52 protein-coding genes and 1 tRNA gene (2 of these 53 only partly in view) are annotated in these 57,671 nt (G+C 56.1%); 39 read left to right on the top strand and 14 right to left on the bottom strand.

The features are described from left to right. Positions 1–751, bottom strand: the 5' portion of a protein-coding gene (locus BN1936_RS02445) for an AmpG family muropeptide MFS transporter (RefSeq protein WP_022444587.1). The gene continues 611 nt to the left of window position 1, outside the view; 751 of the gene's 1,362 nt are visible here — the first part of the coding sequence; the start codon lies at positions 749–751; the stop codon falls past the left edge of the window. Continuing rightward, a complete protein-coding gene (locus tag BN1936_RS02440) occupies positions 748–1,452 on the bottom strand; it encodes a pseudouridine synthase (RefSeq protein WP_022444588.1) in 705 nt (234 codons plus the stop codon). Before BN1936_RS02440 ends, BN1936_RS02445 begins: the two co-directional genes overlap by 4 nt. Positions 1,453–1,653: 201 nt before the next feature. On the opposite strand from BN1936_RS02440, the gene pyrE reads away from it, so the two are divergent. Then, positions 1,654–2,331 carry an orotate phosphoribosyltransferase gene (gene pyrE, locus BN1936_RS02435; protein WP_049686670.1) on the top strand — a complete coding sequence of 226 codons (678 nt, stop codon included), beginning with the start codon at positions 1,654–1,656 and terminating at the stop codon, positions 2,329–2,331. Positions 2,332–2,402: 71 nt separating this feature from the next. On the opposite strand, the gene gatB is transcribed toward pyrE, so the two are convergent. Genes gatB through gatC form a run of 3 tightly spaced genes read right to left on the bottom strand, consistent with a single transcriptional unit; the run spans position 2,403 to position 5,630 of the window. After that, positions 2,403–3,851: an Asp-tRNA(Asn)/Glu-tRNA(Gln) amidotransferase subunit GatB gene (gatB, locus tag BN1936_RS02430; protein ID WP_022444590.1), complete on the bottom strand. Its 1,449-nt coding sequence runs from the start codon at positions 3,849–3,851 to the stop codon at positions 2,403–2,405. A 23-nt stretch (positions 3,852–3,874) separates the two neighbouring features. After that, positions 3,875–5,332, bottom strand: a complete 1,458-nt coding sequence (gatA, locus tag BN1936_RS02425) for an Asp-tRNA(Asn)/Glu-tRNA(Gln) amidotransferase subunit GatA (RefSeq protein WP_049686562.1) — start codon at positions 5,330–5,332, stop codon at positions 3,875–3,877. Between the two features lie 7 nt (positions 5,333–5,339). After that, positions 5,340–5,630: an Asp-tRNA(Asn)/Glu-tRNA(Gln) amidotransferase subunit GatC gene (gene gatC, locus BN1936_RS02420; protein WP_022443071.1), complete on the bottom strand. Its 291-nt coding sequence runs from the start codon at positions 5,628–5,630 to the stop codon at positions 5,340–5,342. A gap of 252 nt (positions 5,631–5,882) precedes the next feature. Between gatC and BN1936_RS02415 the strand changes: the two genes are divergently transcribed. The 8 genes from BN1936_RS02415 (at position 5,883) to BN1936_RS02380 (ending at position 14,142) form a co-directional block, all read left to right on the top strand. Further along, positions 5,883–6,932: a rod shape-determining protein gene (locus BN1936_RS02415; RefSeq protein WP_022443070.1), complete on the top strand. Its 1,050-nt coding sequence runs from the start codon at positions 5,883–5,885 to the stop codon at positions 6,930–6,932. Positions 6,933–7,007: 75 nt separating this feature from the next. Beyond that, entirely contained in the window at positions 7,008–7,910 is a 903-nt protein-coding gene (gene mreC / locus BN1936_RS02410; RefSeq protein WP_022443069.1) for a rod shape-determining protein MreC, read from the top strand. Next, entirely contained in the window at positions 7,907–8,464 is a 558-nt protein-coding gene (gene mreD, locus BN1936_RS02405; RefSeq protein WP_049686561.1) for a rod shape-determining protein MreD, read from the top strand. The genes mreC and mreD overlap by 4 nt, the downstream gene beginning before the upstream one ends. An 18-nt stretch (positions 8,465–8,482) precedes the next feature. Further along, on the top strand, positions 8,483–10,426 hold the full coding sequence (gene mrdA, locus BN1936_RS02400; protein ID WP_232422053.1) for a penicillin-binding protein 2: 1,944 nt from the start codon (positions 8,483–8,485) through the stop codon (positions 10,424–10,426). Positions 10,427–10,485: 59 nt separating this feature from the next. Then, on the top strand, positions 10,486–11,547 hold the full coding sequence (gene rodA, locus BN1936_RS02395; protein ID WP_049686668.1) for a rod shape-determining protein RodA: 1,062 nt from the start codon (positions 10,486–10,488) through the stop codon (positions 11,545–11,547). A gap of 2 nt (positions 11,548–11,549) precedes the next feature. Next, complete coding sequence (locus BN1936_RS02390) at positions 11,550–12,464, top strand: septal ring lytic transglycosylase RlpA family protein (protein WP_053101782.1); 915 nt, start codon at positions 11,550–11,552, stop codon at positions 12,462–12,464. A 29-nt stretch (positions 12,465–12,493) separates the two neighbouring features. Then, the gene (locus BN1936_RS02385; protein WP_049686560.1) at positions 12,494–13,930 is read left to right on the top strand and encodes a M20/M25/M40 family metallo-hydrolase; all 1,437 of its coding nucleotides are present in this window, start codon (positions 12,494–12,496) and stop codon (positions 13,928–13,930) included. Further along, positions 13,927–14,142 carry a hypothetical protein gene (locus BN1936_RS02380; RefSeq protein ID WP_022443111.1) on the top strand — a complete coding sequence of 72 codons (216 nt, stop codon included), beginning with the start codon at positions 13,927–13,929 and terminating at the stop codon, positions 14,140–14,142. The genes BN1936_RS02385 and BN1936_RS02380 overlap by 4 nt, the downstream gene beginning before the upstream one ends. Before the next feature lie 79 nt (positions 14,143–14,221). Here BN1936_RS02380 and ilvA read toward each other — a convergent pair whose 3' ends face one another. Beyond that, positions 14,222–15,754 carry a threonine ammonia-lyase, biosynthetic gene (gene ilvA / locus BN1936_RS02375; protein ID WP_022443112.1) on the bottom strand — a complete coding sequence of 511 codons (1,533 nt, stop codon included), beginning with the start codon at positions 15,752–15,754 and terminating at the stop codon, positions 14,222–14,224. A 282-nt stretch (positions 15,755–16,036) separates the two neighbouring features. On the opposite strand from ilvA, the gene BN1936_RS02370 reads away from it, so the two are divergent. Further along, complete coding sequence (locus tag BN1936_RS02370) at positions 16,037–19,939, top strand: DUF3683 domain-containing protein (protein ID WP_049686559.1); 3,903 nt, start codon at positions 16,037–16,039, stop codon at positions 19,937–19,939. A gap of 90 nt (positions 19,940–20,029) precedes the next feature. Here the strand turns inward: BN1936_RS02370 and BN1936_RS02365 are convergent, their stop codons facing one another. Further along, complete coding sequence (locus BN1936_RS02365; RefSeq protein WP_049686558.1) at positions 20,030–20,224, bottom strand: hypothetical protein; 195 nt, start codon at positions 20,222–20,224, stop codon at positions 20,030–20,032. Then, complete coding sequence (locus BN1936_RS02360) at positions 20,221–21,087, bottom strand: biotin--[acetyl-CoA-carboxylase] ligase (protein WP_022443116.1); 867 nt, start codon at positions 21,085–21,087, stop codon at positions 20,221–20,223. Before BN1936_RS02360 ends, BN1936_RS02365 begins: the two co-directional genes overlap by 4 nt. 47 nt (positions 21,088–21,134) lie before the next feature. Between BN1936_RS02360 and BN1936_RS02355 the strand changes: the two genes are divergently transcribed. Genes BN1936_RS02355 through lipA form a run of 4 tightly spaced genes read left to right on the top strand, consistent with a single transcriptional unit; the run spans position 21,135 to position 23,903 of the window. Next, a complete protein-coding gene (locus tag BN1936_RS02355) occupies positions 21,135–21,407 on the top strand; it encodes a YbeD family protein (protein WP_022443117.1) in 273 nt (90 codons plus the stop codon). A 13-nt stretch (positions 21,408–21,420) separates the two neighbouring features. After that, positions 21,421–22,062 (top strand): lipoyl(octanoyl) transferase LipB, encoded by a 642-nt coding sequence (gene lipB / locus BN1936_RS02350; protein WP_049686557.1) that lies wholly within the window; start codon positions 21,421–21,423, stop codon positions 22,060–22,062. Then, entirely contained in the window at positions 22,055–22,978 is a 924-nt protein-coding gene (menA, locus tag BN1936_RS02345; protein ID WP_049686556.1) for a 1,4-dihydroxy-2-naphthoate octaprenyltransferase, read from the top strand. Before lipB ends, menA begins: the two co-directional genes overlap by 8 nt. 31 nt (positions 22,979–23,009) lie before the next feature. Next, positions 23,010–23,903 (top strand): lipoyl synthase, encoded by an 894-nt coding sequence (lipA, locus tag BN1936_RS02340; RefSeq protein WP_022443120.1) that lies wholly within the window; start codon positions 23,010–23,012, stop codon positions 23,901–23,903. Between the two features lie 6 nt (positions 23,904–23,909). Here the strand turns inward: lipA and BN1936_RS02335 are convergent, their stop codons facing one another. The 6 genes from BN1936_RS02335 to dnaA all read right to left on the bottom strand — a co-directional run bounded on the left by BN1936_RS02335 (position 23,910) and on the right by dnaA (position 32,043). After that, complete coding sequence (locus BN1936_RS02335; RefSeq protein WP_022443121.1) at positions 23,910–24,560, bottom strand: BON domain-containing protein; 651 nt, start codon at positions 24,558–24,560, stop codon at positions 23,910–23,912. 51 nt (positions 24,561–24,611) lie between these two features. Further along, positions 24,612–25,331 carry a Crp/Fnr family transcriptional regulator gene (locus BN1936_RS02330; protein ID WP_148521170.1) on the bottom strand — a complete coding sequence of 240 codons (720 nt, stop codon included), beginning with the start codon at positions 25,329–25,331 and terminating at the stop codon, positions 24,612–24,614. A 510-nt stretch (positions 25,332–25,841) separates the two neighbouring features. Continuing rightward, positions 25,842–26,768 (bottom strand): 5'-nucleotidase, encoded by a 927-nt coding sequence (locus BN1936_RS02325; protein WP_022443123.1) that lies wholly within the window; start codon positions 26,766–26,768, stop codon positions 25,842–25,844. Positions 26,769–26,891: 123 nt separating this feature from the next. Then, positions 26,892–29,429, bottom strand: a complete 2,538-nt coding sequence (locus tag BN1936_RS02320) for a DNA gyrase subunit B (protein ID WP_022443124.1) — start codon at positions 29,427–29,429, stop codon at positions 26,892–26,894. 61 nt (positions 29,430–29,490) lie between these two features. Next, the gene (gene dnaN / locus BN1936_RS02315) at positions 29,491–30,654 is read right to left on the bottom strand and encodes a DNA polymerase III subunit beta (protein ID WP_022443125.1); all 1,164 of its coding nucleotides are present in this window, start codon (positions 30,652–30,654) and stop codon (positions 29,491–29,493) included. Between the two features lie 42 nt (positions 30,655–30,696). Then, entirely contained in the window at positions 30,697–32,043 is a 1,347-nt protein-coding gene (dnaA, locus tag BN1936_RS02310) for a chromosomal replication initiator protein DnaA (RefSeq protein ID WP_022443126.1), read from the bottom strand. 484 nt (positions 32,044–32,527) lie between these two features. Between dnaA and rpmH the strand changes: the two genes are divergently transcribed. From rpmH to glmU, 25 genes are all read left to right on the top strand, one after another. Further along, complete coding sequence (gene rpmH / locus BN1936_RS11250) at positions 32,528–32,668, top strand: 50S ribosomal protein L34 (protein WP_022443127.1); 141 nt, start codon at positions 32,528–32,530, stop codon at positions 32,666–32,668. Between the two features lie 26 nt (positions 32,669–32,694). Continuing rightward, positions 32,695–33,141, top strand: coding sequence for a ribonuclease P protein component (locus BN1936_RS02305; protein ID WP_082164426.1), 447 nt, complete (start codon positions 32,695–32,697; stop codon positions 33,139–33,141). Beyond that, positions 33,141–33,383, top strand: a complete 243-nt coding sequence (yidD, locus tag BN1936_RS11245; protein WP_022443128.1) for a membrane protein insertion efficiency factor YidD — start codon at positions 33,141–33,143, stop codon at positions 33,381–33,383. Before BN1936_RS02305 ends, yidD begins: the two co-directional genes overlap by 1 nt. A gap of 45 nt (positions 33,384–33,428) precedes the next feature. Beyond that, on the top strand, positions 33,429–35,162 hold the full coding sequence (gene yidC / locus BN1936_RS02300) for a membrane protein insertase YidC (RefSeq protein WP_049686552.1): 1,734 nt from the start codon (positions 33,429–33,431) through the stop codon (positions 35,160–35,162). An 86-nt stretch (positions 35,163–35,248) separates the two neighbouring features. Beyond that, positions 35,249–36,616, top strand: a complete 1,368-nt coding sequence (gene mnmE / locus BN1936_RS02295) for a tRNA uridine-5-carboxymethylaminomethyl(34) synthesis GTPase MnmE (protein WP_022442747.1) — start codon at positions 35,249–35,251, stop codon at positions 36,614–36,616. A 208-nt stretch (positions 36,617–36,824) separates the two neighbouring features. After that, positions 36,825–38,744, top strand: a complete 1,920-nt coding sequence (gene mnmG, locus BN1936_RS02290) for a tRNA uridine-5-carboxymethylaminomethyl(34) synthesis enzyme MnmG (protein WP_049686551.1) — start codon at positions 36,825–36,827, stop codon at positions 38,742–38,744. Then, entirely contained in the window at positions 38,734–39,384 is a 651-nt protein-coding gene (gene rsmG, locus BN1936_RS02285) for a 16S rRNA (guanine(527)-N(7))-methyltransferase RsmG (RefSeq protein WP_022442745.1), read from the top strand. Before mnmG ends, rsmG begins: the two co-directional genes overlap by 11 nt. A 55-nt stretch (positions 39,385–39,439) precedes the next feature. Further along, positions 39,440–40,087: a MarC family protein gene (locus tag BN1936_RS02280; protein WP_022442744.1), complete on the top strand. Its 648-nt coding sequence runs from the start codon at positions 39,440–39,442 to the stop codon at positions 40,085–40,087. A 15-nt stretch (positions 40,088–40,102) separates the two neighbouring features. After that, positions 40,103–40,870 carry a ParA family protein gene (locus BN1936_RS02275; protein ID WP_022442743.1) on the top strand — a complete coding sequence of 256 codons (768 nt, stop codon included), beginning with the start codon at positions 40,103–40,105 and terminating at the stop codon, positions 40,868–40,870. A gap of 20 nt (positions 40,871–40,890) precedes the next feature. After that, complete coding sequence (locus BN1936_RS02270; RefSeq protein WP_049686550.1) at positions 40,891–41,796, top strand: ParB/RepB/Spo0J family partition protein; 906 nt, start codon at positions 40,891–40,893, stop codon at positions 41,794–41,796. 496 nt (positions 41,797–42,292) lie between these two features. After that, a complete protein-coding gene (gene atpB / locus BN1936_RS02260; protein WP_022442741.1) occupies positions 42,293–43,126 on the top strand; it encodes a F0F1 ATP synthase subunit A in 834 nt (277 codons plus the stop codon). Positions 43,127–43,199: 73 nt separating this feature from the next. Beyond that, positions 43,200–43,442, top strand: a complete 243-nt coding sequence (gene atpE, locus BN1936_RS02255) for a F0F1 ATP synthase subunit C (protein WP_022442740.1) — start codon at positions 43,200–43,202, stop codon at positions 43,440–43,442. 87 nt (positions 43,443–43,529) lie between these two features. Further along, a complete protein-coding gene (locus BN1936_RS02250) occupies positions 43,530–44,000 on the top strand; it encodes a F0F1 ATP synthase subunit B (protein WP_022442739.1) in 471 nt (156 codons plus the stop codon). A gap of 2 nt (positions 44,001–44,002) precedes the next feature. Beyond that, a complete protein-coding gene (locus tag BN1936_RS02245) occupies positions 44,003–44,557 on the top strand; it encodes a F0F1 ATP synthase subunit delta (protein WP_022442738.1) in 555 nt (184 codons plus the stop codon). Positions 44,558–44,573: 16 nt separating this feature from the next. After that, complete coding sequence (gene atpA, locus BN1936_RS02240; RefSeq protein WP_022442737.1) at positions 44,574–46,115, top strand: F0F1 ATP synthase subunit alpha; 1,542 nt, start codon at positions 44,574–44,576, stop codon at positions 46,113–46,115. Positions 46,116–46,143: 28 nt separating this feature from the next. Then, the gene (gene atpG / locus BN1936_RS02235; RefSeq protein WP_022442736.1) at positions 46,144–47,031 is read left to right on the top strand and encodes a F0F1 ATP synthase subunit gamma; all 888 of its coding nucleotides are present in this window, start codon (positions 46,144–46,146) and stop codon (positions 47,029–47,031) included. 32 nt (positions 47,032–47,063) lie between these two features. Beyond that, positions 47,064–48,467 carry a F0F1 ATP synthase subunit beta gene (gene atpD, locus BN1936_RS02230; RefSeq protein ID WP_022442735.1) on the top strand — a complete coding sequence of 468 codons (1,404 nt, stop codon included), beginning with the start codon at positions 47,064–47,066 and terminating at the stop codon, positions 48,465–48,467. A 55-nt stretch (positions 48,468–48,522) separates the two neighbouring features. Next, positions 48,523–48,942 (top strand): F0F1 ATP synthase subunit epsilon, encoded by a 420-nt coding sequence (locus BN1936_RS02225; protein ID WP_022442734.1) that lies wholly within the window; start codon positions 48,523–48,525, stop codon positions 48,940–48,942. A 129-nt stretch (positions 48,943–49,071) separates the two neighbouring features. After that, positions 49,072–50,142: a uroporphyrinogen decarboxylase gene (gene hemE / locus BN1936_RS02220; protein ID WP_022442733.1), complete on the top strand. Its 1,071-nt coding sequence runs from the start codon at positions 49,072–49,074 to the stop codon at positions 50,140–50,142. Positions 50,143–50,147: 5 nt separating this feature from the next. Further along, on the top strand, positions 50,148–52,178 hold the full coding sequence (priA, locus tag BN1936_RS02215; protein ID WP_049686548.1) for a replication restart helicase PriA: 2,031 nt from the start codon (positions 50,148–50,150) through the stop codon (positions 52,176–52,178). 50 nt (positions 52,179–52,228) lie between these two features. Beyond that, positions 52,229–52,303: transfer RNA gene (locus tag BN1936_RS02210), tRNA-Arg, on the top strand. Positions 52,304–52,506: 203 nt separating this feature from the next. Further along, complete coding sequence (gene ubiE / locus BN1936_RS02205; RefSeq protein ID WP_086936870.1) at positions 52,507–53,262, top strand: bifunctional demethylmenaquinone methyltransferase/2-methoxy-6-polyprenyl-1,4-benzoquinol methylase UbiE; 756 nt, start codon at positions 52,507–52,509, stop codon at positions 53,260–53,262. Between the two features lie 200 nt (positions 53,263–53,462). Further along, positions 53,463–54,353, top strand: coding sequence for a Tim44 domain-containing protein (locus tag BN1936_RS02195; protein WP_157274770.1), 891 nt, complete (start codon positions 53,463–53,465; stop codon positions 54,351–54,353). Positions 54,354–54,652: 299 nt separating this feature from the next. Beyond that, the gene (locus BN1936_RS02190; protein WP_022444207.1) at positions 54,653–56,125 is read left to right on the top strand and encodes a sodium:solute symporter family protein; all 1,473 of its coding nucleotides are present in this window, start codon (positions 54,653–54,655) and stop codon (positions 56,123–56,125) included. Positions 56,126–56,353: 228 nt separating this feature from the next. Further along, on the top strand, positions 56,354–57,671 hold the 5' portion of the coding sequence (glmU, locus tag BN1936_RS02185; RefSeq protein ID WP_049686545.1) for a bifunctional UDP-N-acetylglucosamine diphosphorylase/glucosamine-1-phosphate N-acetyltransferase GlmU. Its footprint extends 38 nt past the window's final position; 1,318 of the gene's 1,356 nt are visible here — the first part of the coding sequence; its start codon is at positions 56,354–56,356; its stop codon lies beyond the right edge, outside the window.

Here is a 57,671-nt window from a genome sequence, read left to right as displayed (position 1 = left end):
AATCAAAAAGCGGCGCGAGGAAAAGTTCCTTCAGGAGTTCAGCCGGAGTCCGCCTCCGGCCCTTCGCGGCCGGGATTTCTTTCGGGGTCTGCGCAGGGCTTTCCGGTGACAGAAGCACTGTCACCATGCCGACAAGGACAGAGGCCGCCATCGCGAAATACGCCATCTCCCAGGCTCTCGCGCTGTAGCCCACGGCATCGACCCCAGCCACCGCCGCGGCCACTCCTAGCGCTCCCGCTCCCGCCCAGATCATGGCGATTCGGTAGCCGAACTGATAGGACGCCGCGAGCACACCCTGGCTTCTCGCGTCAGCGCTTTCAATTCGATAGGCATCGAGCGCGATATCCTGCGTGGCGGAAGCAAAGGCCGTGAAGAGCGCACCGGCGATGATCCCCGTGAGATTCTTCGCCGGGTCAATCACCGCCATCAGGCAGAGGCCGACAAGGAGGCAGCTCTGCGCGACGATGAGCCACGCCCGGCGCCGCCCGAGGTGCTTCGTGAGGAACGGAATGGGACAGCGGTCGACAAACGGCGCCCAGGCCCACTTCATCGCGTAGACGAGACCGATCCAGGACATGAAGCCGATGGTGGCGAGTCCGACTCCCGCCTCACGCAGTCTGAAGGAGAGCGTTCCGAGCACGAGAAGCAGCGGCAGCCCCGAACTGAATCCGAGAAAAAACATCCGGATGCTGGGACCCGTCAGATAGACCCGCAGATCTTCCGCGAGCTTCGCGAAACGCCCGCCCGTCATGCCTTCTTCCCCGTGATTTCAGCGCGGCTGCTGATCCATTTCCACTCGCCCGGCTTCAGATCCTCGGGAAGCGTGAGCGCCCCAAACTGGATACGGGTGAGTGTCTCAACGCGGTTCCCGGCTGCGGCCACCATCCGCTTCACCTGGTGATACTTGCCCTGCTCCAGCGTGAGCTCAATCTCTCGCTCACCCGTAATCCGGCAGTCAGAAGCGGCGACCGGCGTCCGCTCATCCTTCAGAAGCACGCCGCCGAGCAGCTGCTTCACAAGTGACTCTTCCGCCGGGTGCTTCAGCACCGCGCGGTAGATCTTCGCCACATGATGCTTCGGATGGATAAGGTAATGCTGGAAAGCGCCGTCGTCTGTCAGAATGAGGAGTCCGGTGGTGTCTTCATCCAGTCTTCCGACCGGCTGAATATTCCGGTTGCGGAGCGGCGCGGGGAGCAGCGTGAGAACGCTCGGATGGAAGGACGGCTTCATCGAGCATTCGTAGCCTTCCGGCTTATTCATCGCGATGATCGCCTTTTCAAAGAAGGGCCAGGTCTCGCCCTTCACAACGAAGCTCTTCCCCTCGGGCTCCACCTCCTCATACGGATCCTCAACCACGGCGCCGTTCCAGGAAACGTCGCCTGAAAGAATCAGATCGCGGCAGTCGCGCCGTGTGCCGAAACCCTGGGAAAAAAGCATCTGTTCAAAATTCATGGATATGTGTCCGTACGCTCGAGCGGTTGAAAAAACTGTTGGTTATATCGTAAAGCTTTTCAGGCCCGGTTCCCCCTGAATCTCCCCGAAAGGCCCGGCCCCGGCGCACTTAATTTGACGGTGCGGCGGTTTGTTAAGATAGGCGGGAAATTTTTTCTATCCGCGGAGAAGACCCTCCGCGATTCGCTCGGCAACTCCAAGATGACGACTCTCGAACACGACTTTATTGAATTTGCACTGAAGGCCCGCGTGCTTCGCTTTGGCGAATTTAAGACCAAGGCCGGCCGCCTTTCGCCCTACTTCTTCAACGCCGGACTCTTCAACACCGGCTCCCTCCTCGACCGCCTGGGTGCCTTCTACGCGAAAAAGATTCTGGAGAAGCGTGAATCCGGTGAGCTTCAGTTCGATATGCTTTTCGGACCGGCCTACAAGGGCATTCCTCTTGTTGCCTCTATCGCGATCAATCTTTCCCGCCTCGGTCTCGACCTGCCCTGGGCCTTCAACCGCAAGGAGAAGAAAGATCACGGCGAAGGCGGCACCATTATTGGTTCCCCGCTCACAGGCCGCGTGCTGATCGTGGATGACGTCATCTCGGCCGGCACATCTATCCGCGAGTCGATCGCGATCATCCGCGACAACGGCGCGATCCCCGCCGGTGTCGCTATCGCGCTTGACCGCATGGAGAAGGGCGGCAACGCTGAGGAGGTCACTGAGACCTCCGCTGTTCAGGATGTGGAAAAGACTTTCTCGATTCCTGTCGTGTCGATCGCGAACCTCACGAACCTGCTTGAATTCCTGAAGAGCGGTTCTGACGCGGCACAGGAATTCACCTCCCACACGGAAGCGGTCACTGCGTACCGCAACCGCTACGGCGCCTGATTCACTTTTCATCAGGCCATAAAAAAACGGGGCAATGCCCCGTTTTTTTTTCGGCTTCAGAAAACTGACACTCAGCCGAGCTTCTTATGCAGGAGCTCGTTCACAAGAGCCGGAGAAGCCTTGCCGCGGGCGGCCTTCATAACCTGACCCACGAGAGCGTTGAACGCCTTTTCCTTGCCGGAGCGGTACTGCTCCACCATGGCGGCATTCTTCGCGAGAACTTCGTCCACCATCGCTTCAATCGCGCCCGTATCGGAAATCTGCTTGAGACCGAGCTTACTGATCAGAGCGTCGACATCCGGCTGTTCGCCCTCCCAGATCGCGGTAAAGACTTTCTTCGCGCCCTTCAGATTGATCGTGCCGTCAGAGACACGGCCCATGATCGCGGCGAGCGTGTCGGGAGACACCGGAGCGTTCTCGATCGTAAGACCTTCCGTTTGATTGAGAGCGGCGCTCACTTCACCCATCACCCAGTTCGCGGCAGCCTTCTTATCCTTCACCTGGTGCGCGAGGGAGTCGTAGTACTGCGCGACGCCGCGGCTCGACGTGAGAATACCGGCATCGTATTCGGAAAGGCCGTCTTCCTTCTGGAGACGCTCGAACATCTGCTGAGGCAGCTCGGGGAGATTCGCCTTGAGACCGGCGATTTCCTCAGCTGACAGCACGCACGGCAGAAGATCCGGATCCGGGAAGTACCGGTAATCCATGGAGTCTTCCTTCGAACGCATCGGACGGGTTTCGTTCTTATCCGGGTCGTAGAGGCGGGTCTGCTGAACCACGGTGCCGCCGTCTTCGATCAGTTCAATCTGACGCTCGACTTCGTAGTCGATAGCCGCCTGCAGGAACCGGAAGCTGTTCAGATTCTTGATTTCGCAGCGGGTGCCGAGCTTCTCCTCGCCCTTCGGACGGACGGAGACGTTCGCGTCGCAGCGGAAGTTACCGTTCTGCATGTTGCCTTCCGTGATGCCGAGCCACACGACGAGCGCATGCAGCGCGCGGGCGTATGCCACTGCTTCATCAGAAGACCGCATGACCGGTTCCGTCACGATTTCGATCAGCGGCGTACCGGCGCGGTTCAGATCAACGCCGGTCTGCCCCGGACGGATGCCGTGATTGCTCTTGCCGGCGTCCTCTTCAAGATGAGCGCGCGTCAGATCCACCACCTTCACGTAGGGATCCTTCTTCTTCGGCGTGACGAGACACGAGATCTTGCCGCCGAGCACGATCGGCAGTTCGAACTGGCTGATCTGATAGCCCTTCGGCAGATCCGGGTAGAAATAATTCTTGCGGTCGAAAACCGAGCGCTCAGCCACCTTCGCGCCGATCGCGAGACCGAACTGAGCCGCGCGGATCACCGCCTCGCGGTTCAGAACCGGAAGGGCGCCAGGCAGCGCCATGTCGATCGCGCAGGCGTGCGAGTTCGGTTCACCGCCGAAGCCATTGTCAGCCGCGGAGAAAATCTTCGTATGGGTCGAGAGCTGAACGTGAGTCTCAAGACCAATGACCACTTCCCATTGCATGTTTGCTTACTCTCCATCCACTGTTAGTAACCCGCCGGAACCCGGAGGTGCCAGTCGGTTTCGCGCTGCCAGGCGTCCGCGAGCTGCAGCAGGCGGGCTTCCTGGAAGGGAGCCGCGGTGAGCTGCACACCGATCGGACGGCCGTTCGATGCGAAGCCGCAGGGAACGCTCATGCAGGGGAGACCCGCGAGAGAAGCCGGAACCGTGTAAAGGTCGCCGAGGTAGGCGGACACCGGATCGCTCTTCTCACCGAAGTTATAGGCGACGCCCGGGGCCACCGGGGAGATGATCGCGTCAACAGAAGCGAAAGCCGAGCGGAATTCGTCAGCGATCAGGCGGCGGACCTTCTGAGCCTTCAGGTAATAGGCGTCGTAGTAGCCATGCGACAGCACATAGGTGCCGATCATGATGCGGCGCTTCGGCTCAGCGCCGAGACCTTCATTGCGGCTGCGGCGGATGAGCTCATCCATCGTCTTGCAGTCCTTCGCGCGGTAGCCGTAGCGGATGCCGTCGTAGCGCGAGAGGTTGGAGCTCGCTTCAGCGCAGGCCACCACGTAGTAAACCGGCACGCCGAGACGCGCGGTCGGAAGATCCATATCCACAATCACGGCGCCGTGGTCGCGGTAGAACGCGATCACCTTGTCGATGCTCACGCGGACTTCCTCATTCAGACGGTCGGAGAACCAGGAGCGCGGCACACCGATGCGGAGACCGGCGAGATCCTTGCCGAGACCGCGGGTGAAGTCTTCCGCCGGAAGGTCGACACTCGTCGAATCCTTCGGGTCGTAACCCACCATCTTGGAGAGGACAGAAGCGATATCAGAGGCAGCCGGGGCCATGAGACCCGCGGTATCCAGGCTCGACGCGAAAGCGATCATGCCGAGACGCGAGGGACGGCCGTAAGTCGGCTTCAGACCCGTGACGCCCGTGAAGGCCGCCGGTTCGCGGATTGAACCGCCGGTATCGGTAGCCGTCGCGATCGGGGCGAGACGGGCCGCCACAGCGCTCGCGGAACCGCCGGACGAGCCGCCCGGCACCGCCTGAGGATCCCAGGGGTTGAAGCACTTGCCGTAGGCGGAGTTCTCGTTCGCCGAACCCATCGCGAACTCGTCGCAGTTCAGCTTGCCGAGGCACACCATGCCTTCAGACTTCAGCTTGGAAACCACGGTGGCGTCGAACGGGCTGCGATAGCCTTCGAGCATGCGGCTGGCCGCGGTGGAATTCCATTCCTGGGTCACAAAAATATCTTTATGAGCGATCGGGACACCGGTCAGCGGACCCGCTTCACCCTTCGCAATGCGGGCGTCGGCGGCCTCCGCCTGACGGAGCGTCTCCTCAGGACGGACGTCGAGGAAGGCGTTCAGATCCTTATGGGCTTCAATGCGGTCAAGATACTGCTGCGCAACTTCAACGGCAGAAATCTCTTTATTCTGAAGCTTTGCCGCCAGCTCGGCGACAGAGCAGTGCGTAACATCCATCATCTTGATCTCACGACTCCACGTACTGAGGAACAAGGAACATGCTGTCGCATGTTTCGGGGGCATTCACAAACGCTTTTTCACGAATATCCGTTTCCGTGACCACATCTTCGCGGAGCCGCTCAGCGCCGTCATGGGGATGCAGCATGGGCTCAACGCCATCCGTGTTCACGGCGCGGATTTCCTCAATCATTTTGAAAATGTCATTGAGTTCGCCCTGCATCTGCAGTATCTGGGATTCAGACAGATCGATATGCGCCAGATTGGCCACATGCAGGACATCATCCTTCGAAAGGGACATGATGAAATATTCTCGTTTTATACAGAAACACTCGGCCCGCTGTAACCGGGGGACGGTTACTGAAATGAACAATTTTTAGGAAAAAAATGTGTCGCGAACGGGCACCAGGCCATTGCTTAGTCTATCATTGATTAGTTGACGGTAGTCCCCTTCATCCGCTAAATAGAATCCCTCTCAAATCCCGTCACTGATCAAACAGTGCAGCGGATACAATAGGCTACCTTTTTTTGGCTCTCTAATGAGATTTCCAGTATGTTCGGCATGAGCCTTTTCCGCAATTATTTCTCCAATGACCTCGCCATCGACCTTGGCACCGCCAACACGCTCATTTATATGAGGGGCAAGGGCATTGTTCTCAATGAGCCTTCCGTTGTCGCAATCCGGCAGGAGGGCGGGCCCAACGGCAAAACCACGATTCACGCCGTTGGCCACTCGGCCAAGCAGATGCTCGGCCGCGTTCCGGGCAACATTCAGGCCATCCGTCCGATGAAGGACGGTGTGATCGCCAACTTCACCGTCACCGAGCAGATGCTGAAGCAGTTCATCCGCATGGTGAAGCCCAATAAGCTGTTCGCTCCCAATCCGCGCATCATTATCTGTGTTCCCTGCGGCTCCACGCAGGTTGAGCGCCGCGCGATCAAGGAGAGCGCTGAGGCCGCGGGCGCTTCCGAAGTCTTCCTGATTGAGGAACCGATGGCTGCCGCTATCGGTGCCGGTCTTCCGGTGTCGGAAGCGGCCGGTTCTCTCGTGATTGACATCGGCGGCGGCACGACTGAGGTCGGCGTGATCTCGCTCGGCGGCATGGTGTACTCGGGCAGCGTCCGCGTGGGCGGTGACAAGTTTGACCAGGCGATCGTTTCCTACGTCCGCCGCAATTTCGGCATGCTGATCGGCGAGCCGACGGCTGAGCTGATCAAGATGGAAATCGGCTCCGCCTTCCCGAGCTCCGAAGCGAAGGAGATCGAGGTGAAGGGCCGCAATCTTTCCGAAGGCGTTCCGCGCACCTTCACGATCCACAGCAACGAGGTCCTTGAAGCGCTGACCGAGCCGCTGAACCAGATCGTGGGCGCCGTGAAGACCGCTCTCGAAAAGACGCCCCCGGAACTCGGCGCCGATATCGCTGAACGCGGCATGATGCTCACGGGCGGCGGCGCGCTGCTGCGCGACCTCGATCAGCTGCTCCAGGAGCAGACGGGTCTTCCGGTTCACATCGCCGAAGAACCTCTCAACTGCGTCGTCAAGGGCTGCGGCATCGCTCTTGAAAACATCGACCGGCTCCACACCGCCTTTACGTACGGCTAGTAGTCATCCCTGTGAAGCCGGAATCTCCGGCTTCACACATCTGGGGATCCATTCCCCTTATCAGTTACATTTCCCATGGATAACGGCACGCCGGCCCTCTTCAGACAGGGCCTTCCCGCGGGAATGCGGCTGGCCATCTTTGCCAGCCTTTCCGTCGTTCTCATGCTGGTCGACGGAAAGATGCAGACCCTGGAAGCATTCAGAGAGAGCATCGCATCCTATGTGATCCGTCCCGCGGAAGCGGTGACGGAAGGGACTGTTGACGCCATCGCGTCCGGCGGTAAATTCTTCACGACGGTCAGTTCCCTCACGGAGGAGAACGAGCAGCTGAAGAAAAAGAACGCCCAGCTCAGTTTTGACCTTCTCGAATTCAATCGCCTGAAGGCCGAAAACGCTCAGCTTCAGTCAATGGCCGGTGTCCGCAGCTCGGTTCACATCAGTTCGCTTGTCGGCGTGATCCAGGGGGAAACCGCTGACGCCTTCACGCATCACCTGGATATCAATCTGGGAAGCAAGGATAAGCTCGAGCCCGGCATGCCGGTGTTTGATGAAAACGGTGTTCTCGGACAGATCTCCCGCGTCAGAGCCGACCAGTCCGAAATCACCCTCCTCTCTGACCCTGCGCTTCAGTTCCCGGTGCTGCTGCCCCGCTCCGGCATCCGCTGCGCGACGACCGCCACAGGCAACGACCATATCGTTGAGCTGCAGTATGTGCCGGCCGCGGCTGATATTGAGAAGGGCGACGCCGTGCAGACCTCCGGTCTCGACCGGGTCTTCCCGCCGCATATGCCGGTCGGCACTGTGGTCAGTGTCGAAAAGGTGCCGGGCGACGCGTTCGCGCATGTCACGGTCAGGCTGAGCGCTGTGCCGTCAGTCGGACGCTACGTGATGGTCGGTCTCGTGAAGGATCCCTACGCGGGTGACACGCCGAAACCCGACGCTCCGCAAAGCAGCGCGCCGAAGGAGGACGAACCGTGAGTCTTTGGAATACGCTCTTCCCGTCCCCCTCTCCGTCCACCATTGCCACGCAGCCCCGGGAATACATCCTGCAGCCCGCGAATCCGCTCTGGGTCGGTGCCACCATTCTGGTGAGCATCCTGCTCGACTTCGTGCTGCACCGCGCGGCCTGGGTGCCTGACTTTGTGGCGGTTACGCTTTTCTTCTGGACTCTGCGCCAGCCAAACTGGGTGGGCATGCTGATCGCGTTCCTCTGCGGCATCCTGATCGACGTCCAGCAGGGATCGCTGCTCGGGCAGCACGCGCTCGCCTATGTGATTCTTTCCTATATGGCAGTCCGGTCGCGCAAGCGTCTGTCCTGGTTCAGCCCGCTCGCGCAGGCGGTCCACATTCTGCCGCTCTTCCTCGCCACGCAGGCGATCGTCTTCCTCATCCGAAGCATGGCTGTAAGAGCCTGGCCGGGCTGGAGCTGGTTCCTCGGGAGCCTACTCGCGGCGCTCCTCTGGCCGCTATGGACCTGGATTCTTCTGATTCCCCAGCGGAAATCGAAGAATGACGATACGAGTCCGCTCTAAGCGGCGCGGCGGCACACTATGAGAATGAAGAAGCTTTTCAGGGAACGGAGGCATCGCCGCTCTTCCGGCACGTCTGAATTCGGCATGGCTGAATTCAGACGGCGGGGGATCTTTGCCGTCTTCTTTTTCGGTCTCTGCTTCCTGATACTCGTCGGACGCTTCATCTGGCTGCAGGTGATCTGCCACGATCAGTACACCACACAGGCGGAAAGCAACCGCACCGTGAGCATCCCGGTGCAGGCTTCCCGCGGCCTCATCATAGACCGGAACGGCATCATTCTGGCCCGGAATTACTGGTCGTACTCACTTGAAATCACACCGACTGAAACCGAAGAGAAACTGAATACGCTGATCGAGCGCCTCTCCAAGGTGATTCCGATTTCTCAGACCGATATCCGGCGCTTCAAGCGGCTGCTTTCCGAGTCGAAGCGTTTCGATCCGGTGCCGATCCGTCTTGACCTCACCGAGGACGAGATGGCGCGGTTCCTCGTGCAGAAGTGGCGCTTCCCGGGCGTTGAGCTCGCATCCCGTGAGTTCCGTCAGTACCCGTTCGGTCAGGTCGGAGCCCATCTCCTCGGCTATATGGGCCGTATTTCGGAGAGTGACGCGAAGCGGATCGAGAAGGACGGCCAGGAGGATCTGTACCGCGGCGCCTATAACATCGGCAAGGTCGGTATCGAGCGAACCTATGAGGACGCGCTCCGCGGTCAGCCCGGCTTCTCCGTGCTCGAAGTGACGGCCGGCGGCCGTCCGGTCCGCTATCTGGAATCGACCCCGTCGGTGCCGGGCAAGAACCTCACGCTGTCGATCGACCTCAATCTGCAGAGGGTGGTGGAAAAGGCGTTCGGCGCTGAAGCCGGCGCCATGATCGCGATCGATCCCTCGACCGGCGAAATTCTCGCCTTCGTGAGCAAGCCGACCTACGACCCGAATCTCTTCCTGAACGGCATTGACTACGACACCTGGAATCAGCTGAACACCTCGCCCCGGAAGCCTCTCCTCAACCGCGCGATGCGCGGCATCTACCCGATCGGCTCGACCTACAAGCCCTTCATGGCGCTTGCCGGTCTCCAGTACGGTGTCATCACGCCCTCCACGACAATCAATGACCAGGGCGTGTATGAGCTCGGCGGGCACAAGTTCCGCGATGCTGCCCGGGTTCATAAGGGCATTCTCGATCTGAAGCGCTCCATTACTGTGTCAAGCGACATCTATTACTACAAGCTCGCACATGACCTCGGAGCCGAACGAATCCATGACTTTATGGAGCCGTGGGGCTTCGGGCAGCTCACCGGCATCGATCTGCTTGGCGAGCAGCAGGGTATCCTGCCGAACGCCGCCTGGAAGGAGAAGCAGTTCAAGAAGCCATGGCTTGTCGGCGACACCATTTCGCTCGGCATCGGCCAGGGCTACAACGCCTTCACGCTCCTGCAGCTCGCGCACGCTGTGGCGACACTCGCGGATCGCGGCGTCGCTCTACAGCCACACCTCGTGAGATCGATCTATGCCCCGAAGACCCATAAGTCGACGGAAATGGAGTCGACCTATCGGAAAGAAATGCCGGTGTCGAAGAAGAACATTGAATTCATCATCGACGCCATGACGACCGTGACCCAGGTTGGCACCGCTGCCGGCGCCTTCCGCGGCGCCCCCTACATCGCGGCGGGCAAAACCGGCACCGCGCAGGTAGTGGGTATCGCGCAGGGCGCCCGCTATAACGCCGCCGCCCTCGCCAAGGCTCACCGCGACCATGGCCTCTTCATTTCCTTTGCGCCGGCCGCCAAGCCTCGCATCGCGCTTGCCATTCTGGTGGAGAACGGCGGCTTCGGTGCCACAGCGGCCGCGCCTATCGCGCGCGCCGCGCTCGACTACTGGCTCCTCGGCAAGAACAGCCTTGGTCTTCCCCCGCCCCAGTACCTGCGCGATCAGACACCGAAAACCGCCGCGGAGGCAAAACCATGACCGGAGATTTCCAGACCGTCCGCAGACTGTGGATATCTTTCCTTGAGCGGCTTTCAAGGATGAATTTCGGACTCGCGATCGTCGTCGCCATTCTGACGCTCACGGGCTTCATGACGCTTTTCTCCGCGGGCTACAGCTACCCGTGGCGAGTCGCGGACCAGGCCCGTAACATCCTGATCGCGTTCTTCGTGCTGATTCTTTTCGCGAACGTTCACCCGCGGTACCTGATGAAGCTCGCGGTGCCGCTGTACACATTCGGCGTGTTCCTGCTACTCGCGACCCTCGTGATCGGCACCACGATCAAAGGTGCTACCCGCTGGCTGAATATCGGCATCACGCAGATTCAGCCTTCGGAACTGATGAAGGTCGCGCTTCCGATGATGCTCGCCTGGTACTTCCACAGCCGCCAGGACCAGACCTCTCCCAAGGACTTCGCGATCGCTTTCGTGATCATCGGAATCCCGGTGGCGCTGATTATGAAGCAGCCTGACCTCGGCACCGCCATTCTGGTCGCCGCGGCCGGACTCTCGGTGGTCTTCTTCGCGGGGCTCCCCTGGAAGTGGATTCTCATCATGGTCGGGTCCGGACTCGCATCGCTGCCTCTCATCTGGAACTTCCTCCTCCATGACTATCAGCGGCAGCGCGTGCTGACACTGATTGATCCGACCTCCGACCCGCTCGGCAAGGGGTTCCATACCCTCCAGGCGCTGATCGCCATCGGTTCAGGCGGAGTTTTCGGCAAGGGCTGGATGGAAGGCACTCAGGCTCACCTCGACTTTATTCCTGAGCGTACGAGTGACTTCCTCTTCGCCGTTTTCTCGGAAGAGTTCGGCCTCGTCGGCAATCTCTTCCTTCTCGTGATGTATTTCACCCTCATCGTGCTCTCGATGAAGATCGCCATCAACGCGTCGAATACTTTCTCGAAGCTTCTCGCCGGCGCCATCACCGTCATCTTCTTCACGTACACTTTTGTGAACATGGGCATGGTGAGCGGCATTCTGCCGGTGGTCGGTGTGCCGCTGCCCTTCATGAGCTACGGCGGCACGGCGCTTATCACTCTCGCCACCTGCACCGGCATGCTGATGGCCATATCGGCGAACAAAAAATATAAGGACGACTAGTCATGTCTTTCGGAAGAATTTTTATTGCGACCGCGCTTGTGGCTTTGCTTGCAGCCTGCTCTACCACCCACGCCCCGCAGTCTTCTTCCGGAAGCAGCCAGACGTCCCGCGGACCTGAGATTCTTCCTCCGTCCGCTCCCGGCACAGCCCCGGCCATTACCGAGCAGGGTTCTGTCCCCCGGGTCGAAAAACCGGCCCGCGGCGCCAACCGTCCTTACACCGTGCTCGGCCGTCACTATGTCCCGATCACCGGTGACAAACCGATGCGTGAACGCGGCATCGCCTCCTGGTACGGCAAGCAGTTCCACGGCAAGAAAACGTCAAACGGCGAAGTCTTCGATATGTACTCCGTCTCCGCGGCCCATAAGACCATGGAGCTTCCGAGCTACGCCCGCGTCACCAATCTGGAAAACGGCCGCTCGATGATCATCCGCATCAATGACCGGGGCCCGTTCTACGGGGACCGCATCATCGACCTCTCCTACGAGGCGGCGAAGCGCCTGGGGTATGCTGTGAAAGGCACGGCCCGGGTCGAAGTGGAACGGATCACAATGGCTGAAATCGCGGCCGGCACCTGGAACCGCTCGAATATCGCGTCAAGCACGGTCCCGGTGACGCAGGAAACCGCCGGAACCGAACGCGATCAGAGGATCACCCGGGACCGCCCGAGCATGCTCTGGTCTGTGCAGGTCGGAGCCTTCTCGAGTCCTGACAATGCCCGCGCCTGGTCCGCCCATACTGAAGCGATACTGTCCGCCGCAAGCGGCGGCCGGACTGCCACTACCCGCATCGTTCAGTCTTCTGATTCGCTCTACCGGGTTCTCGTCGGCGCCAACCTGACGCACGAGCGCGCCACGGCTGAGGCTCACCGTATCGCCGGCATCATCGGCGGTCCGGCCTTCGCGACCCAGCGCTAATCCTGTCATTCAAGGAGCTGATGGCAACTATGGATATGAATAAACTCCGGGAGGCAGCCTCCCGGCTCTGGAACGCAGAAACACTGCCTGCGCTCAAAACCTTTGTTTCCCGTGAATCCCTCTCCACAGATTTTGATCCGGAGTGGGAGAAGCACGGCATCCTCACAGAAGTCTGCCGCGAGGCGGCGGCCTGGGGCGCCCGGATGCTTCCGGGCGGCACATACGACGTACAGCAGGAACCCGGCCGCACACCGGCCCTGATCTTCTCGGTTCCCGGCACCGGACTCTACGCCGGGCGCGAAGAGGACACCGTTTTCTTCTACGGTCACCTGGATAAGCAGCCTCCCGCGACCGGTTGGAGCGAAGGGCTCGGCCCCTTTACGCCTGTCGTACGCGACGGGAAGCTTTACGGCCGCGGCTGCTCGGATGACGGCTATTCGGTTTACGCAGCGCTCACCGCGATCCGCGCCCTGGAGGATGCCGGCATTCCGCACCCCAGAGCGGTTGGCCTGATTGAGACGCGTGAGGAATCCGGATCGAACGATCTTGAGCACTATCTGAAGAAGAACGCGGAGCGTTTCGGCAGCCCCCGCCTCGTCTGCGTGCTCGACTCCGGAGCCGGGAACTATGAGCAGCTCTGGCTCACGTCCTCGCTCCGCGGTGCCTGCGCGATTGATCTCAACGTCCGGGTGCTCCGTCAGGGGATGCATTCCGGCACCGCGAGCGGTGTGGTGCCGAGTTCGTTCGATGTTCTGAGGATTCTCCTTGACCGCATTCAGGATCCCCGTACGGGAGCCATTCTGGATCCGGCCTTCAATGTCGAAATCCCCGCGAACCGGATGGACGATCTGAAGAAGACCGCGGAAGTGCTTGGTGACGGCTTCATCAGCGAATTCCCGTGGGCTGAAGGCCCGAACGGAGCCGTGCAGTCCCGGTGCCGCGGCACGGTGGAAGCCCTGATCGCCCGCTGCTGGAAACCCACGCTTTCCATCACCGGCGCGGCCGGCCTTCCGCCGCTCAGTATGGCCGGAAACTCGCTTCGCTCGGAGACGACGCTCAGACTCTCCTTCCGCCTACCGCCGACCGCGAAGACTGAAAACATCCTCCCCGCGCTTCAGAAGAAGCTGCTCACGGATCCTCCGTTCAACGCGGTGGTCTCCATCGCGGGCGGTGACGCGCTTCCGGGCTGGAACGCTCCGGCCGAGGCCGACTGGTTCCGCAGCGCCTGCGACGAGAGCTCAAAGGCGCTCTGGGGGAAGCCCGCCATGCGGATCGGAGAAGGCGGCTCCATTCCGATTCTGAATCTCTTTGAGGCGCAGTTCCCGAGAGCTCAGTTCGCCGTGACCGGTGTGCTCGGACCGGGCTCCAACGCCCATAACGCGGACGAAAGCCTCGATATCGCCTACACCGAGAAATTCATTACCGCGGTCGGGTACCTCGCCGCATCCATTCCGGAGGAAGCATGAGACGCGATACGGTAACGCAGGTCATCGTGGACTACGGCGACTTTGAGGAAAATTTCGCCACTCCCTACGAGGCTCAGCAGTTCATTACAGCCTATGAGGACGAGTACGGTCTGCCCCGCGCGGCCTGGCTTGAAGACATGAGCGGGCATAAGAAGTGGGACTACAAAGTCTTTGAGGATGATTCCGGAAACATCGTGCTCGTGGATGATTAAGCGCCCAGCCGGAAGAAATGCCTGAAAAAAGAGCAGTTCAGTCATGAACTGCTCTTTTTCTTTTCAGTGAATCCGGAACTCAGAGGAACAGCTTGTAGACCGGGTTCTGAGACTCATCGACATACGGGTACCCGAGCTTCTCAAGGAACTTATTGAAGCGTTCATCATCCTCCGGCGGCACCTGAATGCCGACCAGAACGCGGCCGTAGTCGGAACCGTTATTGCGGTAGTGGAAGAGTGAGATGTTCCAGTCGGGGTTCATCGTTGTGAGGAACCGCAGCAGGGCTCCCGGGTACTCCGGGAACTCAAACCGGAAGAGCCGCTCATTCACTGCAAGCGGGCTCTTGCCGCCCACCATGTGGCGGATATGCAGTTTCGTCAGCTCATCATGCGTGAGGTTCAGGCTCTTAAGCCCGGCCTTCGTGAAAAGGGAGAGCAGGTTATCCGCGTCACCCGGGCTCTTCGTCTGAATGCCGACGAAGATCTGCGCCACATGCTTATCGGAAATGCGGTAATTGAACTCCGTCACCGCACGGTCGCCGATCAGGTGGCAGAACTTGCGGTACGAGCCCCGCTCCTCCGGAATCGTCACCGCGTACATAGCCTCTTTCTCTTCCCCCATGGCGGCGCGTTCCGTCACAAAGCGCAGACGCTCGAAATTCATATTCGCGCCGCTGTTGATCGCGACAAGCGTCTTTCCGGTGATGTTGTTATGGCGGGCCCAGGCCTTGGCGCCTGCGACGCCGAGCGCACCCGCGGGTTCAACGATCGAGCGGGTGTCATCAAAAATATCCTTGATGGCCGCGCACACTTCGTCCGAGTCGACAAGCACGATGTCATCCACATACTCGCTGCAGACGCGGAAGGTTTCATCGCCCACCGCCTTCACCGCGGTGCCGTCCGAGAAGAGGCCGACCTGCGACAGATCCACCGGGTGCCCCGCGTCAAGCGACTTCTTCATCGCGCAGGAGTCCTTCGTCTGCACACCGATCACCTGGATTCCGGGGTAAAGCGACTTGATATAGGTCGCGATGCCGGAAATCAGTCCGCCGCCGCCGATCGCGCAGAAGACCGCGTCGATCTGGTCACCATCAGAAGGCTGGTACTGATGGAGGATTTCCATCGCGATGGTACCCTGCCCCGCGATCACATCAGGATCATTGAAGGGGTGAACAAAAACGAGGTTCCGTTCGCGCTGCAGACGCGCCGCGCAGTTCGCTGACTCTGTGAATGAGCGTCCTTCCTGCACGACCTCCACATACTTGCCGCCGAAACGCTTTACGGCTTCCACTTTGACCGATGGAGCCGTGATCGGCATGCAGATCACGGCGCGGCACTTCAGGCGGCTCGCCGCAAGCGCCACACCCTGAGCGTGATTGCCGGCTGACGCCGTGATCACGCCGCGGGCTTTTTCCTCCGCCGTCAGATGCACCATGCGGTTATAGGCACCCCGCAGCTTGAAAGAAAAAACCGGCTGCAGATCCTCGCGCTTCAGAAGCACCTTGTTATCGAGCTTTTCAGACAGGTGCACGGCGTAGTCGAGAGGCGTTTCCTGCGCGACGTCGTAGACGCGGGCTTTCAGGATTCGACGAAGATATTCTTGAGCAAGCATAAATTTTTCCAGTTTGCGGAGACGTGAGGGAAAGTGTACCGCAAATTTAATCAAAGTTGGAATGTATATACTTTTATACGTTTTACGACTTCCGGATAACCCACCCGTGTTGCAAAAACTGCTATGTTTAAGTTGCAGTGCGATAAAAAGCGTTCAAAAACAGCACACGTAGACAGGAACTGACCTTCCTGCCAGAGAAAAACAACTGCAGCTCCCGGGCACATCTTCCGACGGTTCCCGATACCGGCGGTCCGGGACTATTTATCTCGCGAGACCCTAATAATGCCAGCAGAAAATTCGAGCATTCAGCTACAGCGTCAAAGAGAAATTCCTTATAACTACACGTCCTTCTCTGATAAAGAGGTTGTGGGAAAGCTTCTGGGTTCCGATGCCTGGAAAAAGCTCTGCGAACTGAGACCCCAGATCCGAACAGGAAGAAGTTCCCGGATGCTCTACGAGGTGCTCGGTGATATCTGGGTGGTGATCCGAAACCCGTATCTCGAGGAAGATCTGCTGCAGGATCCGCATCGCCGCCAGCTCCTGATTGAAGCCATGCGTCACCGGCTTTCCGAAGTGAACAAGCGCCGCGATCTCACCGATACCGCTCTCAACGAATCTGTGGGAGAACTGATCGAACTCGCGTCAGCCGCTGTGGCCCGGTTTGAAAAGCATTTCGTTGACCTCAAGATCAAGCGTGAGCAGATCGCAAAGACGCTATCCAAATACACCCGCCGCCGCAATATCTGTTTTGACGCGTATGCCCGCGCGGCTCATGTGACAGACGCGACGGACTGGCGTGTTGCCTACCCGATCGTGGTGCTTTATCCGGATGCTGAAGAAGAGATTCCGGGGCTCGTCCGCGCCTGTGACAGCCTGGGTCTCACGCTTATCGGACGCGGCGGCGGCACCGGCTACACGGGCGGCGCCGTACCGCTCTCGGAAATGACCGCCGTCATGAACATGGAAAAGTTCACGACGATGTCCCAGGTCGAAATGAAGACGCTGCCGGGCGTTGCTGAACCGGTGCCGACGATCTTCACGGGAGCCGGCGTTGTCACGAAGCGGATTGCTGAGCGCGCCGACGAAAATCACTGGGTCTTCGCGGTTGACCCCGCCTCCGCTCACAGCTCCTGCGTGGGCGGCAACATCGCTGAAAACTCCGGCGGCAAGAAGGCTGTGCTCTGGGGCACGGCAATCGATAACCTCGCCTGGTGGCGCATGGTGAACGCGGATGGCAACTGGCTTGAAGTCACCCGCGTGAATCACAATCTCGGCAAGATTCATCGCCAGGAGCATGTGGTGTTTGAGGTCGTCGTGAAGGACGGCCGCGAGGCTCCCGACAAGGCAAAGGTGCTGAGCCGTGAAACGCTGAATCTCTCGGGTCCCCTGTTCCGCAAGCCAGGCCTCGGCAAGGACGTTTCGAATAAGTATCTGCAGGGACTCCCCGGCGTACAGAAGGAAGGCTGCGACGGCATTATCACGTCCGCCCGCTGGATTCTGCACCGCCTGCCGAAATTCGGCCGCACGGTGTGTCTCGAGTTCTATGGCTCTGCGAGTGTCGCGGGTGAAGCCATTCTCGCGATCACCACTCTTCTGGATCCCCATCCGGAAGGCGTGATGCTGGCGGGCCTCGAGCATCTCGACGAACGCTATCTGAAGGCGGTTGAGTACCCGGTGAAGAGCCTCACAGGGCGCAACCCGAAGATGGTGATCGTGGGCGACATCGTGTCGGATAACGAAGAGGCGCTCGACCGTCTGACCCAGCAGGTTGCCGATATCTGCTGCAGCCGCGAAGGCGAAGCCTTTATCGCCAAGACACCGGAAAAGAGAAAGCAGTTCTGGAACGAACGCGCGAGAACCGCGGCCATCAGCCGCCACACCAACGCCTTCAAGCTGAATGAAGACGTCGTGATCCCGATGAAGCGGCTCGGCGAATACACGAACGCGTGCGAATTCTTCAATATCCAGCACTCGATCCGCAATAAGCTCGACATGGTGACTGAGGTTCAGAAGTACCTCAACGCGCCGAACACGTTCCGCGAAGCGGCTGAACGCATGGAAATGCCGCTTGAGGAGGTCCGCTCGGACTACCTCGGCAACATCAATAAGATTCTCGATCACGCGAAGACCGGCTGGTCCTGGCTGCTCGATAACTTCGAAGCCACGGCTGACACCGTGCGCGAGGAAGCGGCCTCGATCGGCATCAATCTGCCTGAATCGGAGACCGGTCACGAGCAGATCCGTGACTTCCTTCTGGATCACTCACTCGTTGTGTCCTGGAGCCGCGAGGTGAAGGATGCCCTGCAGAAACTCCTGATCCGCGAAGACTTCTCCGACATCCGCAAGGCGGTCGATGATATCCATAACCGGATCCTGAGAAAGCGCCTCTTCATCGCGCTTCATATGCATGCAGGCGACGGCAACGTGCACACCAATATTCCGGTGCATTCCGATGACCCCGACATGATGGCCGAAGCCTATAAGGGCGTCGACATGGTGATGCGCGTCGCGAAGAGCCTCGGCGGCTCGATTTCGGGCGAACACGGCATCGGCATGACCAAGATTGCCTTCCTGTCGGATGAGGAGCTGAAGCCCTTCCACGAGTACCTCGACAAGGTGGACCCGCACGGCCTCTTCAACCGCGGCAAGCTGCGCCACAGCGCCGGTCTCGATATCGCCTTCACGCCGAGCTTCCATCTGCTGCGCGCCGAGTCGCTTCTCATGCAGAAGAATGATCTGCAGGATATCGCGGACTCCATCAAGAACTGCCTGCGCTGCGGCAAGTGCAAGCACGCCTGTACGACGCACCAGCCAAACGCCAACCTGCTCTATTCTCCGAGAAACAAGATTATTGCCACCTCGCTTCTGATCGAGGCATACCTCTATGAAGAGCAGACCCGCCGCGGCCTCTCAAAGCGTCATATGGATGAGCTCGCGGACCTCGGCGATCACTGCACAGTCTGCATGCGCTGCCTGCCGCCCTGCCCGGTGAAGATCAATTTCGGTGACGTGACAATCAAGATCCGGAACTTCCTCTCGGCTCAGGGCTACCATCGCGGCAACTTTGCGAAGAAGGCTGGCATGGAGTTCCTCAAGCTGCAAAACCCGACCTCCATCAAGCTCGCCCGCACCGTGCTCGTGGATCTCGGCTTTGTGGCGGAACGTCTCGCCTCTGACGCGGCACTCGCCGCGACGTCGCACTCCATGAAGAATCCGACGCCGACCACCGGCTTCCCGACCAAGAAGCGCGAGCTCTTCATGCTCGTCAACCGGAAACTGCCGAAGCCCCGTGCCCATAACACGCTTCGCCACATGCTGGACATCACCGACTCCACCACGGTTCCGGTGATCCGCAATCCGAAGACAACGAGTGAGGACGCAGAAGCGGTCTTCTACTTCCCGGGCTGCGGCAATGACCGCCTGTTCCCGGAAATCGGCCTTGCCTGCCTCAGCCTGCTCTGGAACGCGGGAGTCCAGACCGTGCTTCCGCCGCAGTTCATGTGCTGCGGCTATCCGATGCGCGGAAACGGCATGCCGATTGAAAACAGCCGCATCGTGACCGATAACAAGGTGATCTTCCACCGTATGGCGAACACCCTGAACTATCTCGATGTGAAGACCATTCTGATTTCCTGCGGCACCTGCATGAAGCAGCTGAAGGACTATCACCTGGAGGAGATCTTCCCGGGAAGCCGTCTCGTCGATATTCACGAGTACCTCGCGGAGAAGGGCTTCCATGTCGGGGGCGCCCACGGAACCCGGTACCTGTACCACGCGCCGTGTCACAACCCGATGCCCGTGAACTCCATGGGTATCATCTCCAACCTGCTGAAGCCTGAGGATGACAGCTCGATCCTGCTCACGGACCGCTGCTGCGGTGAATCCGGCACGTTTGCTGTCGGACGCCCGGATATCGCGAACCAGGTCCGGTTCGGAAAAGAGAAGAGTATCCGCGACGCCCGCGATCAGGTCTGCGGTGAGAAGGGCGGAAACTTCCAGGGAGACGTCAAAGTGCTTACGACCTGCCCGGGCTGCTTCCAGGGTCTCTCCCGCTACGAAACCCAGGCGAAAACCCAGACCGAGTTCCTCGCGGTTGAGCTGGCCCGGCAGGCTTACGGCGACGACTGGTCTCAGAAGTTCCTGAGCGCTGTCCAGGCAGGCGGTATTGACCGCGTGCTGCTCTAAAGCTTCTTACGGTCTGAAAAGGAAATCGGCAGCTTCGTTATCCGAAGCTGCCGATTTTTTTCTGATGATCCGCTCTGAAGAGAAACCCTGTCAGAGTCCCGGATCCGTGTTCTGCTGCTGAGGCGCCGCCGGAATATTTCCGGACGGATGAACATCACTCATTCTTTCCGGAACCACTTCCTTCACCTCGGTGCCGAGATCCCCTGGAATCGAGCTGATCACATGCACCTGATACACGCCAAGAATGACGCTTACCGCCACCAGAATAAAAAACAAAACCTTCATATCGTCCTCTTAGCCTTGTCCTGAGGGAAGCGAACCGTTCCGGCCGCATAGCACCGGATGACATCCCCCACCTGAAGCATCAGCGCTCCAGACTCCGAGATGCCGCGGTAAATACCCGCCTGAAGCTCCCCGGCATTGTTATCGAGAATAATCTCCCGATCCATCAGGTAATCGAATTCTGCCCACTGCTGCCAGTCTGGCATTCTGCCCGTCCGGAAGTACTCCTGAAGACTCGAGAGAATAGCGCCGCACATTCCGGAAAGAAGCCGGGTTCGCAGTTCCCGGCAGAACTCATCTGCCGTATCTGTGCTGACTGAATCCGCCGCGTACCGGCCGGATGCCACATCCTCTCCGCCCCGGAGATTCAGCCCGATGCCGATCACGAGGTAATTATCACCTGAAGGGGTCTTCGCGAGTTCGCAGAGCACGCCGCCGAGCTTCCCTGACTGCTTCCAGATGTCATTCGGCCACTTGATAAAGACCGGAACACCTTCGCGCCTCAGCGCCTCGGCGGAAGAAAATCCCACCAGAAGCGGTATCGGCGCCGGCGTAACGGCAGGAAGCGGAAGCCCAATAGAAAAAAGAAGGCTCTCCTGAGCGTTTTCCCAGCTTCTCCCATGCGTGCCGCGGCCGCTGATCTGATGATGTGCGACCCGGATCTCAGTCTTATCCGAAGCCTCACCTCGCCTCGCCCGTTCGAGAAGATCCGTATTCGTGGATCCTGTTTCCTCCGGGTACGTAAGAAAAACGTCATGCCCCGCATCACGCAGGGATGAGCAAACCCTCACCGGATCAATAAAGAAAGGGGCTTCACTCGGCGTGAAACTCGCCTTTTTTTCTTGGACCACTACAATGACCCCCATTGACAACAATTTCTTAAGTTTTCAGCTTAATACAGAGAGCAAGCCCTATGGCATCCAGTGACAGTGAAAAACTGCTGAAGTTCCCCAGCCTCTTTCCGATCAAGGTGGTCGGTGTGGCGCGGGAAGGCTTTACAAGCGAAATCCACGCCTGCGTTCTCGATCTGGTTCCGGACTTTGATCCCGAATCACTCGAGAATCGTCTTTCCTCCAAAGGCAACTATCAGTCCGTCACTGTCAGAGTCATTGCGCAGTCCCAGGAGCACCTTGACCAGATTTACCTCGCGCTGAACAAGATCGACGGCGTGAAATTCATCCTCTGACCGCCGCAATCCCATGACCATCACCGTCCGCCGTCTCGGCATCCAGCCGTACGAAACCGTTTGGAATGCCATGCGCTGTTTTACGAAAGAGCGCGGCAGCCAGACCGCGGATGAAATCTGGATTCTGCAGCATGAACCCGTTCTGACGCTTGGCACACAGGCTGACGCGTCGAACATCTTCCCCGGAAATACGCTTCCCGTCGTACAGTCAGACCGGGGTGGAGAGGTGACGTACCATGCCCCCGGGCAGATAGTCGCCTATCCGCTCCTCGATCTGAGAAGACGCCATCTCCTGATCCGGCCTCTGGTGCGCCGGATTGAGCAGGCGATGCTCGATACGCTCAGCGGTTTCGGGATTCCGGCGCAGCTGCATGACAATGCGCCTGGCGTCTATGTTCCAAGCGAAGGCGGTGCCGGTGAATTCCAGGGCATCGCCAAAATCGGCGCTCTGGGACTCAAAGTGAGCCGCGGCTGCTCGTACCACGGCTGTTCGCTTAATGTTTCCATGGATCTCAGCCCCTTTTCCCGGATCAACCCCTGCGGCTACCCCGGCCTCAGAACCACCGACATAGCCCATGCCGGCTTCCGAGGCAGCTACGCGGAGGCCGAGGAAAGTCTCATTCAACATCTGATAAAAAATATAGAAAATGACTGAAAAGACCATTCGTTCCGGTTCCATTCAGGCCTGGTTCGCGGCCATCCGCCCGAAGACATGGGGAGTCGCGCTGGCGCCGATTTTCATCGGTATCTCAATGGCGCTCTCGGAAACCGGCCACGGCCGGCTGCTGCTCGGACTTCTGACCATTGCGGTCGCAGTCGCCATTCAGGCACTGACCAATATGGAGAATGATGTCGGCTACACGAAGCGAAAGGCTGAGAAAGGTAACCGGAAGGGACTTCCCCGGGCGACAAGCGAAGGATGGCTCACCATCCAGCAGGTCGACCGGGCCATTCTCCTCACCGCTATCGTGGTGGTAGCGATCAGCCTCGCGCTAGTAGTCATCGGCGGCTGGGTGATCTTCGTGCTGGGAGCGCTGTCTGTAGCTGCGGCTTACCTTTACATGGGCGGTCCGAAACCGATTGCGTATACCCCCTGGGGTGAACTGACGGTCTTCATCTTTTTCGGACTGATTGCCGTGAACGGCACTTACTATCTGCAAACCGGCACGATTTCCTTTATTTCAGTGGCAGCGAGCTGTGCCTGCGGCTCCATTGCGTCGAGCGTTCTGGTTGTCAATAACTGGCGTGACGCGGTGCATGATGAATCTGTCGGCAGACGGACTCTCGCGGTCGTCCTTGGACAGCAGCGGTTCCCCCGGCTTTACCTCGATCTGCTGCTGCTTCCCTTTATCATCGTGCTTCTCATCGTGACGGTGTACCCTGAGCACTTCCTTTACCTCATCAGCCTCTTCGCCATCCGCAAAGTGAAAGGCCTGTATGAGGACTTCCGGACGCTGAAGGGACTGGAACTCAACCAGACGCTTTTCAACACGGTGAAACTTGAAATGCAGTTCGCGATTCTGCTAACCATCGGCGCGCTGCTCGACGCGCTCTGGCACTGGGTTCTGTAGCGGCAGAAGACCGGCTTTACGAGGATTGATCATGGAGAAGAACGGAAGCAAAGCGGAAGAGTCCGGGCACCGGCATCTTCCTTCGTGGCTCCGGATCCGGGTGAAATCAGGATCCAGCGACTACCGGAAAATGAAAGAACGGCTTCCGCTTCCCACGGTCTGTGAAGAAGCCCGATGCCCGAATATCAGCGAGTGCTTCGCGTCCGGAACCGCCACTTTTCTTCTGATGGGCAGTGTCTGTACGCGGAACTGCACCTACTGCAATATCGGCCACGGGCGGCCTCTGCCCCTGAATCCCGCTGAGCCCGCGCTCCTCGCCGATACCATCCGGAAGCTGGGACTCAGCTACGCGGTGCTGACCAGCGTGACGCGGGACGATGTTCCGGATGGCGGAGCAAGGCATTTTGCCGCATGCATCCGCAGCATCCGGGAAGTCAATCCTCACTGCCGGGTGGAAATTCTGGTTCCGGATTTCAAGAAAAATATGGAGGATGCGGTAACGGTGCTGTCCGAGACCGCACCGGATGTCTTCAACCACAATATTGAGACCGTTCCCGGTCTCTTCAGAACGGTGCGTCCAGGCGGACGCTACGAGGGATCACTCGAACTGCTGAAGCGCTATCACGAAGCGATGCCTGGGATTCCGCTGAAGAGCGGCATTATGGTGGGGCTGGGAGAAACCGAGGATGAGCTTTTTCAGACCTTCCAGGATCTGAGAAACTCCGGGGTCACGCTTCTCTCTGTGGGACAGTACCTGTCCCCCGGTCCGGAACACGCTCCGGTACGCCGTTTCGTGACACCGGAAGAGTTTGAACGGTACCGCAGGGAAGCGTTGAATATGGGCTTTATCGGGTGCGCCGCCGGCCCCTTCGTGCGCTCAAGCTACCGAGCGTCAGAACTGAGAAAACTGGCCGGCGGACTCTGATTCGGATTAATTGGTGCTCGTTGAATCGGTATTCGGAGCCTTCTGGAAGGAATCCATACGGGCTTTGATCTCAGCGGCCGACTGGTACTCAAACACCTTCACGACTTCCTTCACGCCATCGGTTTTCGCCGCGATTTCACCGGCAATCTGACCCTCGGTCGGAGTGACAAGACCCATCAGGTAGATAATGCCGCGGTCGCAGATGATCTTCATCTGGCTGTAGGGTGCGCCCTGGGCCGTGAGCAGACGGCTTCTGACACTTGTCGCGATGCCGGAATCCTTCATCCGGCGTCCAACAGATACCGGTTCCTGAACCGCCAGCTGGTTCACAACACTGCTGACATCCAGGCTCTTGCTCGCGACTTCACCAGCGGTCTTCTTTTCCAGTTCGGTTTTCACCTCGCCGGTGAGCAGCACCTTGCCGTTGTAGCTCGTCACCGTAATATGCTGATCCTCCGGGACGATCTTCTGAGAGATTTCCCAGGAAACGCGGTTCTCAATCACGCCGTCATTGACCTGGGCTCCGGTAGAGCGGCGGTCAACCGCCACGGATACACCTCCCGCCATAGCACCGCCCGCCAGAATCGGCGCGCAGCCGCTAGAGGCAAGAACCGCAACGCAGCCCAGCAGCGGAATAGTGAACTTAGCAATTTTCATGTGAGTCTCCGTTTCAGTGTTAGAAACTGCCCTCTGAAGACCATTCCCGGTTCAGATGAAGCGCTGCAGCCAGTAAAAGTACTCGCACAGCTTGGTTCTTCGCATCAGAGCGTTTCTGTGAATCTTCTTCAGGCTTCCTTCGTTCTGCCAGTCTTCTATTACTTTATCAATCAGAGAGGTTTCGCAGCCGATCACCTGTCCGATCAGTTTACGCGGAGGAAATGAAGGGAGCGCCAGCCAGTCTTTCTTCTCATCCCTGAGTTCTTCATCGATCGGCAGGCTGCTTCTCGAGCAGTAGGCATAAATAAAGGAACCCAGTCTCTGGTGCGGATCTCCCTCACGGGTCACCATGAGACCAATTCGGTCAGCGAGTGTCGTGGCCGCGTTGTATCCCGCGAGCTCTTTATGCCAGGAGGGCTCATGATCCGCGAGTTTCAGGAGAATTTCCTTCGGAATCGTCAGCACTTCACAGTTATTGACCGCCCACTGGTGCCTCATCACGGAATCTTTGGAGTACAGCGTCTCAACGCAGCCGATCAGACTGCCCTGAAGGGCAAGCAGAACGAAAAACGGGGTGTCTTCAAACCCCGGCATAAGAACTGCCCTTGCGGCAGTTCCGGACTGAACATACATCAGCCTTTCAAACATGGAGCCGGTTTCATACAGCACGTCACCCTTGCTCTTATTAACACGGTGTCCAAGATTGCGGACGATCGTATTCAGAGCAGGGGAGACTTTGGGGGCAAACCAAGGAACCGGCTTACTATCCATGTTCGCAGAGTCCTAAGCTGATATGAAAAATATTTTATTTTGAATCAGAGAGAAGGTCTGATAATATTAGCAACCCATTATATTCCATGCTTTTCCACAGACTATCAACACGGAAACATTGTCCAATCAGCTGATTTTTCTGTGTTTTATGTTCTTATCACCCTCTGTGGAAAAATAAGCCGGAAATTCATCAAGTTATCCACAGTTTCTGAATGAACAAATCCTGCTTTTCTGTTGAAAACTTCAGTTATCTTTCGGAAGAGCCGGTTTTATTCTTTTCTGTCCACAGGGATGTCCCCGGCATCCATCAAAACTATCCACAAAGTTTTTAACAGCATAACTCTTTGAATAAAAATAAAAAATAAGCATATCCAACGAGTTTTTCTACTGTTATTGTTGTTATTATTCTTTTAAAATATAATAAACAATATAACTACAATTTTCTTTCTGTTGAAAAAGATAAAAAAGAACGGTTATCAGAAATCGATAGCCGTTCGGATTTTTATCTGGTTACTTTGAATTTATCCCAAAAGGAATAAGAACGCTGGGAATCGTGTTTTCCTGCAGGTGTTTCAGCTGATCATCGAAGAAGATGTGCGGTTTTAAAACATTCAGAATAGGTTTCTTCGGCATCCCATCGAGCAGAAAAAGCTCGGCCGCATACATTCCAAAACTTTTCAGCGTCGTGATCAGGCGCTGCTCGCTTGGAGCTCCGCGAGACGTCACGACAGCAATGCGGATTGCCGGTTCATAGTAGGGATCATCTTTCCCTCTTTCCGCGTCGAGTTTCTGGAGCTGTGAGAGTTTGGAGAAAAGAGACTGGAGAGGTCCCGCCTGGAGAGGCTGCATCTTCTTATCAATTTCTTCCTGCTGAAACGCTTTCATGCCTTCTGACTGAAATTTCTTTTCCGCTTCATCACCGGCAACCACGCCATCGAAGTCAAAGGCGATACGGAGCCCTGTATCCCCTTCCTCGTCCTGGAACGAGGTAGGAAGCACCAGACCAGCCGGAAGCCCGATAGAAGTCGCCTGACGCACGCTGTCGATATTGGCGGACAGGAACAGGCTGGCATTGAAGGCTTTCATGAAAGGAAAGGTGGACTGCCCTGAGGTAAAGGCTCCGGCCTCAATCGGCAGGCTGTAATGGCGGCAGGAATTGAAAAACCGCTGCCCCGTTTCCGGGCTGTTCCGGGACAGCACCACCACACGGACCGGGGCCTGATCCTTAAAGATCTCATTCAGCTTGAGAAGGCGGCTGATGAATGGAAAGGCGACACCAGGCTTCAGAGGCACATCCTGATGCTCCACCTGGTAGGTCCGGTAGGCCGCGAATCCTTCCCTTTCAAACAGACGATGTTCTTCTTCGAGATCGAACAGCGCCCGGGAAGAAACAGCAATCACCAGTTTTTCATTTTGAGCGTTTAGAGATGTGGTCATGGCATCTTCCTTGTTCTGTCTTCTGTCCGGATCACTCCGGACGGTTCCTGCTGCTGTAAAAAAACGGGGAGGCAAAAACTGAAGTTTGCTTCCCCGTTTGTCAGATGTTGGTTTCCTTATCGATTAAATATCGAGGTTGGAGACCCTGTGAGCGTTTTCTTCGATGTACTGACGGCGCCGCGGGACGTCATCACCCATCAGGCGGTCAAACACTTCATCGGCGCGGGCAGCGTCCTGAATGGAAACCTTCAGCATGCGGCGGACCTTGCGATCCATCGTGGTGTGCCCGAGTTCATCCGCGTTCATTTCACCCAGACCCTTGAAGCGCTGAAGCGTGATGCCTTCATACGCGAGAGAGGTGAGCCAGTCATACATCTCACCGATGCTCTGCACGGCTTTTTCCCGAACCTTGCCGTTGATCGTTTTCACAATCTTCGTGTTGGGGTTGAAAAGCGACTTCTGGGATTTGCCGTTTTCCACCAGCTCTTCATATTCCTTTGTCTGAAGGAATTTGCGGTCGAGCTGGGTGTAGTGCGGAGTCCCATAGATCTTCCGCGCGATCTTAAGGTGCCAGGAAGCGTCCTCCGCGTCCTGGGTGGCCTCGATGGTCACGTTGGGGTCATGGAGCGCGTCAGAGAGCTTCTGAGCGCTTTCGCGGGCTTCTGCTTCCGTATCAAGGTGAACTTCCGTGCCGTTGGAGATAGCGCGAAGCACTTCTGAGTCAATAAAGCGGGAATTCACGCTGATCGCGTCGTTTGCAGCCTGATAGGCGAGCAGGAGGTTGTCGAGGCGGGTGCCGCGGATGCCGTTCGCAGGAGCGCTTACAACGCCGTCCGTGAAGAGCACAGCGTCTTCCGTCGCGATATCGCGCAGGAAGTGCGCGAGTTCCTTATCGTCCTTCAGATAGCGCTCATCCGACTTCCGGGACTTTCTCTGAACCTTGTAGAGCGGCGGCTGGGCGATATAGACGTGACCCTGCTCGATCAGCTGCGGCATCTGACGGAAGAAGAACGTGAGAAGCAGCGTGCAGATATGAGCGCCGTCGACGTCAGCATCGGTCATGATGATGACGCGGCCGTAGCGGAGATTTTCAATATTGAAATCCCGGTCAATGCCGGTTCCCAGAGCCATCACGAGGTTCTTGATCTGCTCGGAGTCGAGAAGCTTGTCGGCAGAGGCCTTTTCCACGTTCAGGATCTTGCCTCGGAGCGGCAGGATGGCCTGGAACTTGGAGTTGCGGCCCACCTTGGCGGAACCGCCTGCGGAGTCACCCTCCACCAGGAACAGCTCGCACTCAGAGGAGGGCGTGCCCTTGGCGCAGTCAGCCAGCTTTCCGGGGAGGCCGCCGCCGTTCAGCGCGCTCTTACGCACGACATTACGGGCCTTGCGGGCTGCCTCTCGTGCTTTTGCCGCGGAGACGATCTTTTCGCAGAGCTTCTGGGCGATATCCGGATTTTCTTCCAGATAAGCCGTGAGTTCGGAGTTGATAACCTCTTCAACAGCCGGGCGGACTTCACTCGACACGAGCTTGTCTTTCGTCTGGGAGCTGAACTTCGGCTGAGGAACCTTCACCGAGAGGACACAGGTGAGGCCTTCACGCATGTCCAGAGGATCAAGCTCAACCTTCGCTTTCTTATCCAGTCCGGCGGCCGAAATATAGTTTTTCAGCACGCGGGTCATCGCGTTGCGGAGGCCTGTTACATGAGTGCCGCCGTCCCGCTGGTGAATGTTGTTGGTATAGGCGTCCAGCACCTCGTTGTAGCCGTTATGCCACTGCATGGCGACTTCAACAGAAACCGGGACATCCTGGCTGTAGACCGTCTTGATAGCGTGGAACGGCTCCGGATTCACCGGGGTGCGGTCAGCCTGCTCATTCAGATACTTCACAAACCCGCAGACGCCGTTATCGCTCTTCAGATCCGCTTCCCGGCCGGTACGCTCGTCAATCAGGATGATGTGAGCGCCCGAGTTCAGGAATGACAGTTCGCGAAGTCGGTTGAGCAGCGTGTCGTAGCTGAAGTGCAGCACGTTTTTGAAGATCTCGCTGTCTGGGAGGAACTCCACCAGCGTGCCGGACTTATGTTCGGGGGCCGGACCGATATCCTCCATCGGAGAAATCGCGACTTCCTCTCCCGAGGGGAGCTTCACCGTCTCAATCTTCCGATTGACAACCTTGCCCTTCTCAAAATTCAGGCGGTAAGCCCGGCCGTCACGGTAGACCGTGAGGCGCAGCCACGTGGACAGTGCGTTCACGCAGGACACACCGACGCCATGCAGGCCGCCGGAGATCTTGTAGCTGTTCTCATTGAATTTGCCGCCGGCATGCAGTTCAGTCAGCGCGATTTCGGCCGCGCTGCGCTTCGGCTTATGTTTGTCGTCGAACTTGACCTCGTTCGGAATGCCGCGCCCGTCATCCAGCACCGAGATGGATTCATCGTTGTGGATGGTGATCACGACGTCCTTCGCGAAACCGGCGAGGACTTCATCAATAGAGTTGTCTACCACTTCGTAGACAAGCTGATGCAGCCCTGAACCGTCGTCAGTGTCCCCAATGTACATACCGGGGCGCTTTCTAACCGCTTCAAGCCCTTCCAGAATCTGGATCGAACTGGCGTTATAGCCGCTATCTTCAGTTGGGGTCTGTTTTAATTCTTCAGTCATAACTTCTTCAAATAAGGTCCAGGGCAAATACCCAAAAAATCAAGGTGTTTCTTGAATGCGATCAGAGACGCATCGGCATCAAGACATACTTGAAGTCGTCACTCTCGGGCATCGTGATCAGAGCGGAACCCTGAGGACCGGACAGAGCGATCTTTACCTTGTCGTTCTTCAGATTGCTGAGAACGTCGGAAAGGAAGTCGATATTGAAGCCGATATCGATCGGATCTCCCTGATAATCAACAGCAATATTGTCGTTGCCTTCTTCCTGATCGGAGTTGGAACTCTGAATGGAAAGCAGGCCGGGGCTGAGCAGCCAGCGCACGCCCTTGAACTTGTCGGAGGCGAGAACAGCCGTACGCTGCAGAGCCTGCAGCAGAGCCTCGCGGCTGATCAGGAACACCTTGTCGTTATTTGTCGGAATAACGCGCTCGTAATCCGGATACGTGCCTTCGAGCAGCTTCGTCGTCACTTCGACACCATTGAAGGTGAAGCGGGCCTGATTGGCTGCGAAATCAATCTTGACCGGAATTTCCTTGTCGTCATCCTCTTCAGGGAGAAGACGCTTCAGTTCGAGAACGGCCTTGCGGGGAATAGTGACGCTCACGTCTTCCGACACAATGCTGTTCTTGTCCGGAGTGATCTCGCAGAAGGCGAGACGGCGGCCGTCGGTTGCCACTACGCGCACCTTTCCATCCTTGATAACGAGACGGACAGCGTTCAGGTAGAAGCGGATATCCTGGTTCGCCATGGCGTAGTGAACCATGGAGAGGATGTACTTCAGCTGCTTCGCGGGAATCGTGGCGCTGCTGGTGAAGTCAGCTTCCGGGAAGCTCGGATACTTATCCGCAGGAATGGTCTGAAGCGAGAAGCGGCTGTTCTCAGTGCTCACCTCCATCTTCTGAGAGATCTGATTGCCGCCTTCGGCACTGATCGCCTTGCGGGCCGCGCCAAGCGAAATGGTCACTTCCGTGGGCGGAAGGCTCTTGATCAGATCCTGAATCTTCCGGGAAGAAACGGTGAATGCGACCGGATCTCCTTCCTGTTCAAGCTCCGCATGGGTCTTGATCTGAATCTCAAGATTGCTGCCAGTGAAGCTGACCTTGCTGCCGTCAGACTGGATCAGAACGTTGCTGAGAATCGGAACGGTCTGATGAGTTTCAATAATGCCGCTCACTGTCGTAAGAGGCGTCAGCAGAGATTCTCTAGATCCTTTCAGTACTTGCATTCTTGATTTCCCAATTCTGAGTGTGTTGTGTGATTTTTATAATCAGAAATTCTGAAGATTCTGCTCGAGCACATGCAGCTCGTGATTCAGCTCTTCATTGATTCTGCGGTCGCTTTCTATCTTCTTGCAGGCATGGAGCACTGTCGTGTGATCTTTGCCGCCGAACAGTTCGCCGATTTCCGGATAGCTCTTCTGTGTGAGCTTCTTCGACAGGTACATGGCGATCTGGCGGGGGTAGGCAATCACTCTCGGACGGCGCTTTGAGTGCATGTCCGCGACGCGGATCTTGTAATAGTCCGCGACCTTCTTCTGGATATCCTGAACCGTGATTTCGTTCTGGCTGTGAATCAGATCGTGAAGCGCGGTCCGGGCCTGATCAATCGAGATATCGATGCCGTTGAAGCGGGCATGAGCGATCACCTGCTGCAGCGCGCCTTCCAGCTCACGCACGTTGCTCTTCAGGTGATTCGCAATGAAGAAAGCGACATCTTCAGGCAGATTGGTACCGCTCTGCTCTGCCTTCTTCATCAGAATGGCTTCTCGGGTTTCGAGCTCAGGAGGATCGATCGGCACTGACATGCCGCCTGCGAAACGGCTCTTCAGCCGTTCATCCACATCCTTCAGCTGCTTCGCGTAGGTATCGCTTGTGAGCACGATTTGTTTGCCGTGCGGCACCAGTGCTTCGAAGGTGGAGAAGAAGGCCGACTGTGTGCCTTCCTTCGACCCGAGCATCTGCACGTCATCGAGCAGGAGCAGGTCCAGAGACTTGAATCGCTGATAGAAGCTCTGGTCCTTTCGCGCGATTCCCTTAAGGAATTCAGCAATATAGGTTGTGGCGCTGAGGCAGAGGATTTTCGCCTTGGGATTGCGCTTCAGAACGGCGAGACCGATGGCATGCATCAGATGCGTTTTGCCGAGGCCGACGCCGCCGTAAATATAAAGCGGGTTGAAGGCTTTGGTACCGGGGTTATTCGCGACATAGGTAGCCGCGCCAAGCGCCACCTTGTTGCTCATACCCTGAACGAAATTCTCAAATGAGAGCGAGCTGAGAAGACCGCAGGATTCCGCCAGCTGATTGAAGGAGGTTGAATCCTGCTGTACGACGCTGCTGCTGGGAGCAGGGGCTTCGACTTTCGGCTCCCTCACAATCCATTTGACTGTGATCGGACTGTCGTTATTGGCCCGGGTAGCGTGGAAGGTGATGATGTCGGAGTAGGTTGACCTCGTCACGTCCCGCTTCTGGGCGCTCGCTGCTGAGAGAACCAGTTCCCCGGACTTGGGGTCCCAGGACTCCATCTGCAGCGGGGCAATCCAGGTATCGAACTTGTCGCTGCTGATTCGTGCATCCAGTCGGAGCAGATCGCAGCAGTTTTGCCAAAAATCTTTCATTTACGGTAAGTTAGCGTGTACCCCGTATATTGGGTACTGCTGGAGTGAAAACTTTTTCTTTCGCTTATATTCCCGTGGGTAATTTTTGGGAAAAAACGAAAGTACGGGAAAGTTATTCTACCAGTTATCCACAGGTAATGTGTCCGTCAGAAGCTTAAGAAATTCAGAAAAATCAGTTCTTTTTTATTCCGGCACAATAAGTTCAGTACAAGAAATCAACAAGACCACTAGAGCTTGTGGGTTGCGTGAATGTGATCCCAAAAACGGATTTTCTACGGATAAACTCTTGTTTTTTCAGCTTGACAGTCAGCGCTAATTTGATGTGTAATATCAGGATTTCACGATTGTCTCCCTGAAAAAATGCCGGGAGACCTTCATTCCGTTCATCCTGCCCCCAGTTATCGGGCAGTTTTATATTTTTGAATTGAAGAATACTGCCTCAAGGGCACTATTCGTTTCAGCTTAGAAATTTTAAGGATTCATCATGGCTACCAAGCGTACTTATCAGCCCTCCAAGATCAAGCGTGCCCGCACTCACGGGTTCCTGGTGCGCAGCCGCACGAGAGGCGGTCGCAAGGTGTTGGCTGCCCGCCGTGCTAAGGGCCGTCATACCCTCGCACTTTAATCGTGGCATCACGGCAGGGCTAAGCCGTGGAAGAATCGTTGCCAATAAGAAGTTCACTACCCCGTAGAGGCAGATTGATAAAGTCTGCCTCTTATGGGGTTGTTTTGTCTTCTCGCGGACCCAAAACGGTACGTTTGTCGTCGCGCTGGCTGACTCTGACCGCATTGCTCAAACCTGAATCCGAAACGGATGAAAGGCTGAGATTCGGTTTCACGGTCGGCAAAGCCAATGCTCACAGAGGCGTGGATCGGGTGCTTGTCAAAAGAATCCTTCGGGAATCGGCAAGACTCTCCAAGCCTGCATTGGCGCAATCGAATGTCTGTGCGGATGTTGTGCTTCGCCTGAAGTGCCGTCTGCCCAAGCTGGGAGAAGATGTCGTCCTTGGAAGTTTCAAGCAGGAACTGCGCAGGGACTGCGATGAGCTTCTGCTCAGATTTGGCGGGATCGTAAAAAAAGCCGTTCAGGACGCCTAATGAAGTTTCTGCTGATTAAACTGATACGCCTCTATCAGTTGTGCCTTTCTCCTTGGCTAGGCAGACAGTGTCGGTTCACCCCGTCATGTTCTCACTACGGCATTCAGGCCATACTGAGATTCGGCGCACTCCGTGGCAGTTATCTGACGGTTATCCGCATTTTCAAATGCAATCCCCTGGGTCCCTGGGGATATGACCCCGTACCCGAGGAATTCCACTGGAATTTCTGGAAAAAACGGTAAACGGCCTTTATCAACCAACATTTTTTTGTTAGCGAGCGACCTGTTATGGGAAGTGATTTCAAAAGAACTTTACTTTGGGTTGTCTTTCTGTCATCCCTATTCATGCTGTGGGATAGCTGGCAGGTTTACAACGGCCGTCCGTCTTTCTTCGGTCCCGCGCAGGAGCAGAGCGCCGCGGCTTCGTCCGCAGCGGCTTCCGCCGGATCGGTTCCCGCCTCGGCTCAGGCTAACGCGAATGCCGTCAATGCATCCGCTGACAGCGCTGAGAGCGTGAAGCCGGTCAATGTCCAGACGGATCTGATGAAGCTCACATTCGACGAACAGGGCGCAAGCGTTGTCCGTGCCGAGCTTCTGAAGATGAAGGAGCTTCCCAAGTGGAATGAAGTCGGTCTCGTCGGCCTCATTCTTGGCAACAAGGAAGCCGAGCACAACAATGTTGTGCTGTTTGATCACACCAAAGACCGCCTCTATGAAGCTCAGAGCGGCGTGATCGGCGTTGCTGACGCTCCCACTCACAAGACGGTTTTCAAGCTCCAAGACGGTCCGCTCGTGATGAATCCGGGCGACAAGACGCTCAGCGTTCGTTTTGAGGCTGAAAGCGGCGGCGTCAAGGTTCTGAAGACCTATACCTTCACGGCCGATCACTATGGCATGCAGGTCTCTCAGGAAGTGGTGAATGGCACGGATAAGACCATCAATCCGTCCATCTACTATCAGCTGGTGCGCGACAGCAAGCCGGCCCCGGGTGCCAACTCTTTCTCCAGCAGCTATCTGGGGGCCGCTCTTTATACGGTTCAGGATAAGTTCCAGAAGATTACGTTCTCGAACATCGCTGATAACAAGAAGGATTATCCGTCCAAGGCGAATAACGGCTGGGTTGCCATTATTCAGCAGCACTTCGCTTCTGCCTGGGTTCCGAAGGAAGGTCTTGAGCGTCAGTTCTATACCCGCCAGATTGCAAGCGATGAATACGCCATCGGCTCCATCGTTCCGATGGGAGACATCGCTCCGGGAGCTTCCAAGAACGAACAGTCCACGCTGTATGTCGGTCCGCAGGCTCAGAAGCGTCTGGCTCAGATTGCTCCGGGACTTGATCTGGTCGTTGACTATGGCTGGCTCACGTTCCTCGCCAAGCCGATCTACTGGCTCCTTTCCTGGCTGCATGGTCTGACCGGAAACTGGGGCTGGGCCATTGTGCTTCTGACGGTGATCGTCAAAGCGATTCTTTATCCGGTGTCGGCTGCAGGCTATAAGTCGATGGCCCGCATGAAGGATCTTGGGCCGCGCATGAAGGAGATGCAGGCTCAGTACGGCAACGACAAGCAGGCCCTTAATCAGGCCATGATGAAGATGTACCGTGAAGAGAAGATCAACCCGATGGGCGGATGCCTGCCGATTGTTCTTCAGATTCCGGTGTTCCTCGCTCTGTACTGGGTGCTCCTCGCTTCTGTGGAGCTTCGCGGTTCCGGCTGGATTCTGTGGATTAAGGATCTGGCTGCACCGGATCCCTGGTTCATTCTGCCGCTCATCATGATGGCGACGATGTTCATCCAGGTGAAGCTCAATCCGAAGCCTGCTGATCCGACTCAGGCCAAGATGATGCTGATCATGCCGCTCGTGTTCAGTGTGATGTTCTTCATCTTCGCCTCCGGTCTGGTGCTGTACTGGCTGACGAACAACATTCTGTCCATTGCCCAGCAGTGGTGGGTGAACAAGCAGATTGATGAAGAAAGAGCGAAACGCAAGGCTGCGAAAGAAGCCAAAAAGAAATCTTCTTAAATGATTGATTAAAAGCGTTTCGCAGCAGGTAAAAGGGGGCATTATCTAATGTCCCCTTTATTTTTTCGGATCGGACTCTCAGAACTATGAGCTCTCAGGAAGAAGGAATCATTGCCGTATCAACAGCGATTGGCCGAAGCGGCATCGGTATAGTCAGGCTTTCCGGCAGTGAGAAACTGGCTCGTTTCATGCTGGAACGGATGACGGATATCCGGAATCCATCGCCGCGGTATGCCCATTTCTCCGCCATCCGTGATCAGGCAGGGGAGGTCATTGACCGCGGGGTTGTGATCTGGTTCAAGGCTCCTCACTCCTACACAGGGGAAGATGTCGTTGAATTTCAGACGCACGGGAATCCGGTTATTCAGAATCTTCTGATCCGAAGCGCTCTGACGATTAGAGCTGAAGCCGGTCTCCGGCTGGCAGAGCCCGGGGAGTTCACCCGCCGGGCATTTGAAAATGGGCGTATTGATCTCGCACAGGCAGAATCCGTGATGGATCTGATCAACGCGAGTTCCGAGAGCGCTGTGAGGGCGGCAGAGAAATCGCTCGTAGGAGAGTTCTCGGAAAAGTGCCGCGATATTGAAGGGAAGCTGATTGATCTCCGAACGCATGTCGAAGCGATTCTGGATTTTCCGGAAGAGGATATCGACTTTATCAAAGAGGGCAGAATCAGGGAGAGGGTCGACGAACTGAATCAGAAAGTCGGCACGCTTCTGGAGCAGGCGAGCCAGGGAAATATGCTGCGTGAAGGCGTGGTTATCGCTCTGGTTGGAAGCCCGAATGTCGGAAAATCGAGTCTTCTGAACAGTCTGTCCGAGAGAGAAGTTGCCATTGTGACAGATATTCCGGGAACAACCCGTGATATTGTTGAAAATACAATAATAATCAATGGGTTACAAGTAAATCTCGTCGATACCGCCGGACTTCGCGAAACCGCGGATGTGATCGAGCAGGCCGGTATCAGAAAAGCCATGGGTGAGCTCTCAAGGGCTGATCTGATTCTTCATCTGGAGGCACCGGAAACGCTCGATAGTCAGGCTGAGCTTGATAAAATCAAGGGCCATGTCCGGCAGGGAACCAAGGTCATAACGGTGACGAATAAAATAGATCTTCTCCGTGAGGTTCCCGGCAATACAGATTCCCATGTCTATATCTCTGCAAAAACGGGAGAAGGCATCGAGAAACTGAAGGCAATGATTTTTGACGCAGTGGGTTTCAGGAATTCTGTTCAGGGTGTTTTTATTGCCCGGCGGCGGCACATTGAGTCTCTTCAGAAAACAAAAGAGTCTCTGGAAAAAGTCAGAGAGTACCTGTCCCAGGATCAGTTCTTCCTTGACATGGTTGCAGAGGAACTGCGCCTTGCTGGAGTTTCAATGGGGCAGATTCTCGGTGAATTCACCTCAGATCAGCTGCTTGGGAAGATTTTCAGCACTTTCTGCATCGGGAAATAATCAGCAGTACAGATGCACGTGTTTCACGTGAAACAACAGTCAGATCTCGGTTTGGAATCTAAGAAACGTTTCACGTGAAACAAAACGATTTTTCACTGAATTATTTATTCGATATGTTCCACGTGGAACATATCTGTTTTTAAATTTTTGATGGAGGGAAGATTAGACCTGTTTCACGTGAAACAGTGTCGCAGTCTTCTCAGAGAAAATGGATTTTCCAAAGGTCTACGACGTCATTGTGGTTGGCGGCGGGCATGCCGGCATAGAGACCGCTCTTGCTGCGGCACGTATGGCATGTCAGACGCTCCTTCTTACGCACAACATTGAAACTCTCGGAGAGATGTCCTGTAATCCCTCTATCGGCGGTATTGGCAAGGGACATCTGGTCCGCGAAATCGACGCCATGGGCGGCGCGATGGGAAGTGCCGCAGATATGGGCGGCATTCAGATGCGTACGCTGAATGACTCCAAAGGGCCCGCGGTCCGATCAACACGTGCTCAGATTGATCGCACTCTTTATAAGATCGCGATGCGTGGCAAGTTGGAAAATCAGAAAAATCTGGATATTTTCCAGGAAGCTGCTGATGATCTGATTCTGGAAGGCGATACCGTCAAAGGTGTGGTCACTAAGACGGGAGTCAGATTCTTCAGCACATCTGTTGTCCTCTCTGCAGGCACCTTCCTCCACGGTCTTATCCATATCGGTCTGCAGCACTACCAGGCAGGACGCATGGGAGATCCCGCATCCATCAGTCTCGCTGAGAAACTGATTGAAATCGGAATGCCGATGGGGCGTCTGAAAACCGGTACGCCTCCCCGCATTGATGGAAAGACGATCAATTTTGCTGAATGCGAACGTCAGGATGGAATGGGGGACAGAGTTCCTTATTTCTCCTGGGATCAATCAGTGCCTCACCCGGAACAGGTTCCCTGCTGGATCACCAGAACCAATCCGCATGTGCACGAGATTATTCTGGCGAATCTTGACCGCTCTCCGATGTATTCGGGCGCTATTGTCGGCGTCGGTCCCCGTTACTGCCCATCCATTGAAACGAAGATTGTCCGATTTAAAGGAAAGGACAGCCATCAGATATTCCTTGAGCCTGAAGGGCTGAATACCAACGTTTACTATCCCAACGGTGTCTCAACCAGTCTTCCGTTCGATGTTCAGATCGAAATGGTTCATGCTATGAAAGGACTGGAAAATGCTTATCTGATGCGGCCGGGTTACGCGATTGAATATGACTATTACGATCCGCGCGATCTGAAGCGTTCTTTTGAAACGAAGAAGATCAATAACCTTTTCTTTGCCGGTCAGATCAACGGAACAACCGGATACGAAGAGGCTGCGGCTCAGGGTCTTTACGCCGGCATCAATGCGGGGCTTCGCGCCAAAGGACTCGAAAGCTGGGTGCCGAGACGCGATGAAGCCTATATCGGTGTCATGCTGGATGACCTGACAACCAAGGGCGTTTCTGAGCCCTACCGCATGTTCACGTCCCGCGCTGAGTATCGTCTCAGCCTCCGTGAAGATAATGCGGATGTCCGTCTCACGCCGACCGCTCACGATCTTGGACTGATTTCTGACGCGCAGTGGAAGTTCTTCTGCGAGAAACAGGAACACATTGCGAAGGAAAGCGAGCGTCTGAAGTCGACTTGGATTCACCCGGCTGATCTGAAGGAGGGGGAAGCTATCCGCGTTTTCGGGGTGCCGATTGAGCACGAGTACTCATTGAAGAATCTGCTGGCACGCCCGAGCGTCAGTTACCAGAAGCTCAGGACACTGGAGCTTGCCGATGGCACTCATGTGGGAGACGCATCCCCTGAGATTACGTTGGACGAAGCGGAGCAGATTGAGGTTGGTGTGAAATATGCCGGCTATATTTCCCGGCAGCAGGGGGAAATTGAGAAGAATCTCCGCAATGAAACGATCAAGATACCGGCTGACTTAGATTATGATTCGGTACATGGCCTCTCTTTTGAGGTGCGGGAGAAGCTGAAGGAATACCGGCCGGAAACCATCGGTCAGGCAAGCCGAATTTCAGGAGTTACTCCTGCGGCCATTTCTCTGCTCATTATTTTTCTTTCAAAGAGCAAGCGTGAAAGGGAAGGTGCCAATGCTGAATGAGAGCGCAAAAAACAGTCTGATTCAGGGAGCGAAAGAGCTTGGAGTGTCCTTGAGCGAGCATCAATTTAATCAGCTTGATGCTTACTTGGAGCTTTTGCTTAAATGGAACAAGGTTTTTAATTTAACCTCCATCCGAGATCCTGAAGAAGGGGTGAAAAAGCATCTTCTCGATTGTCTGGGCATCATTCCTGTGCTGGAGAAGATGCAGAGACAGGGACTGCCGATGCGGTCTCTGATGGATGTGGGATCCGGAGGCGGACTTCCAGCGGTTGTGATTGCTGTCTGCTTCCCGGAACTCAAGGTGCTTTCTGTCGATGCTGTCGCCAAGAAGACAACCTTCATTACACAGGCGGCCCTTGAACTGGGATTGAAGAATCTGCGGGCAAAACACTCGCGGGTTGAGAACATCAAGGAAAAATTTGATGTAGTCACCTGCCGGGCATTCTCATCCCTGAAGGATTTTGTTAGCCTTACAGAATCCAATATAGGTGAACCCGGAATGTGGCTCGCCATGAAGGGGCACAGACCTGAAGCCGAACTGCAGGAACTGCCGTCCTTCGCTGAGGTCACTGAAGTGATTGACCTTCATATTCCCGGTCTTGGTGAAGAGCGTTCGGTTGTTCTGATGCGCCATATTTAATAGAGTGTTACCAGAGATCTTCACCGGTCAACCGATTCATGTGAGCGGCTGAAAAATGGAAGACGTCGTAAAGTCTTTTCTGTTTGTGTTTGCGACTTTTCTCCCGATCATTGATCCATTCGGGGGAGCCATGTTTTTTCTGTCGCTTACGCCAGGCGCAAGCGATGAAATCCGGGCGAAGATTACGGAACGGATGGCAATCTACAGTCTCATCGTTCTGTTGGTTTCGCTTTTTGCCGGACGTGTGATTCTGTCTTTTTTTGGAATCTCTGTTCCGGTTCTGCAGGTGGGCGGTGGTCTTGTGCTGCTGTCTTCAGGGTGGGAGGCGCTGCATGCGCCGACGCTGGCTGAAGCAAAAAGCAATGCGAGTCAGGTGAGAAAAAGCGATGAAGCTTTGCTTTCCATGGCTTTTTACCCGCTCACACTGCCTCTAGTGACAGGACCCGGAACCATTGCTTCTGCGGCAGCGATTGGTTCGAGTCTTTCCGGAAGCATCGGCAGTATCGTTGGAAGCGTACTCGCCTCCATAGCGATGACAGTGCTTACATGGTTCTGCTTCCGCTACAGTGACAAAATACCGAAGGCTCTTGGGGCTGCCGGCGCGGATGCGCTGTCCCGTCTCTTCGCCTTCATTTTGATGTGTCTCGGCGTGGGAGTTCTCTGGCAGGGAATTTCCGGGCTGATTATGTCCTTGCCCAAATAGTTAATAGAGGAAAGAATGGCAAAGGTTTTCTGTGTTGTGAATCAGAAGGGCGGAGTTGGCAAAACAACTACCTGCACAAACCTGGCGGCAGCGTTGTCGCTTAAAGGTAAGCGTGTTCTTCTGATTGATCTTGATCCTCAGGGCAATGCGACTACGGGCAGCGGCGTGGATAAGAGAAGCCTCGAGCAGTCTGTTTATCAGCTCATTCTTGGTGAGGCATCCTTCGAAGATGTCGTTGTGCGCTCCACGGGAAAAGGTTTTTACGATGTGCTGCCCGCGAACCGGGATCTGGCGGGAGCCGAGGTTGAGCTGGTTGACATGGATGAGCGGGACTATCGTCTCCGCCATGCGCTGGAACCTCAGCTGAAAAATTACGATGTTGTCCTCATCGACTGCTCCCCCTCCATTTCTCTTCTCACCATCAATGCGCTTTGCTGTGCTCACGGCGTGATCATTCCGATGCAGTGTGAGTACTACGCGATGGAAGGTCTGACCGATCTGGTAGATACCGTGAAGATGGTGTACCAGGGCAAGAATCCGGATCTCACAGCGATCGGTCTGCTGCGGGTCATGTTCGACGCCCGGATCTCTCTTCAGCAGGAAGTGAGTGAGCAGCTGAAGGAGCATTTCGGCAACCGGGTGTTCAATACGATTATTCCGAGAAATGTCCGGATGGCCGAAGCGCCGAGTTACGGAAAGCCTGGTGTGCTGTATGCCCCCTCATCCAAGGGAGCTAAGGCATACAAAGCTTTTGCTACAGAAATTCTGTCCAAACTCAAGTAAGCCTGGAAAAGGGAGAGTGAATCGTGGCGATAAAGAAAAAAGGACTGGGTCGCGGACTGGGGGCTCTCGGACTGGAGAGCCCGAAAGAAATTTTTGAGCCTCAGTCCTCTCAGAAGGATCATGGCGAAGAGGCGGGTGCCCGTCTGACGGAACTGAGTGTTGATCAGCTCCGGCCCGGGAAGTATCAGCCGAGAACGCATATGGATCCTGAGTCTATTGCCTCTCTGTCGGCCTCGATAAAATCCCAGGGTCTGATGTCTCCGCTTATTGTGCGTTCCGTTGGCGAAGGTATGTGGGAGATCATTGCCGGTGAGCGCCGTTTCCGTGCAGCAAAGCTTGCCGGTCTGACCAAAGTGCCTGTGATCATCCGGGAGGTTCCCGATAAGAAGGCTCTCTCGCTCTCCCTGATTGAGAATATTCAGCGCGAAGGACTTAATCCTATCGAAGAAGCCAATGGTATGAGTCGGCTGATGCGTGAGTTCGACATGACTCAGGATCAGGTGGCCGAGGTTCTCGGCAAGAGCCGTCCGGCGGTCGCGAATACGCTTCGTCTGCTGAAGCTCACCCCCGAGGTTCAGAATCTCCTCATGTCTGAGAAGATTGATATGGGACATGCCCGCGCACTTCTCCCGCTCAAAGAGGCGGATCAGATCGCTCTGGCAAACGAAGTGGTCGCGAAGGGCTGGTCTGTCCGCGAAACAGAGCGTCAGGTAGCGGCTCTGCTTTCAGATGACAAAAAGAAGCCCGCAAAGACTGTCCATAAGAAGGGGCGGGATGTCATTCGAATTGAAGAATCACTTTCGGATACGCTGGGAGCAGAAGTGAAGCTCGCGTCTGAGACCCGTGAGAAGGGAAGAATTGTCATCCGCTACAGCAGTCTTGATCAGCTGGATGGTCTGCTCGAAAAACTGGGTTATACCTCATAATTGGTATAAAAAGTCACCAATTGTATCTATATCAAAAGGCTCTTAGATACTTAAAAATGCTAGTTGTTGAAACAATTGCGCACACTTACAATATGCTGGTTTTATGAAGAGCTTATGGCGTGGGCTCCGCCCTGATTTTTTGGTTCAGGAACTGGTGATATATGGGGTGTCTAGCGGAATAACAAGCATTGTCTGCCTGTTAATCGGGGGACTCAATGCTTTTTTGTCGTCTCTAATCGCTTCCGCAATTTATATTTTGCCTTCCTCAGCCTTATTACTGATTAGCAAAAGGCTAATGCGGACCAGTCCTATCGTCGGAGCTCAAATTTTTCAGATTGGGTTGTTTGCAAGAACGTTCCTCACTACCATCCTGATGGTCGTTGTGGCGCTTGTTTACAAAGAACTCAACTGGCCGGCTTTTCTGTTGTCCCTGTTTATAGTGGTTAGCGCTCCTATGGCAGGTCAGCTTTTACTAAAGAGATAAGGATCGACATCTATGTCAGCTGATGGCGCTCTCAATGCGACCGGGTACATACGGCATCACCTTGCCAACCTCGCGTCGGCGCACCAGAGTTCGATTGTTGATTTTTCAGTCATCAATTACGACACTCTGTTTTTCTCCATCGCAATCATGGGACTAACCCTGTGGCTGCTCTACAAAGCAGCTCACAAGGCTACTGCTGGCGTTCCCGGCAAGTTCCAGTGTGCCATCGAAATGCTGGTGGAATTTGTGAACGATCAGGCCAAGACGCTGGTTCATGGTGATCGCTCTTATATCGCTCCTCTCGCGCTGACCGTGTTTATCTGGGTCACGCTGATGAACTGTATCGACCTTCTCCCTGTCGATCTGATTCCGATGATCGCTGGCTGGCTTGGTTTTGAACATATGCGTCCGCTGGCTACCGCGGACCTGAACGGTACGCTCGGCATCTCCGTCGGCGTTCTGGTTCTGATGATTTACTACGGCTTCAAGGCGCACGGTGTCGGCGGCTTCTTCAAGGGGCTGGTGACTGCTCCGTTCGGTGCGAATCCTCTGCTCTGGCCGTTCAATCTCGCTCTGAACATTATCGAATATCTCGCCAAGTGCGTTTCCCTGGGCATGCGACTGTTCGGAAACATGTATGCTGGCGAGTTGCTCTTCTTCCTGATTGCGCTTCTTGGTGGTTATGCCTTCAGCTTCGGTCTGCTGGGCGGCACCCTGAGCGTGTTTGGGCAGATTGTGGCCGGGCTTGGCTGGTGGCTCTTCCACGTTTTGATTGTGCTGTTGCAGGCATTCATCATGATGATGCTGACGCTGGTTTATCTGGGTCAGGCGCATGATAGCCACTAACAGATCTATTTTTTCTTTATCTTTCTTACTCTAAACAACCTTCGTTTTTGAAGATCTCAAGGAGTTTTTTTAAATGACTAACGTTGCTATCGTTGCCCTGGCTTGCGGCATTATCATCGGTCTGGGTGCTATGGGTGCCTCTATCGGTATCGCCATCATGGGCTCCAAGTACCTCGAAGCCTCTGCCCGTCAGCCTGAGCTGATCGATACCCTTCAGACCAAGATGTTCATTCTCGCCGGTCTGATCGATGCTGCTTACCTGATTGGCGTCGGTATTGCCATGATGTTCGCTTTCGCCAATCCCTTCGTCGGCTAATAAAAGTAGTTACCAAATTACGTTTTAGCTGACTTGTTGAATAGGTGTGGCATATCGCCTCATCATTCAACTCTACGGGACTCAATAATGAACATTAACGCCTCACTTTTCGTTCAATTGGTCGTGTTCCTTCTTGGTGCTTGGATCACCATGAAGTACATCTGGCCGCCGCTGATTAGGGCAATTGAAAATCGGCAAAAGAAGATCGCTGAGGGACTGAGGGCTGCAGATCTGGGACAGAGTGCCCTGGTCGAAGCCTCGCAGAAGCAGCAGGCTATCGAAACTGAAGCCCGAGCTCAAGCTATGACGATTGTGGCTGATGGCGAGAAACGTGGTCAGTCTATCGTTGAGCAGGCTAAGCAGCAGGCTGAAGTTGAAGCCAATCGCATTGTTCAGACCGCAAAGGACGAAGCGGCTCAGGAAATGCAGCGTGCTAAAGAAGCTCTCAGGGATCAGGTTGCTCAGCTGGCTATCGCCGGTGCCGAGCAGATTTTGAAGCGTGAAGTTAACGCAGATATCCATAAGGATATGCTTGATCAACTGAAGGCGAAGCTTTAGTCATGGCAGAGATTTCGACAATAGCGCGGCCTTATGCAAAGGGGCTGTTCCAGGCGCTTGAAGATCGTCACGCATCTATCGAGGAATGCAAGGCTGTTCTGAAGACTCTGGAGAATATCTCCACGGTCATCAAGACTCCTGAGTTTTCTCAGCTGTTTGGAGATCCTCGCCTGCTTCCCAGTCAGATGATTGATCTGATTAAGAGCGCTCTTGCAGGAGAGGAAATTCAGAAAGAAGTTTCTAATCTCCTTACCGTCGTTCTCGATAATGGTCGAATTGAAGCTTGGTCCGAGATCGTTAATGACTTCCGCACGCTCATTAACGACGCGGAGGGTATTGCCGAAGTTCATATCGAAACCGCTTTCGGTATGACCGACGATGAGGTGCAAAGCCTCCTTAAGGCTCTTGCCCATCGCTTCCCCAACAAGAAGCTTGTGTCTGATGTGACCGTCAACCCTGAGTTGATCGGTGGCGTCCGCATCCGTGTTGGAGACCAGGTCTTAGATGGTTCGATCAGTGCTCGTCTCGAAGCGATGAAGACGGCCCTTACCGCATAAATTCCGGAGCTGAATAATGCAACTCAATCCTAGTGAAATCAGTGATTTGCTGAAGAAGCGGATCGAAGACCTTGGGGTCTCGGCCGATCTTCGTACGCAAGGCACCGTGATTTCCGTTACCGACGGCATCGTCCGTATTCATGGTCTTTCCGACGTGATGCAGGGCGAAATGCTGGAGTTCCCGGGCAATACCTATGGCCTGGCAATGAACCTGGAGCGTGACTCCGTCGGCGCGGTTATTCTCGGTGAATACACCCATATTTCTGAAGGCGATACCGTCCGTACGACGGGTCGTATTCTTCAGGTTCCCGTCGGCCCTGAGCTGATTGGCCGTGTGGTCAACGCCCTGGGTCAGCCGATTGACGGCAAGGGCCCGATCGAAGCGAAGGCCTACGACGTGGTCGAAAAGATCGCCCCTGGCGTTATTGAACGTCAGTCGGTTGATCAGCCGGTTCAGACCGGTCTTAAGTCCATCGACGCCATGGTGCCGATTGGCCGCGGTCAGCGTGAGCTGATCATTGGCGACCGTCAGACCGGCAAGACGGCTGTCGCTCTCGACACGATCATCAACCAGAAGGGCAAGAACCTGATCTGCGTTTATGTCGCTATTGGCCAGAAGGCTTCCACGGTCGCGAACGTCGTCCGTCAGCTGACTGAGCACGGCGCCATGGACTACACGATCGTCGTTGCCGCTACGGCTTCCGATACGGCAGCTCTGCAGTACATCGCTCCGTACGCTGGCGCCACGATGGGCGAGTACTTCCGCGACCGCGGCCAGGACTCCCTGATCGTTTATGACGATCTGACCAAGCAGGCCTGGGCCTATCGTCAGATATCCCTGCTGCTTCGCCGTCCGCCGGGACGTGAAGCCTACCCGGGCGATGTGTTCTATCTGCACTCCCGTCTGCTCGAGCGCGCTGCTCGTGTGAACGCCGAATACGTTGAACGCTTCACCAAGGGCGAAGTGAAGGGCAAGACCGGTTCCATGACCGCTCTCCCGATCATCGAAACGCAGGCCGGCGACGTTACCGCCTTCGTTCCGACGAACGTGATTTCTATTACCGACGGCCAGATCTTCCTTGAGACCGACCTGTTCAACGCCGGTATTCGCCCCGCTATCAACCCGGGTATTTCTGTTTCCCGAGTCGGCGGTGCTGCTCAGACCAAGATCATCAAGAAGCTCGGCGGCGGTGTCCGTCTGGCCCTCGCTCAGTATCGTGAACTCGCGGCTTTCGCTCAGTTCGCCTCTGACCTTGATGAAACCACCCGTAAAGAACTCGAACGCGGTCGCGTTGTGACTGAACTGATGAAGCAGCCGCAGTATCGCCCGCTTCAGGTTTGGGAAGAAGCACTGGTTCTGTTCTCCGTGAACATCGGCTTCTATGACAACGTTGCTGTCAAGGATGCCCTCCGTGTTGAGCGTGCTATGCGCGACTTCATGCAGGAACATCACGCCGATCTCGTTGACCGTATCGAAGACAAGAAAGTCCTCGATAAGGACGACGCTGCCGCTCTCGAAGCTGCAGTGAACGAGTTCAAGAAGAACGGTGCTTTTTAAAGCGTAGTAAGCGACCCTAGAGGACCCAATGCCCAGCACAAAAGAAATACGCATGAAGATCAAGAGCGTAAACAATACGCGCAAGATCACGAACGCGATGCAGATGGTGGCGGCCTCGAAGATGCGCAAGGCGCAGGACCGGATGTTTGCGGCACGTCCGTATGGCTCAAGGATTCGTACGATTATTTCGCACCTTGCAGCCTCCAATACGGACTACCATCATCCGTTCCTCGCCTCGCACAATGACGCCAAAAAAATCGGCCTTATCCTGATCACGACGGATAAGGGTCTGGCGGGTGCCTTGAATACCAATATTCTCCGTGATGTACTGGCTACCATTAAGAAGTGGGATGCCGAGGGGAATGAGCTTTTCGCTTCTGCTATTGGTAATAAAGGCCTCGGTTTTCTGCAGCGGTTGGGTACGCCGGTGCAGAGTCAGGCGGTTGCGCTGGGCGATCAGCCCAACCTCGACCGTCTGATTGGTGCCATTCGAGTCCAGATTGATGCGTTCGCAAAGGGTGAGGTGTCTGCTGTTTACCTCGCCTACTCCCGTTTCATCAATGCGATGAAGCAGGAACCCGTTATCGAGCAGCTTCTTCCGCTTCCGAAGAAAGCAGTTGATGCTTCTGAAGATGAAACTGCCGACAAGCAGTACTCCTGGGACTACGAGTATGAGCCTAGCGCTCCTGCAGTCCTTGATCTGCTGCTGAATCGTTACGTTGAAGCTCTTATTTACCAGGCTGTTGCAGAGAACATGGCTTCTGAGCAGAGTGCCCGTATGGTGGCTATGAAGGCCGCTACGGACAACGCGAAGAAACTCTCCAACGAACTGCAGCTTGTCTTCAATAAGACGCGTCAGGCCGCCATCACGAAGGAAATTACCGAAATCGTGGGTGGTGCGGCTGCTGTGTCTTAACGCTAGGATTTGAAACTGAGGATTATCCAATAATGAATATCGGACAAATCGTTCAGGTCATCGGCGCTGTGGTGGACGTGCAGTTCCCGCGCGATCAGATGCCGAAGGTCTACGAGGCTCTCGTTCTTGAACCGGACGAGAACAATAAGCTCGCCGAGCAGGGTTTGACTTTTGAAGTTGAACAGCAGCTTGGTGACGGAATCGTTCGCTGCATCGCCATGGGTTCTTCCGATGGTCTGCAGCGTGGCATGAAGGTGCACGCCACTGGCGCGGAAATTTCCGTTCCGGTTGGTGAAGGCACCCTCGGCCGCATCATGAACGTTCTTGGCAAGCCGATCGATGAGATGGGCGAGATCAAGACCGATCGCAAGATGCCGATTCACCGCGAAGCCCCGAAGTTCGACGAACTGAGCCCGTCTGTTGAGCTCCTGGAAACCGGCATTAAGGTTATTGACCTTATCTGCCCGTTTGCCAAGGGCGGCAAGGTCGGTCTGTTCGGCGGTGCCGGTGTGGGCAAGACCGTGAACATGATGGAGTTCATCAACAACATCGCTAAGGCTTACGGCGGCTACTCCGTGTTTGCAGGCGTGGGCGAACGTACCCGTGAGGGCAACGACTTCTACCACGAAATGCAGGGCGCGAAGGTACTCGATAAGGTGGCCATGGTGTTCGGTCAGATGAACGAACCCCCGGGAAACCGTCTCCGTGTGGCTCTTACCGGTCTGACGATGGCTGAGTCCTTCCGTGACGAAGGCAAAGACATTCTGCTGTTCATCGATAACATTTATCGTTATACGCTGGCCGGTACTGAAGTGTCCGCTCTGCTCGGCCGTATGCCGTCCGCCGTGGGCTACCAGCCGACTCTGGCTGAAGAAATGGGCAAGCTTCAGGAACGTATTGCTTCCACGAAGACTGGCTCCATTACTTCCGTCCAGGCCGTGTACGTGCCTGCTGACGACTTGACTGACCCGTCTCCGGCCACGACCTTCCAGCACTTGGACGCCACGATCGTTCTGTCCCGTGATATTGCCTCTCTCGGTATTTATCCGGCTGTCGATCCGCTGGACTCTACGTCCCGTCAGGTTGACCCCAACATCATCGGCGAAGAGCACTATCAGACGACCCGTCGCGTTCAGGAAACCCTGCAGCGCTACAAGGAACTCCGCGACATTATCGCCATTCTGGGTATGGACGAACTGGCTCCCGATGACAAGCTCACGGTTGCCCGCGCCCGTAAGATCCAGCGCTTTATGTCCCAGCCGTTCCATGTGGCCGAAGTGTTTACCGGCAACCCCGGCAAGTACGTGCCCCTGAAGGAAACGATTCGCGGCTTCAAGATGATTGTCGATGGCGAGTGTGATGAACTGCCCGAACAGGCGTTCTACATGGTCGGTACGATCGACGAAGCCTTCGAGAAGGCCAAGACTCTGAAGTAATCAAACTCGGGCTGGATCCGATGGATCCAGCCTGAACCAACAGCGGGGCTACTTAATGAAAACTTTGAAAGTAGATGTCGTCAATGCGGAAAAGACGGTTTTTTCCGGTGACGCAAAATTCGTTGCTCTGCCCGGTGTTGAAGGCGAATTGGGTGTTCTTCCCGGTCATGTGCCTTTTATTACTCAGATCAAGCCTGGCTTTGTCAGAGTAACTCTTCCGGAATCGGATGAAGTAAGGCGCATTTTCGTGGCTGGCGGCATTCTTGAAGTGCAGCCGAACTCCGTGACCGTTCTGGCCGACACTGCTGTCCGCAGTGAAGATCTGGATGAAGCGAAGGCCAAGAAAGCTCTCGAAGATGCCAAGGCAAAGCGTCAGAACGCAACTGGTTCTCTGGAAATTGCTCGACTCGAGGCCGAAATGCTGGCCCTTACGGCCGAGCTGGCAGAGATCAAGAAGTTGTCTGGCAAGCGCTGATCAGTGCTGATCAACAGCGAGCGAACGGGGCGAAAGCCCCGTTTTTTTTTACCGGATCCGGTTTGGCCCTTCTGGTAAAGTATCTTCACATTTGACCATTCGGTTATAGAAATTTCAGGTGATCACCCCATGACAGAACTTATTAATGACAATCTTCTCAAGGCGTTGCAGAAGGAACCTGTTCCCTATACGCCGATCTGGCTGATGCGTCAGGCCGGGCGGTTCCTGCCGGAGTACCGGGCAACGCGCGAGAAGGCGGGGAGCTTCCTGAATCTGGCCCATTCTCCCGAGTACGCGACGGAAGTGACGCTGCAGCCCGTGGATCGCTTTGATCTTGATGCAGCGATTCTCTTCTCCGACATCCTGACGGTGCCGGACGCAATGGGACTTGGACTGAAATTTGTGCCGGGTGAGGGCCCGGTTTTCGAATCCCCGGTCCAGAGCGAGGAAGCGGTTGCGAAGCTTCATGTTCCGGATGTCGGAACCGACCTGAAGTACGTAACAGACGCGGTGTCGAGCATCCGCAGCACTCTCCAGGGACGGGTGCCGCTTTTCGGTTTCTCGGGAAGTCCCTTCACGCTGGCCTGCTACATGATTGAAGGCCGCGGCAGCCGCAATTTCTTCACCGTGAAGTCGATGATGTATCGCCGTCCGGATCTGTTCCAGAAGGTTATTTCCGTGAATGAGAAGGCGGTGACTGAGTATCTGAATGCTCAGATTGAAGCCGGCGCGCAGGCGATTCAGATTTTTGATACCTGGGGCGGCTGTCTCGCAGACGGGCTTTATCAGCAGTATTCACTCGCGAGCATCCGCAATGTGATCGCCAACCTGACGCGCGAACACGAGGGCCGCCGCGTGCCGGTCGTGGTCTTTACGAAGGGCGGCTCAGTGTGGCTGAAGGATATCGCCTCCTGCGGCGCTGACGCTGTGGGTCTCGACTGGACGATGAACCTTGCCCGTGCCCGCGAGGAGGTGAAGGACCGCGTGGCGCTCCAGGGCAATCTCGATCCGGCCGTGCTTCTCTCTGATGAGAAGACGGTGCGCGAAGAGGCTCGTCTTGTGCTCGATGCCTATGGTCCTGTCGGCCAGGGCGGTCACGTCTTCAATCTGGGCCACGGTGTTGACCTCAATACGCCGGTGGAACTCGTACAGGCACTCGTTGACGAAGTGCATCACTACAGCCGTCAGTATCACATCTGAAAACGATGACCGTTTCGGAGCAGTTCGCAAGAGTCATTGTTGACGTGCCGGGTCTGCCGGAGCTGGACTATAAGGTCCCGGCGGAACAGCTTCTTGCGGTCGGCGACATCGTCATGGTTCCCGTCGGGAGGCAGCAGAAGGCGGGGATTGTGACGGGGCTCAGGCCCTGGACCGATATTGAGAATAAAAGACTGCGGTCAGTGTCCGCGGTCCGCTTCGGCATTCCGCCGCTCTCCTCCGAATGGCTGTCGCTCACACGCTTTGCCTCGCACTATTACTGCAGAACGTGGGGTGAAGTCGCGATACCGGCGCTGCCCACCTTCTTCAGAAAGAAGCCCGGAGTCCGCTATCAGTCGTCTCTTGAAAAAATCCGGACACTGCCGGCACCGGGAAAGAATCCTGCTCCTGCACCGGTTCTGGATCTGAATCCAGAACAGAAGGAAGCGATTGAGGCGATCATCACGTCAAAGGGCTTCCAGACCTGGCTCCTGTTCGGGGTGACGGGTTCCGGGAAGACAGAGATTTATCTTCAGGTCATGCGCCGTGTGCTAGAGCAGTCGCCTCAGAATCAGGTGCTTCTGCTGGTCCCGGAAATCAATCTGACACCGCAGCTTGAAGAACGCGTCCGAAGCCATTTCGCGGATGAATCCGTTGTTGTGCTGAACTCTGACCTGCCGGACGCGCAGCGGGCGAGATCCTGGCTGGCTGTTCATGAAGGCCGGGCAAGGATTCTGGTCGGAACCCGGATGGCTGCGCTTGCGAGTTTCAGGCAGCTTGCGCTCATCGTGGTGGACGAGGAGCACGACCTTTCCTACAAAGGCGGCGACGGGGCTCGGTATTCCGCCCGGGATCTCTCCGTTAAGCGCGCCCAGAGTCTCGGAATCCCGGTCATTCTGGGGTCTGCCACGCCGTCACTCGAAAGCTGGTCCCGTGCGAGAAGCGGAAGCTACCGGCTGCTTACCCTGTCCCATAAGGCGGTTTCCAAAGCGGAGCCGCCGCAGCTGCGTCTTGTCGATACGAGGACGCTGAAGAAAGGAGAGGTCCTCTCCGAAGAGGTGAAGGAAGCTATCGGAGCCACGCTTCAGAAGCATGAGCAGGTTCTTGTTTATATCAACCGCCGGGGATTCTCTCCGGTGCTGATGTGCCCGTCCTGCGGCTGGAAGTCGGCGTGTCCCCACTGCTCTGCCTTTATGGTCTTTCATAAAGACACACGAAGCCTGGTTTGCCACCATTGCGGCTATACGCAGCGGGTTCCGGTACGCTGCCCGGGGTGCGGTGCGGCCGATATCCTCCCGGTTGGCATCGGTACCCAGCGTATCGAAGAGGAAATCGGAAAACTCTGGCCTGACGCCCGACGCCTGAGAATTGACCGCGATAATTTCAAGACCAAGCGAAGCACCGACAAAGCCTTTCAGGATGTACATGAGGGGAAGGTCGATATCCTGATCGGGACCCAGATGATCGCGAAGGGGCACGACTTCAAAAAGGTGAGCCTCGTCGTCATCCTGAATATTGACAGCCAGCTGATTTCGACTGATGTCAGGGCGCGGGAGAGAGCCTTCGCGACGATGATGCAGGTTTCAGGCCGCGCCGGGCGAGCGGGGCTGAAGAGTGAGGTGCTGGTCGAAACCGCTTTTCCGGATGATGAGATCTTTACCTTCCTCTCGCACCAGGACTATCAGGGCTTTGCGGACCAGATGCTGAAGATAAGGAAGCGGGATGGAGCGCCGCCTTTTGTCTATCAGGCGCTTCTCACCTCTGAGCAGAAAGAGCTGTCTCAGGCGCTTGCGCTTCTCAATCACGCAGTGGAAGCCGGGCTTGAAATTCAGTCGAAGCTTCCGGATGGGGGTGGAGTCGCGATTTATGATCCGGTACCGATGACGATCGTTAAAGTAGCCAATCGGAACCGGGCCCAGCTTCTGGTCGAAGGGAGGACCCATCGGGAGCTGCTGCAGTTCCTTCGGGCATGGGTTCAGGTGATCGGCCCCTGTTCGGGAGGCCCCCTCACGCTGGAGGTCGATCCGCAGCGGTATTAAAAAAGAGATTCGCAAAATTCTCCAAATATCCCTATAATTAACTTCTCTGTGCCTCCGTAGTGAAACGGATTTCACGCAGCCCTCCGAAGGCTGAATTGAAGGTTCGACTCCTTCCGGAGGCACCAGGTCACCTGAAGTCGTCTCTTCAATTTTCCCCTTATTTTTCAATGCTTTCTCTCAGGGATACGGCTGTATCCGGAATCTTCGTATCTGAAGGATTTATTCCAGCCGGAGTTTGGCTGAAAGGGATCCGTGAATTTCGTTAGACTCTACGAGCGTAATTCCGCATCAATGAGAATAAATTTCTGCAGGCCGCATGACTGAAAAAATGCCAGATCAAAAAAATACGGGAAAGAACCAGACAGACTTTGGCTTTGCTGAAGTAAAAGAAACCGACAAGGAAGAGAAGGTCCGCGAAGTCTTTGATTCCGTTGCGCCGAAGTACGATCTGATGAATGACGTGCTGTCATTTGGCATGCATCGGCTCTGGAAGCATCACACGATTGCCAAGGCGGGTGTTCAGAAGGGATGGAAAGTTCTTGATATCGCTTCCGGCACCGGAGATCTGGCGCTGAAGTTCGCTCAGAATGCAGGACCCGAAGGGGAAGTGTGGGCGACCGATATCAATCACGAGATGCTCAGGCTCGGCGCGCAGCGTTTCCGCCAGGAGGGAGTCAATTGCCGCGTGGCGCTCTGCGACTGCGAGCAGCTGCCCTTCCCGGACAACACTTTTGATGTTGTAACCGTCTCTTTCGGTCTTCGCAATATGACGCACAAAGACCGGGCGTTACGGGAAATGTGCCGCGTGACCAAACCCGGCGGACGCGCGATGGTGCTTGAATTCTCGCACTGTGACCGCTGGCTTGCACCTTTTTACGATTTTTACTCTTTTAAATTTATGCCTTGGCTAGGATCTAAGATAGCTGGCGATCACGACAGCTATGAGTACCTGGTCGAGTCTATCCGGCGCTTTCCGGCCCAGGCTGAGGTGGCAGAGCTCATGAAGACGGCAGGATTCTCCACGGTCACGTGGGAAAACCTGACGTTCGGCATCTGCGCTCTCCATATCGGCAGGAAAGCCTGACGTTGCAACTCACTGGTTTGGGCTCATTTTTTCTTAATTAGGAAAGGATATGAAGAAGTTTTTCCCCCTTGTGGCAGCAGGAATCATGGCGCTGGCTCTGGTCACCAATGCAGATGCGGCGCGGCGTTTCGGCGGCGGCGCGAGCTTCGGCCGTCCGGCCCCGGCGCAGATGGCCCCGGCGGGTACCGCTCAGCTTCCTCGTGAGCTTCGGCCGTCCGGCCCCGGCGCAGATGGCCCCGGCGGGTACCGCTCAGCTTCCTCGTAGCACTCCGCAGCCTCAGGCTGCTCCTCAGCAGCAGAGACCTGCTCCTGCCGCTGCTCCAACCCCGGCGGCTCAGCCGAAGCCGGCCAGCCCGATCCGTAACATGCTGATGGGTGCAGCCGCGGCGCTCGGCATCGCGGCTCTGACTCACTATCTGGGTCTCGGACCTGGTTTTGCCAGCATTCTGATGCTGATTCTGATCGCTGTCGTGGCGTTTGCCGTGCTGCGCTTCATTTTTGCCCGCCGTCAGACTCCGGTTCAGCGTTCCGCTGATTCGACCGGTACGCTTTCCGGCATGAATTATCAGCGCGAGGAGCCGCCGGCGGCTGCCCCTGCGCCTGCCGCTGAACCGGCGCCCGCTGCCGCTCCGGCCGCTTTCCAGAGCAATGCCCGTCCGGGTTCCGTCCTGGATGAGTTCTCTCAGAAGGCTGCTCAGAGCACGATCCCGGCCGGGTTTGATGAAACCGCTTTCGTCGCTGAATGCAAGAAGAACTTCACCCGGCTTCAGGATGCCTGGAGCACCGGCAACGTGCTGCAGCTGAGCGAGTTCTGCACGGATGAAGTCTTCACGGTTCTCACGCACCAGCTTCGCGACCGTAAGGGCGAAGAGCTGAAGATCGCGGTTGAGACACTCGACGCCAAGCTGCTTGGCGTGATCACGGAAGGCAGTGAGTATGTGGCCGCGGTTCACTTCACCGGCCGACTCAAGGTTTCCGGCGGCAATACGGATGAGATTGAAAACGTGAATGAAGTCTGGTCTCTCACCCGCCCGGTTGAGAACGGAAATCAGGGCTGGCTCCTCGCTGGAATCCAGCAGGTCGAAGCCTGATTTTCAGTACGTTTTTCAGCGTGCAGCCCGGCAGATTTTTCTGCCGGGTTTTTTCGTTTGAAAAAGAGTAAAAATATGCTGAGGAAACACAATGTTCTGCACGTTTTTTGATCGCTGCCATCCCCTCTTTTTTCACTCATTTCCTAAAGTTTGATCTCGATGAAACTTTGGGACATTTTTCGGGGCATTTGGGGCCTCAGCGGGTTCACATTTTTCGTGTGATTCTTAAAATCCACGCACGCTTTTATTAGGAATATTTTTTCCGGCAACTCTTCGTTTTTCACGGGGGATATGGGGCAATGTCTCTGATTGGTTTTGTAATGCTCTATATGGCCGTTTCCATCGGAATCGGTCTCTATGCCGCAACTCGCGTTAAAACGACGCAGGACTACGCTCTTGCTGGTCGTTCACTGCCGCTAGCCATGGTAATTACTGCTACGTTCGCTACGTGGTTCGGCTCTGAAACGGTGCTGGGTCTTCCCGGTCGTTTTATTGAGGGCGGAATTGCCGGAGTGATCGAGGAGCCGTTCGGCTCCGGTATGGCGCTTATTCTTGTCGGCGCGTTCTTTGCCGGCAAGCTCTACAAGATGAACCTTCTCACGATCGGCAGCTTCTACCGTCATCGCTATGGGAAGGGCGTAGAACTCGCGTGCTCGGTTTTCATCATCCTCTCTTACCTCGGATGGGTGGCGGCTCAGGTCTCCGCTCTCGGCCTCGTGCTGAACCTGGTGACGGAAGGTGCGATTTCGGTGACGCTTGGCATGGTGATCGGTACGCTGGTCGTGCTCCTTTACACGATGTACGGCGGCATGTGGTCCGTTGCGCTGACTGACTTCTTCCAGATGATTCTGATTGTCGTCGGTCTCGTGGTGATCGCTTTCGTGGCGGGTGACATGGCGGGCGGCGCGGATAAGGTGATCACCTACGCGAATAACCGTCATCTTTTCCACGCGCTTCCTGAAATGTCGGTTCACGGCTGGCTCTTCTGGATCTCCGCTGCCATGACGATGATGATCGGTTCCATTCCGCAGCAGGACGTGTTCCAACGCGTGATGTCCGCGAAGTCCGGGAAGATCGCTGTTGCCGGCCCGATTATCGGCGGCGTGTTCTACATCTTCTTCGCGATGGTGCCGATGTTCATTGTGGTGGCTTCGATCCTCGTGATGCCGGATGTGTCCGGCCGCATGCTCGCCGAAGACCCGCAGCAGCTTCTGCCGACGATGATCCGCGATTACATGCCGATGTGGCTCCGCGTCCTCTTCTTCGGCGCTGTGCTCTCGGCTGTGATGTCGACCGCCTCCGCGACGATCCTGGCTCCGTCGACCACCTTTGTGGAAAACGTGCTGAAGAACTTCACGCATATCAGCGAGAAGAACGAAATCCGCACGATGCGCGCCACAGTTCTGGTGTTCACGCTGCTCGTCCTCGTGTATGCCCTCTCCGTTGAAGGCACTGCGATTTATGACATGGTGGCCATGGCCTATCAGTTCCCGGTGGTCGGTGCTTTCTGGCCGCTCGTGATGGGCCTCTACTGGAAGAAGGCGACCCGCCTCGGCGCGATTTCGTCGATTCTCCTTGGCGGCGCGACCTGGATCATCCTCACGGTGACCCCGCTTGGCGAAGTCTTCCCGAGCGTGCTCGGCGGCTTCATTGTGGCCGGTATCGGCATGATCGCCGGTTCCCTGATCCCGGTGAAGTCCAACCGCCGCTATGTTGCCCTCTGGGCCCGCGAAAGCAAGCGCGTGGAGTATCGCGCTGTGACGGCCCGCTGAGACTGAGGGCCGGTCTCCGGCCCGTGTTCCGGCATCGAAAGGCGCCTTTCCATGGAGAAAGGCGCCTTTCTTATTTAGAATGTTTCCGATTGAGTATTCCGTTTTGGCTAGGGCGAATCGCTGAGACAGCTGAAACCGGAGTCAAGAGGGCCGCAGGACTGCGGGGTTGTTGAACCAGAAGAATGAAATCGGGAGCGGCGTCCGGCCGGTCTCCTGGGAAGAAAACAAATGAATATCGTGATTTTGGCGGCAGGCAAGGGTAAGCGCATGCATTCGGATCTGCCGAAGGTGCTCCAGCCTGTTGCCGGAGAGCCGATGGTTTCCCGCGTTATCCGTACCGCCTCCGCGCTGAACCCCGCCCGCACCGTCGTGGTGATCGGTCATGGCGGTGAAAGTGTCAGAGCGGCTCTCGCTGAGGTCCCAGGACTCCGGTTCGCGGAGCAGAAGGAGCAGCTCGGTACGGGCGACGCGCTTCGCTGCGCGCTTTCGGATCTGGATCCCGCGGAAAAGCAGACCCTTGTGCTTCTGGGCGATGTGCCGCTGATCCGCGCTGAATCGCTTTCGAAGTTTTGCGAAGCCACTGGAAACGGCGTCGGCATTCTGACGGTTGAGCTCGCTGATCCCACGGGGTACGGCCGCATTGTGAAGCAGAACGGCCAGGTGACCCGAATCGTCGAGCAGAAGGACGCGGTGCCTGAAGAGCTTTCGATCCGTGAAGTGAACACCGGCATCATGGTGCTTCCGACCGAGCGTCTCAGCGGGTGGTGCGGCCGCCTGACGAGCAATAACGCTCAGCACGAGTTCTACCTGACGGACTTTATTGAGTTCGCCGTGAGGGATGGCGTTCCGGTGACTTCCTTCCCGGTGAGCGACGAAGCGGAAGTGATGGGAGTGAACAGCAAGCGTCATCTTGCCTGCGCTGAGCGTGCCCTGCAGAAGCGTCTCGCGGAGGAGCTGCTTGACGCCGGTGTCACGCTGCCGGATCCGGCCCGGATTGATATCCGCGGCACCCTCAGGTGCGGACGCGATGTTTTTATTGATGTCGGCTGTGTTTTCGAGGGCGATGTGGTGCTCGGTGACCGGGTTCACGTGGGTCCCTACTGCGTCATCCGCAATACCCGGGTAGAGGCTGACACGGTGATTCAGGCGTTCACGCATTCTGACGGCGCTGTGGTCGGTGAGGAAGCGAAGGTCGGCCCGTTCACCCGTCTGCGTCCGGGAGCGGAGCTTGGGCGCGAAACCCATATCGGCAACTTCTGCGAAATCAAGAAGTCCACGATCGGCACGGCGAGCAAGGTGAATCACCTCTCCTACATCGGTGACACGACGATGGGATCCGGCGTCAATATCGGTGCCGGCACGATTACCTGCAATTACGACGGCGTGAATAAGTTCCGTACGGTGATCGGTGATGACGCCTTCATCGGGTCCGACACGCAGCTTGTCGCTCCGGTTGAAGTGGGGAAGGGGGCGACGCTCGGTGCCGGCACAACCCTGACCCGAAATGCTCCGGAAGGTAAACTAACTCTTTCCCGGGCCCGCCAGG

The organism is Dakarella massiliensis (assembly GCF_001182045.1).
GTDB lineage: Bacteria > Pseudomonadota > Gammaproteobacteria > Burkholderiales > Burkholderiaceae_F > Mesosutterella > Mesosutterella massiliensis.
This window is presented reverse-complemented; position numbering and strand designations above follow the sequence as displayed.

Bases quoted from the DNA above. Each gene is read 5' to 3' on its own strand.
- BN1936_RS02440 (WP_022444588.1), bottom strand. From the start codon at position 1,452: ATGAATTTTGAACAGATGCTTTTTTCCCAGGGTTTCGGCACACGGCGC.
- pyrE (WP_049686670.1), top strand. From the start codon at position 1,654: ATGACGACTCTCGAACACGACTTTATTGAATTTGCACTGAAGGCCCGC.
- gatB (WP_022444590.1), bottom strand. From the start codon at position 3,851: ATGCAATGGGAAGTGGTCATTGGTCTTGAGACTCACGTTCAGCTCTCG.
- gatA (WP_049686562.1), bottom strand. From the start codon at position 5,332: ATGATGGATGTTACGCACTGCTCTGTCGCCGAGCTGGCGGCAAAGCTT.
- gatC (WP_022443071.1), bottom strand. From the start codon at position 5,630: ATGTCCCTTTCGAAGGATGATGTCCTGCATGTGGCCAATCTGGCGCAT.
- BN1936_RS02415 (WP_022443070.1), top strand. From the start codon at position 5,883: ATGTTCGGCATGAGCCTTTTCCGCAATTATTTCTCCAATGACCTCGCC.
- mreC (WP_022443069.1), top strand. From the start codon at position 7,008: ATGGATAACGGCACGCCGGCCCTCTTCAGACAGGGCCTTCCCGCGGGA.
- mrdA (WP_232422053.1), top strand. From the start codon at position 8,483: ATGAGAATGAAGAAGCTTTTCAGGGAACGGAGGCATCGCCGCTCTTCC.
- rodA (WP_049686668.1), top strand. From the start codon at position 10,486: ATGAATTTCGGACTCGCGATCGTCGTCGCCATTCTGACGCTCACGGGC.
- BN1936_RS02390 (WP_053101782.1), top strand. From the start codon at position 11,550: ATGTCTTTCGGAAGAATTTTTATTGCGACCGCGCTTGTGGCTTTGCTT.
- BN1936_RS02385 (WP_049686560.1), top strand. From the start codon at position 12,494: ATGGATATGAATAAACTCCGGGAGGCAGCCTCCCGGCTCTGGAACGCA.
- BN1936_RS02380 (WP_022443111.1), top strand. From the start codon at position 13,927: ATGAGACGCGATACGGTAACGCAGGTCATCGTGGACTACGGCGACTTT.
- ilvA (WP_022443112.1), bottom strand. From the start codon at position 15,754: ATGCTTGCTCAAGAATATCTTCGTCGAATCCTGAAAGCCCGCGTCTAC.
- BN1936_RS02370 (WP_049686559.1), top strand. From the start codon at position 16,037: ATGCCAGCAGAAAATTCGAGCATTCAGCTACAGCGTCAAAGAGAAATT.
- BN1936_RS02365 (WP_049686558.1), bottom strand. From the start codon at position 20,224: ATGAAGGTTTTGTTTTTTATTCTGGTGGCGGTAAGCGTCATTCTTGGC.
- BN1936_RS02360 (WP_022443116.1), bottom strand. From the start codon at position 21,087: ATGGGGGTCATTGTAGTGGTCCAAGAAAAAAAGGCGAGTTTCACGCCG.
- BN1936_RS02355 (WP_022443117.1), top strand. From the start codon at position 21,135: ATGGCATCCAGTGACAGTGAAAAACTGCTGAAGTTCCCCAGCCTCTTT.
- lipB (WP_049686557.1), top strand. From the start codon at position 21,421: ATGACCATCACCGTCCGCCGTCTCGGCATCCAGCCGTACGAAACCGTT.
- menA (WP_049686556.1), top strand. From the start codon at position 22,055: ATGACTGAAAAGACCATTCGTTCCGGTTCCATTCAGGCCTGGTTCGCG.
- lipA (WP_022443120.1), top strand. From the start codon at position 23,010: ATGGAGAAGAACGGAAGCAAAGCGGAAGAGTCCGGGCACCGGCATCTT.
- BN1936_RS02335 (WP_022443121.1), bottom strand. From the start codon at position 24,560: ATGAAAATTGCTAAGTTCACTATTCCGCTGCTGGGCTGCGTTGCGGTT.
- BN1936_RS02330 (WP_148521170.1), bottom strand. From the start codon at position 25,331: ATGGATAGTAAGCCGGTTCCTTGGTTTGCCCCCAAAGTCTCCCCTGCT.
- BN1936_RS02325 (WP_022443123.1), bottom strand. From the start codon at position 26,768: ATGACCACATCTCTAAACGCTCAAAATGAAAAACTGGTGATTGCTGTT.
- BN1936_RS02320 (WP_022443124.1), bottom strand. From the start codon at position 29,429: ATGACTGAAGAATTAAAACAGACCCCAACTGAAGATAGCGGCTATAAC.
- dnaN (WP_022443125.1), bottom strand. From the start codon at position 30,654: ATGCAAGTACTGAAAGGATCTAGAGAATCTCTGCTGACGCCTCTTACG.
- dnaA (WP_022443126.1), bottom strand. From the start codon at position 32,043: ATGAAAGATTTTTGGCAAAACTGCTGCGATCTGCTCCGACTGGATGCA.
- rpmH (WP_022443127.1), top strand. From the start codon at position 32,528: ATGGCTACCAAGCGTACTTATCAGCCCTCCAAGATCAAGCGTGCCCGC.
- yidD (WP_022443128.1), top strand. From the start codon at position 33,141: ATGAAGTTTCTGCTGATTAAACTGATACGCCTCTATCAGTTGTGCCTT.
- yidC (WP_049686552.1), top strand. From the start codon at position 33,429: ATGGGAAGTGATTTCAAAAGAACTTTACTTTGGGTTGTCTTTCTGTCA.
- mnmE (WP_022442747.1), top strand. From the start codon at position 35,249: ATGAGCTCTCAGGAAGAAGGAATCATTGCCGTATCAACAGCGATTGGC.
- mnmG (WP_049686551.1), top strand. From the start codon at position 36,825: ATGGATTTTCCAAAGGTCTACGACGTCATTGTGGTTGGCGGCGGGCAT.
- rsmG (WP_022442745.1), top strand. From the start codon at position 38,734: ATGCTGAATGAGAGCGCAAAAAACAGTCTGATTCAGGGAGCGAAAGAG.
- BN1936_RS02280 (WP_022442744.1), top strand. From the start codon at position 39,440: ATGGAAGACGTCGTAAAGTCTTTTCTGTTTGTGTTTGCGACTTTTCTC.
- BN1936_RS02275 (WP_022442743.1), top strand. From the start codon at position 40,103: ATGGCAAAGGTTTTCTGTGTTGTGAATCAGAAGGGCGGAGTTGGCAAA.
- atpB (WP_022442741.1), top strand. From the start codon at position 42,293: ATGTCAGCTGATGGCGCTCTCAATGCGACCGGGTACATACGGCATCAC.
- atpE (WP_022442740.1), top strand. From the start codon at position 43,200: ATGACTAACGTTGCTATCGTTGCCCTGGCTTGCGGCATTATCATCGGT.
- BN1936_RS02250 (WP_022442739.1), top strand. From the start codon at position 43,530: ATGAACATTAACGCCTCACTTTTCGTTCAATTGGTCGTGTTCCTTCTT.
- BN1936_RS02245 (WP_022442738.1), top strand. From the start codon at position 44,003: ATGGCAGAGATTTCGACAATAGCGCGGCCTTATGCAAAGGGGCTGTTC.
- atpA (WP_022442737.1), top strand. From the start codon at position 44,574: ATGCAACTCAATCCTAGTGAAATCAGTGATTTGCTGAAGAAGCGGATC.
- atpG (WP_022442736.1), top strand. From the start codon at position 46,144: ATGCCCAGCACAAAAGAAATACGCATGAAGATCAAGAGCGTAAACAAT.
- atpD (WP_022442735.1), top strand. From the start codon at position 47,064: ATGAATATCGGACAAATCGTTCAGGTCATCGGCGCTGTGGTGGACGTG.
- BN1936_RS02225 (WP_022442734.1), top strand. From the start codon at position 48,523: ATGAAAACTTTGAAAGTAGATGTCGTCAATGCGGAAAAGACGGTTTTT.
- hemE (WP_022442733.1), top strand. From the start codon at position 49,072: ATGACAGAACTTATTAATGACAATCTTCTCAAGGCGTTGCAGAAGGAA.
- priA (WP_049686548.1), top strand. From the start codon at position 50,148: ATGACCGTTTCGGAGCAGTTCGCAAGAGTCATTGTTGACGTGCCGGGT.
- ubiE (WP_086936870.1), top strand. From the start codon at position 52,507: ATGCCAGATCAAAAAAATACGGGAAAGAACCAGACAGACTTTGGCTTT.
- BN1936_RS02190 (WP_022444207.1), top strand. From the start codon at position 54,653: ATGTCTCTGATTGGTTTTGTAATGCTCTATATGGCCGTTTCCATCGGA.